The organism is Marinobacter santoriniensis NKSG1, from assembly GCF_000347775.1.
Classification (GTDB): domain Bacteria; phylum Pseudomonadota; class Gammaproteobacteria; order Pseudomonadales; family Oleiphilaceae; genus Marinobacter; species Marinobacter santoriniensis.
Window position 1 is genome coordinate 56502 of the sequence record NZ_APAT01000005.1, and the last position, 55813, is coordinate 112314.

Here is a 55813-nt window from a genome sequence, read left to right on the forward strand (position 1 = left end):
CGATCACCCCCGAGTTCGAAGGCATTGTCCTGTGCGATTACAACATGCCGGGGATGGACGGGCTGCAGTTGCTGGAGAAGGTCCGGGCGGTGGATGACAGCATTCCGGTCATCATCCTGACCGGGCAGGGCGATATCAGTACAGCGGTATCCGCCATGCAGCAAGGCGCCTACGACTTTATTGAAAAGCCATTCGATCATGAGGAGCTGATCGAGCTGTTACGGCATGCGATGGAAAAACGCCAGCTGGCGCTCGAAAACCGGCGGCTGAAGGCCCAGTTGCGGCACATGGCGAAACCCGGCCCTCGTATCCTCGGGGATTCCCCGGCGATGCAGCGGGTGCTGGCCATGGTCAATCCGATTCTGGAGATCTCAGCCAACATCCTGCTGCATGGTGAAACCGGCTCAGGCAAGGATGCACTGGCTCGATATATTCACGAGAGCAGTGCCCGGGGCGCCCATAACTTTGTCGCGATCAACTGCGGAGCGGTTCCGGAAAACCTGATTGAAAGTGAACTCTTCGGCCACGAGGCCGGAGCCTTCACCGGAGCGGATAAACGACGAATCGGCAAGATCGAGCACGCCCATGGGGGCACTCTGTTCCTGGATGAGGTGGAGAGCATGCCCCTCCCGCTTCAGGTGAAGCTGCTGCGGGTACTGGAAGAGCAACGCGTGGAACGGCTCGGCAGTAATGAGGTAAGGGACGTCGATGTCCGTATCATCGCAGCGACGAAAGAGGACCTGAAGGCGCTAAGCGACGCCGGCCGGTTCCGTTCAGACCTCTATTACCGGCTGAACGTGGTCAAGGTGGATATTCCACCGCTTCGGGACCGGAAAGAAGATATACCGCTTCTGTTTCATCACTTCGTCCTTATTGCGGCAGCCCGGTATGACCGTGAAAGTGTGCCCCTCGATGCCGGTCAGGCTGCACGGCTGATGCAGCGATCCTGGCCGGGAAACGTGCGGGAGCTTCGCAATCTCGCCGAGCGCTACGTGCTTCTCGGACCGGCCGCCCTGGATGACAGTGAGTCCGCTGGAGAGACAAATATCACGGGGCGCCAGACGCTGTCGGAAATGGTGGACGGGTTTGAGCGCTCTGCCATCATCAGCGCGCTGAATGCCTGCCACGGCAGTATCAAGGACACCATGGTGCATCTCGGTGTCGCCCGTAAGACATTGTATGACAAGATGAAAAAACACGGTCTCGACAAGGCTCAGTTCAAGGACTGAGCCCGTCCGGACCGGTTTTGTCAGGCCATTCTTCGCAGGGTGTTGTCACCGACGACATGGTGGTGGAGCAGGGCGGCAAGCACATGGCCGGCCAGCACGAACCAGAGCAGATTGGCCATCACCTCGTGGGCGTCTTCACCAATCTCCTCCATCCACTCGATTTCCGGTCCGCGTTCGATCAGCGTCAGACCGAAGGGGTGAAGTCCGTGTCCACTTCCCAGGGTTGTGAACAGGCCTGTCAGGGGCAGGGCGAACATCAGGCCATAGAGTGCTATATGTCCCAGCCTGGCTGCCATCCGCCAGCGCTCGGGCGGACGGATCTGCCCCCAGTTGACGAGTCGCCAGAACAGCCTCAGCACCAGAAGCGCTCCCAGTCCGAGACCGATCCCCTGGTGAAGTGGCATGCCGGAGCTTCCGCCGATCTCCTCGAAGGCCTCCATCCATACTTCGCTCAGCAGCATGAAGATCAGGAAGGCGGCCATCAGCCAGTGAATGGCCCTGGAAACGAGACCGTATCGATTGTCAGAGTCCAGCCAGGTCATGCGCACTCTCCTTTACTGTTGCTCAGCGTTTGCCTTGTTGCCCACGAGCGATACGTCCCGCTCACTGACAACGTTGTTGTTGCTGTCCCGCAGCTGGATCCTGTAACCGTCATTCTGCTTGGAGATGGTGGCGGTTGAGCCAGGGCCGAAACGTTTCAGGGCAGTGGCCTCGGCCATAACCCGGATCTCCTCGGGTGAGTAGTTCTTGTCCATGCTGGCCGGTGCCCAGGCCTGACGGGAGTACTCATCGTCATCATCTTCCGCGAAACTGTAGGTGGGAGTCAGGCCGACGAGCAGGGTTGCTGCGAGCAGTGCGGACAGTGAATACCGTTTACTGCGTTGTGATATGGCCATGATCAATTCTCTCCTTTGCCGTCTGTGTCAGGATCATTCGCCGGATCAACCGGAGACGGGGTCTCGGTTGCGTCGGAATTGCACACAGTAAAGCGGGCCTTTGTCGTGAAAGTGTGTCGGAGCGGCGGTTTTTTTGTCGCAAATTGTCGCAACCCCGCTCGCCGACAAGACCTGCGACAAAGTCGGCACCGAAGATCACCCGCGATGCCCCTATAATCAGGCTGTCAGAGGTTTGGACAAGTTGAAACGAGTGATGAATGACGAGCAGGCGCCACAAATTCTGGTGGTGGACGACCATCGGGAAATCAGGGATCTCCTGAGCCGGTATCTGAGTGACCACGGGTTTCGGGTCCTTCAGGCGGAGGATGGGGTCGCCATGAAGCAGCGCCTGAGTTCCCACCGGGTCAGTCTGGTGCTGTTGGATATCATGATGCCGGGGGACGACGGACTGGTACTCTGCCGATACCTGCGGGAGCACACCTCGTTGCCCGTCATTCTGCTGACCGCCATGGGAGAAGACACGGACCGGATCATCGGTCTGGAGATGGGCGCGGACGATTATGTCACCAAACCGTTCAATCCGAGGGAGGTACTGGCGCGAATCAAGGCGGTGCTCCGCCGTGTCGATGCCTTGCCACCGCCGGCCAGTCAGGCCGCCGGGCGGCAGCTGAGATTCGAAGGCTGGCACCTGGATGTGGACCGTCGGCGACTCGTGGACCCGGAGGGCGTCGAGGTGGCGCTGAGCACCGGCGAGTTCAATCTGTTGCTGGTTTTCCTCAATCACGCGGGACGGGTGCTGTCCCGGGATCACCTGCTGGATCTGGCCGAGGGACGTGAGGCTGCCCCGTTTGATCGAAGCATCGACAACCGCGTGAGCCGGCTGAGAAAAAAGCTGGAGCACGATCCGCGCAACCCGGAACTGATCAAAACGGTTTGGGGCGGGGGATACCAGTGGACCGCCGATGTGGAGGCCGACTGAGATGCGCCTGTTCCCGAGGCGGGCAGCCAGCCAATTGGTACTGCTGGTGATTGTGGTGATGCTGCTGGCGCAGGGGGTCACCTTCTGGATGATGGTGGGCGAGCGTCAGGGCGCGTTACAGACGGCGGGTCTGAACAATCTTCTGCAACGGGTCGGTAACGCCTATGCCCTGGTCAATAGCATGCCCGAGGCCGGACGGAAACGGGCACTGACCGCACTCAGCGACCCCTTGCTGGAGTTGTCCGAAGATCCTGAGCCGCTTCTCAAGGCAGATGCCTCGCCACCGTTCTCGGTATGGCTGCTGTCCGAGGGCCCACTTTCCGATCTCACGTCTGCCAGTCACGACGTCCGGACCCGGATTCTCGTCGACGATGATCGCTGCAAGCGTGAGAACGATGACCATCACGAACACTACGAACATCACGACGAGCATGACGACCTGATCGAGGAATATCAGGAAGACTGGCACAAACGTCTTCGGAAAATGGATTGCCCGCCGGTGCTGGAGTTGTCGCTCGACCTCAAGGATGGTCAGTGGCTGAACGCCGTGGCCCTGCCACCGCGTCCTTCGTGGCTCTGGTTGAAGGCCGCGCTGATCGGTGCCGGTGTTACCGCGGTTCTTCTGATTGCGGCGGTGTTGCTGGCGGTGCGGTACATCCTGGCGCCGGTCCGCAAACTCCGGGAAGCAGCCGTGGCCTTTTCACAGGGGACTCCCCGGTACCTTCCTGAGCGGGGCCCGGAAGACATTCGCGATGTCATCCGGGCGTTCAACGACATGCAGCACCAGGTGGGTCGATCCCAGGACGAGAAAGCGCGTTTGCTGGCGGCCCTGGCCCACGACCTGCGCACACCGCTGACCGCGATGCGCCTGCGGGTTGAAATGCTGCCAGAGGGCGAGGATAGAACCCGGTTGCTGGATAACCTGGCCGAGATGCAGGGGCTTGCCGAGGACACCCTGGATTTTATCCGGGGCAGCGCTTCGGAGCTGACCCGCCGATTCGATCTGGCCGCTCTGCTCGAGAGCCTGTGTGACGATCTTGCCGAGATCGGGATGGCGGTGACCTGTGAGGAGATGCCGCGCTGCATCATGCAGGGCAGGCCGGAAGCCGTTCGCCGGGCGGCGCGCAATCTGATCGAGAACGCGGTCAGTTATGGCGATGAGGCCCGGGTGTCGATGGTCGTCAATCCGGATTCCATCTCCATCGACATTGCTGATCGCGGGCCGGGGATCCCGGCCGAGCTGCGGGAGAAAGTCTTCGAACCGTTTTTCCGGGTGGAAACCTCGCGCAGCCGGGACAGTGGCGGCGCCGGCCTTGGTCTGGCCATTGCCCGGACGCTGGTGTTGGGTATGGGAGGAACCATTGCCATCGATGACCGCGCGGACGGCCCGGGCATGCGAGTAAGGATAACGCTGCCGAATCCCGGACACTCCTGAAGCGGCGTAGAGATGCCCTGTTACACACCGTATAAAAACGTCGCGTTTCGTCCAATGATATCTGTACCCCTTTTTGGGTAGTATCGGCGCCTTTTCCGGGGCCGTATCACCGGCCAACGTCCCACCCAACGAACATTGGAAGTCAATGAAAAATCTGACCATTCAGACGCGGGTATTATTGCTAGCACTGGTGCCGGTGATTGCCCTGACTGCCTTTCTGACAACATACAACCTCCATCAGGCGCAGCAGATTGGCGATGCCGCCGTGCAGAGTTTCGCCAGCGATATGGAAGCCAGCAAGCGCGAGGAACTCAAGAATTACGTCCAGCTCGCCAAAACCTCCATCGCCACCCTCTATAACCAGCCCGGTTCGGCCGATGACCCGGAAATCCGCGAGCGGGCCATGGACATCCTCCGGGGGCTGCGTTTCAACGATTCCGGCAGCGCCGGCTACATTTTTGGCTATGACCCGAAGGGTAATGTGGTCATGCACGGCTCCAAGCCGTCGCTGGAAGGCAAAAACCTGTGGGATCTGCAGGACCCCAACGGTGTCTACCTGATCCGCGGACTGGTGAAGGCCGCCCAGAATGGAGGCGGGTACGTGTCCTACGGATGGAAAAACACCGAGACGGGCAAGGTGGAACCGAAGCTCGGTTATGCCGAGATGTTGCCCAAGTGGAACATCATGATCGGTACCGGGTTCTGGGTGAATGGTCTGGATGATCAGGTCGCCGGCATGCGCCAGGAAGTGGAGGGTTCCCTCGACAAGAGTGTCATAGGTTCTGTGACGACCTCGGTGATTGCCCTGGTGCTGATCGTTCTGTTGGCGTTGTTCGTGGTCCGCAGCATTATCCGTCCGCTGAAGAGCGCCGTGTCAGCCATGAACGATATTGCCGGTGGCGATGGCGACCTGACCCGCCGTCTTGAGGTGGACTCACGGGACGAGCTTGGCCAGTTGGCCGCTGCGTTCAACAGTTTTGCCGATCAGGTCCATGGACTCGTTGAGCGGGTGCTGTCATCGACCCGAACACTGAACGAAGCCACCGAAGAACTGAATCAGGTGATGAGTGAGGCCGAACGTGGTGTTGAGCGCCAGACTTCAGAGAGCGACCAGGTGGCGACGGCGATGAATGAAATGACCGCAGCTGCCCAGGAAGTTGCCGGCAACGCCAGTGAGGCATCCGACGCGGCCGGTCACGCCAATGCGCAGGTCTGCGACGCGCAGGGTCTGGTACAGCAGGCCGTCGACAGCATGGCCGGGCTTTCGGACCAGGTGGCCCGGGGTGTCAGCGTGATTGAACGGCTCGGTACGGATTCCCGGAAGATTGACAGCGTTCTCGACGTGATTCGGGAGATCGCCGATCAGACCAATCTGCTTGCGCTGAACGCGGCCATTGAGGCGGCTCGCGCCGGCGAGGCGGGACGGGGCTTTGCGGTGGTAGCGGATGAGGTTCGCACACTGGCCAGCCGGACCCAGCAGAGTACTCAGGAAATCCAGCAAACCATCGAAGGACTCCAGTCGGGCGCTGGCGATGCCGTCCGGATCATCGGTGCCATCAGCGAGCGCAGCGAAGCGACGGTGGAAGAAACCCGCCAGGTCAATGAAGCGCTCAGGAAAATCGGGGAAGCGGTGAGTACCATCACCGAGATGAACACCCAGATCGCCAGTGCCGCCGAAGAGCAGACCAGCGTCTCCGAGGCGATCAACCAGAACGTTCACGAGATCGTGGCGATCACGGAACAGACGGCGGGTGGCACCCGCCGGGCCGGTGATGCGACCCAGCGGATGCAAGAGCTGGCTTCCCAGCTGTCAGGGGAGGTCAGCCGTTACCGGGTGTAGGCAGGGCCGCCTGGCCGTCTGACGTTAACAGCGGCAATGAGACAGTACCGGACACCTGTACCGCGGGCACCACGAGATCCCGGGAGAAGGCGCCGGCGAAGGTCGGGTGCTGGCCATAGAGCATCAGCACCAGGCGGTCACCCGCGTGCAACCGTTCGGCAATGCCGGTGAGATCGAATTCATGGCTGCCGAGCCCGCGGACCGGCTGAACCTGTTCGTCAATCAGTTCGGGTGTTGGCTGGTTCTGGCGGATGATGCCTACGCCGACAAACATGATGGCGTCACAGGTGCCGACATGAAGAATCGGATCGCTCTGTTCCAGGCATTGCGAGTCGATCTCCGGGAGCCCGGTGCTGACATTCAGCGTGGCGGTGGGGATGCCGGCAATGACTCCGTCTTCGGTCAGCGTATCCAGCGGCACAATCACCGGAAGGGTGCCCGCGGCGCCCATGGGTACCGGGACCGGCGTGGTATTGCCAAGCAGGTCCAGTCCGACCGGGAAGGATTCACCACCCCGGGTGATGGCCGGTGCCGAAACGGAATCCCCCGGTGCCAGCGTGTAGCAGATCTGCTGACCGGTGGTGATCACGTTATCCGCATCGCCCTTGCCGAGCAGTTTCTCGTTGAACCAGGCAACGGTCGCCCGGGTCACATTGATGTCGCCACAGTTGGTCAGGCCGTTGAGATCCCCGGTGGCCAGCTGGGGAAGTTCTCCGCTGTAAAAGGTCAGACTGGAAAGCGTTTCCTGGATCAGGCCGACGTTCGGGGCCAGGTAATGATGGCCATACGGGTAGGTGAGTAGACGGACATCGCCGCCTGCCTGCTTCAGGATCCGGTAGTTCTCGGCCGCTTCGTTAAACGGGAACAGGTTGTCGCGCATTCCCTGGAACATCAGTACGTCCACCGGATAGGGCTGACGGGGCGGGGTTTTGACGATAAACCGTCCGTCGCTGGTCAGCGGAAACTTCCCGGTAACCGGATCCAGCAGATAGTCGCTGGTATTGCCGCTGTCCAGCAGGGCGAGGTCCAGCTCGTTCTGCCAGAAGTAACTCGGGCTGTGGTAATGCAGGAAGGCGAGGGCGCCGGGCGGGAAGTAACCGGTGGTTATGCCCTCCAGCAGCGACGACCGCAAATAGGGATCCATGGAGAAATCGGTCTGGCTGTCTCCCATGACAGACAGGAAAGCCAACCAGTAGTTCTTGGTCACATCGCCGGGGTTCAGGCTGGAGTCGAGGTCGTGCCAGGTGATCTGGGGCACCATGGCATCCATGCGCCGGTCCGGGTCGACGTTGTAGAGCATGTATTGATAGCCACCGCCATAACTGCCGCCAACGGCCCCAAGCAGCAGGTTGTTGTTCTCGTACTTCAGGTAATCGAGGTTGGCTTCTGCCCAGTCCACGATCTGGACCAGGTCCTTCCCTTCGAAATCCGGATCCATGACGCGAATGGTGCCGCCGCTCTCGCCATGACCCCGCTGGTCAATACTGATGACGGCATAGCCTGCATCCACCAGGGGTTTGATGGGCGACAGTGGGTCATTGCCTGCATCGGTGGTTCGCGAGCCGCTGAAACCGTGTCCCTGGAGAATCAATGGGTGATGGGCCTGGCAATCGAACAGTGTCGGTTCGAAAACCTGGAACACAATCGCTGCCCCGTCCACCCGGGAAGGCATTTCGACCCGATAGCTTCGACCGCCGGATAGATCCGTGCCCTGTTCGCAGGAGGCCGCGGCAAGCTCCTCGGTACTCGCCGGCAAGGGCCGGGCTGTCTGGGTATCACCTTCGACGACGCCGGGCGCCGGAGTCGGGCTCTGGGCGACCGAGGATTCGGTTCTGGTCGGGGTTGTGCTGGATGAGTCGGTGCTGCCGCCGCCGCAGCCAGCGAGTGACAGGGCGCATACTCCAGATACCAGGAGCAGGTTAAGTTTCTGCATGGTTCTTCGCCTGTTTTGTTGTTGTTGAGTAACGTTTTGTGACGCGGTTCACATTAAACGTCGCTGCGACAACAGGCGATGGCAGAGTCGACCCCGGGGATTGTCGCCAGGGTCAACTCGTCGGCGGGAGCTACAGGTTGGCTTCGGCGAACTCGGCCAGGGGTGAGCGGGGAACGCCCTGCAGATGCACGTGTGCCCCGTGGCGGAAGCTCTTGAAGCGTTCGGTCATGTAGGTGAGGCCCGAGCTCAGGGCACTGAGGTAGGGCGTGTCAATCTGGGCCAGGTTCCCCAGGCAGATCACCTTCGAGCCATTGCCCGCACGGGTAATGATGGTCTTGATCTGGTGGGGCGTCAGGTTCTGGCACTCGTCAATGATGATCAGGCTGTGCTGGAAACTTCGCCCGCGGATGTAGTTCATCGATTTGAAGTGCAGGGGGACCTTGCTGAGGATGTAATCGACCGAGGCGGTCATGTTTTCATCGTCTTCATGCAGGGCCTCGAGATTGTCCACAATGGCGCCCAGCCAGGGCTCCATTTTCTCTGCCTCGGTGCCGGGCAAAAAGCCAATATCCTCGTCCAGCCCCTGGGTTGAGCGGGTGGCGATGATCCGCTTGTAGAGCTTGCTGGCAACGGTCATCTCTATGCAGGCAGCCAGGGCGAGGATGGTTTTGCCAGAGCCGGCGGAACCGGTCAGGTTGACCAGGTGGACGTCCGGGTCGAGCAGCAGGTTCAGGGCGATCGCCTGGTAGATATCCCGTGGCACGAGGCCCCAGACTTCCTCGTTCATCAGGTCGTGCTGGTGCAGGTCCCGGATAACGATACGTGTCTCGTCGAGATCCACGACCTTGCCGACGAAACCCAGTTCGTCGATGACGAATTCATTGATGTTTACACGCGCCAGCGCGCCCTCCCGGCGCAGAATATGCTCTGTTGCCCCTTCACGCTGAACGGTTTCGACCTTTTCGATATTGTCCCAGAAAGAGTTGCTGAATTCGTGATAGCCCGTCGGCAGAAGGTCGATATCGTCCAGTAGCTGATCGTTGTGGTAATCCTGCGCTTCCACCCCGAAGCCCCGGGCCTTCAGGCGCATATTGATATCCTTGCTCACCAGGATGATGTCCCGGGACTTGTGGCGATTCTGGAGCGCTGCGAGCGTATTGATGATCTTGTTGTCGTTCAGGTGTTCCGGTAACGAATGCGTATCGGGCAGCTCGGTACTCATCAGGATCTGCAGTCGGCCCAGGGGATCTGCTTTCTTGCCCCGCACGATGGGCACGCCTTTTTCGATCTGCTTGGGGGTGGCATCCCCGAGAACCCTGTCAATGTTGCGAATCGCCTGTCGGCAGTCGGCAGCCACCGACTGCTTGCCGGACTTGAGGCTGTCCAGTTCTTCCAGGACCGTCATCGGGATGATGACATCGTGTTCTTCGAAGTTGAGGAGGGCGTTGGGATCGTGGATCAGGACGTTGGTGTCGAGGACGTACATCTTCTTGCGAGCTTGCGGTGCTCTGGGCATAGGGTGCGCTACCTCTCTGGTGGCTCAGTCGTTCTCGGCGCAGCGTTGCGTGAGTTCCCGGTTGGAAATCAGTTTGAGCATGTCATAGGTTGTGATGATGCCGGTAATTCGGGCGTCTTTGGTCACGAAGATACGGTGGAGGTGTTCGCGCATCATGATATCGGCGATATCCCGTACCGGCGTTTGTTCGTCAACCGACAGCACGATGGGCGTCATGATGTCGCGAACCTCCACGGGAACCTTGCCCATCTCCTCGAAGATCGCCATGCGAAGCCGGCGGGCCTCGGCGGCTTCTTCCGAGGTCAGATGGTCGTCGGGCCTGGAGCGGGAGGCATTCCAGCGAAATTCAGTGATGTCCTTGAGGGTGGCGATGCCGACAATTTCCCCCTGATCATCCGTGACCGGGCTGCCGGTGATTTCGTTGTCTGTCAGGAAGCGTGCGAGACGCTCCATGGTCCAGTTCTGGGGGACGGCCTTGACACTGGGGGTCATGATCTCGTGAGCGAGAACGGTCATCAGGCTGGGGTGACCTCTGTCCGTGAATTTACCCAAAGCTTAGCGCGAGTTGCCAGAGCCGTCACCCCCTTAAGGATCGGATTTCTCCACGCCGGCGAGCTGTCCGTTCTGATCCCATACCAGCCTGAATCCCTGGTAACGCGGTTTTTGGGCAACTTCTTCCAGTGCTTCCATGGAGCGGACGGGGATGTCCACGAGCAATGAATTGACGAGCCAGCCTGGCAGGGCACCATTCGGATTGGTGTGCTGGACCCAGATCATCCGGGTTTTCCTGCCCTCGGGAATAAACCGGTAAAGGGTGTCCGACTGATCGACGCGAACCCGCCCGCTGCTTTCCGCGCGTTGGTCGGGTGTGGCGTTCAGGTCCATGACGATTTCGCCGCTGTCATGGTCACCCCGGGTTCGGATACGCAGCACGTAATCCCGATCCGTGACCGGCCAGGGCATGTCGTTGACGGAATAGGCAAACCGGTCGTGAAAATTGCCGTCTCCGAAACCGTAGGATTCGCTGCAGTTGTAAACCCATTCCATGCAAGAGCGCGGGTTGATCATGACCGCCATCAGGTTTTCGATGGGGGCGTCCAGGACAGCAACCGCCTTGAAGGCTTCGAACTTCGAGCCGGGCTGTTTGACGGTATAGATCCGGATGTTGTCTGTCTCGGTCTGCAGTTGCCAGTCGGCCTGGTTTTCATCGGGCAACGGTGACTGAGCGTGGGCCCCGGAAGATACGAAGAGGAATGTCAGGGTGACCAACATCACGTGCCTGAATATCTGGCCTGTCCATCCGCGGGCTGTTGAGCGCGTCATCGATTACACTTCCTTGACTATGATGCCGCCGAGTCTAGCATGTGGCTGCCTTTGACCAAGCCGTGAAAGCGGGGATTGTGAACCAGGTAGCCCCTTCAGGCCCCGGCGATCTCCATTGGCCTCTTCTGACGGATTATCATGACGACCAGACTGATCAACGAGCGGGGGCAGGTGGCACCCGGCATACTGAAAGCGCCAGTCGATCACATCAATTACCTTGATTATGATCTTCGCACTGTGATGGACCGTCGCCGCTCACGGTTTGCCCGCCATTGGCGTTTCAACCAGTTTCAGTTCGTGAGTGTCATGGCTCCGGGGTGGGTGTTCGGACTGGCACTGGTGGACCTGAAGCTGGTGGGCAATGGCTTTTTCTACCTTTACGACTTCGAGTCCGGTCTCATGCTGGAGCGGTCTCTGCTTCAACCGCTGGCAAGGAATGTCACGCTGGAACCCTATCCCGAACACGGTAATGCATTTTTCCGGAAAGGGCCGACGGAACTGGCGATCCAGCCCTCGGCTGGCGGGCGCAATGTTTCCGTGAGCGCACCGGATGGCATCCGTATCGACCTGGAGTTTCGGGACGACCGTGATCCGTTGCGGCTGGTGTCGCCGGCTGGTTACAACGGCTGGGTGTTCACACGAAAGTCCGCGGGTCTTCCCGTGGACGGGGAAATCCGCTGGGGGAATCAGGTCTGGCGCTGCGACGAAACCAGCCGGGCCGCCATAGACTGGAGCTGTGGCTTCATGCGACGGGAGACGGCCTGGAACTGGGCGAGTATCTCCGGTGTGTTGCCGGATGGTCGATCGGTGGGTCTGAATCTGGCAGCCGGTGTGAACGAGACCGGGTTGACGGAAAACGCGCTCTGGTTTGATGGGGTGTGCACACGCCTGGCGCCTGCCCGGTTCCTTTTTGACCGCTATCGGCCGGACACCGAGTGGCGGGTGACCACCGAGGATGGACGTGTGGATCTCCGGTTTGTGCCGGCGGGAGTACGCAAGGAAAAACTCAATATCGGCGTCCTGGCATCGAATTTTCGCCAGTTCGCGGGAACCTTCGAGGGGACGGTGGTGGATTCGGAGGGCCGATCAATCCCCGTAGCCGGGCTACGGGGATTGATGGAAGATCACTTCGCCCGATGGTAAGGCCGCGCCGGGCTATTTTTCGGGCAGGGTCACGTTCAGCTCCAGAACCGAGCAGCTGTCGTTCCTGTCCACTTCGACCTGAACCATGTCGTCGGAAATCTGGACGTACTTGCGTATGACTGCAAGCAGCTCCTGCTGAAGCTGCGGCAGATAGTCCGGCTGTTCCCGCTGGCCACGCTCGTGCGCCACGATGATCTGCAGACGTTCCTTGGCGACATTGGCGCTGGTGTTTTTCTTGCTCCGGAAATAGTCAAGAAAACTCATGCCTTAGCCCCCCTTGAACATCCGCGAGAAGAAACCTTTCTTCTGTGCGGTCATGAATCGATGTTCGCGCTCTTCGCCCAGCAGTCGGCCGACCGCATCGTCATAGGCCTGGCCCGCGTCGCTCTGCTCCTCCAGGATGACCGGCAGGCCCTGGTTGGAGGAATTGAGCACCACCTGGCTTTCCGGGATGACGCCGAGCAGGGGAATGGCAAGGATTTCCTCGACATCGGCTACCGAGAGCATTTCCCCTTTGTCTACCCGGTCGGGATTGTACCGGGTGAGCAGCAAGTGCTCGCGAACCGGGTCCTGGCCCATTTCCGCCCGGCGGGATTTGCTCTGGAGAATGCCTAGGATTCGATCCGAGTCCCGGACCGAGGACACTTCGGGGTTGGTCACCACGATGGCTTCATCGGCATAGTACAACGCCATCAGGGCGCCGTGTTCGATACCGGCGGGGGAGTCGCACACGATGTAGTCGAAGGTGTCCGACAGCTCATTGATGACCTTTTCAACCCCTTCCTTGGTGAGGGCTTCTTTCTCACGGGTCTGGGAGGCCGGCAGAATGTAGAGGCTCTCCACGCGTTTGTCCCGGATGAGTGCCTGGTTGAGCGTCGCCTCGCCCTGAATCACATTGACGAAGTCATACACCACCCGGCGCTCACAGTTCATGATGAGGTCGAGGTTGCGCAAGCCTACGTCAAAATCGATCACGACGGTTTTGTGACCACGCTTGGCAAGGCCGGTACTGATTGAGGCGCTGGTGGTCGTCTTGCCAACGCCGCCTTTTCCTGAGGTTACGACAATGATTCTAGCCAAGGTTCAATTCCTGTTTCGCAATGGATTCGTCGTGTCTTCCGGAACGTTGTCTTTGTTGTGAACATCAGGCCTTGTTCAGTGGCGTCACCACCAGAAGGTCGTCCCTGAGCTGGATCTGCACAGCGCTCTTCCAGCCATTGTCCTGAAGATCTTCGGAGATTTTATAGTGTCCCGCGACGGACACAAGCTCTGCTTCAAGGGACTGGCAGAAAATTCTCGCCGCCTCGTTTCCGTGAATCCCGGCGAGGGCCCGGCCACGAAGCGGGCCATAGACGTGAATATTGCCCGCCGCCAGTATCTCGGCGCCGGCCTGCACGGGGCCCAGCACCACGACATCCCCTTCCGGCGCATGGATCTGTTGGCCCGAGCGGACAGGCTGGCTGACGATTTTTGCAGGAGCGGGGCCGTCTGATGTGGCCGCTTCTGAGGTTTGTGGTGCTTCGTCCCGGGACGGTTCGGCTTCGGGTTCTGCCGGCTTCTCGCGCTGTCCCGAGCCGGGGAGCAGGGCGAGGGCAGCGCCCCGCGCCAGTCGCCTCTGGTCGTCATTGCCGCCGCGAACGCCAATCACATGGATCTGATGACGGCGACAGGTACCGATGATCTTGAAAAAATCCAGTTCGCTGTCGAGACCCTCATACTTTTCCAGGCTGATGATCAGAGGGATGTCCTTGAAGAAACCCGGAGCCTGATTGATCTTTTCGCGCAGGGCATTTTCGAAGTCGTCCTGGTCGAAGTAGTAGAGTTCCAGTGCCGTCAGGGACACGTTTGCGCTCTTGAGCTGGAAACTGTGGGCTAGCCCGGTGCTGGCGGTGTCTGTCATGTACGGCTCTCTTCTTCGGGGATGTCTGACAGGGGGCGGAGTGTCAGGGGTTCTGCCTCAAACTGGATGCCTGACCAGCCGGTGCTGACAAACTGACGGATGTTGCCGTGGCTCTCGCCCGCCGGATCGTTCAGTACCTGATCATAGTGCTGGCCGAAGAGTCGTAACGTGTCCGCTTCGTTCAGATTGCAGAAACGGGCCAGTGCAAAGGTCCGGCATGACCCCGCATTCTCTCCGGGAGCATTGGTCACAGGGCCGTTGCGAAACCCGGTCGGCCGGTAGTCGAAATAGCGCTCTATCAGTTCAAGGGTGTCCTCGAAGGTACTCCGGCCGGCACTGAGTGCGGCGAGGTGGATCCGAACGGCGTCATTGACTGTCATCCGTGGTGTTCCTGTTTGGGGCCGGCCTGATAGCGTGCTTTCCAGTCTTCGTAGGGCATGCCGTATATTTCTTCCCGGGCCTGTGGGTCTGACAGATCAAAACCACGCTCCTGGGCTTCTGCCCGATACCACTTGGACAGGCAGTTGCGACAGAAGCCGGCAAGATTCATAAGATCGATGTTCTGGACGTCGGTACGATCGCGCAGGTGTTCGACCAGACGGCGAAAGGCCGCCGCCTCGATTTCGGTGCGTTCGGATTCGGGAATCGGGTTACTCATGAGGGCTCGCAGTGATCCTGATGACGGTGTTGGAATTCCTGACATTCTCGGCATGTTAGCGTAAGATACAAGGCTGTATATATGTACAGACTTTTGACGTGAGCGGCTGACATGTCCCAGCGCAAGATCATCCATGTGGATTGCGACTGCTTCTATGCAGCGGTGGAAATGCGGGACGATCCGACACTTCGCGACGTGCCCCTGGCTGTCGGCGGTGCCGGGGGGCGGGGCGTGGTCACCACCTGTAACTACCGGGCCCGCGCCTTCGGCGTTCGCTCGGCGATGCCCGGCAGTGAGGCCCGGCGCCTGTGTCCCGGGTTGGTGACCGTGCCGCCGGACATGTCGAAATATCGCGCGGTATCCCGCCAGGTGATGGACATCCTGCGGGAGCTGACCGACCTGGTTGAGCCCCTTTCCCTGGATGAAGCCTTTCTGGATGTGACCGAAGTCACCGATTGCCGTGGCAGCGGCACGCTCATGGCGAGACACCTCCGGGAACGCATCCTGCGGGAAGTGGGAATTACGGTCTCGGCGGGCGTCGCGCCAAACAAGTTCCTTGCCAAGATCGCCAGTGACTGGGAAAAGCCGGACGGGCTGTTTGTCATCACGCCGGAGCAGGTGCCGGAGTTTGTGCGTGAGCTACCCGTGGAAAAACTGTTTGGCGTGGGCCGGGTGACCGCCTCGAAATTGCATGATCTAGGCGTGGCCACCTGTGGCGATATGCAGGGGCTGGGTGCCGACAGACTCGTTGAGCGATTCGGCAAGCAGGGGTACCGGTTGCATGAAATGGCACACGGCCGTGACGACCGGCCGGTGGTCGTGTCGCGGATTGCCAAATCAGTCAGTGTGGAGCGAACCTTTTCCCAGGACCTTCCGGATAAAACCGCTTGTCAGACGGTCATGCCCGCGCTGGTGGAGGACCTGAAAGTCCGGCTTAGTCGGAAGAGCGGCCGCAAACCCATTCACAAGCTCTTTATCAAGATCCGCTACAGCGACTTTTCGACACACACCCTCGAGCGGGTACGCGATCAGGTTGCCGAGCCGACGGTTTCGGATTACCAGCCCCTGCTGGATGAGCTGGTTACGGATGTTGAGCGGCCAGTAAGGCTTCTGGGCGTCGGGGTCCGGTTCCGCAACGACGAATCACCGGTGACCCAGTTGCGACTGTTCGAGTGATCAGAGCGCTACGGTAACGGGAAAGGCGCACAGCGACAGATAGCCCATCAGGCTGCCGAGGACGGCGCCGGCCAGTACATCGCTCGGGTAATGCAGTCCGAGCACTACCCGGGAAAGCGCAACGCTGATCGTGAACGGCAGCACCGCCAGGGCCAGATCCGGAGTGGTCAGGCACAGCATTGTCTGGAAGCATGCGGCGTGAAGTGTGTGGCCGGATGGAAAACTGTATCGGTCCAGAGGCGGCGTCGCGCAACTGATCGCCGGAAAGGAAATGAACGGTCGCTCCCGGATCAGCCAGCGTTTCAGACCTTTGTAGGCGAGTGTGCAGGCCAGACCGGTGAGCGCCATGGCCAGGGCCAGACGAGGTCCGCCTTCGGCGTGAAGCAGGGGCATCGACAGGATCAGCGCGTACCAGAACCAGCCGTCTCCCAAACGACTGACGGTCCGGAAGTAGGCGAGTACGGGGCGAAACTGTACAGAGCGGTTGATGGCCTGGCAGAAGAGGTATTCCCGCTGATCGGCCCGTTCAAAGAATCGTGAGGCTTTGCTTGTTGAGGCCATGATATCGCACCTTTATGTCGGTATTCAGAACCAGTTGTTCGAACTGTTCGATCTGTGAAGGCCAGGTCAGTTCGAGCGCATCGAGACGGGCCTGGGCGCTCAGGCGGGCCAGCAGCGTTGGTTGGTCGGCCAGCCGGAGCGCTGCGTCGACGAAGCCTTCGTCGTCGTCGAGCGGGGCTTTCATGCCGTTTTCCTCGGTCCGTATGTGTTCGGCGGCGGCGCCATCGTTGAACGCCACCACTGGCAGTCCGCTGGCCATGGCTTCCAGTACCACGTTGCCGAACGTGTCCGTCTTGCTGGGAAACAGGAAGATATCCCCCGACGCATAATGGCGTGCGAGTTCCTCGCCACGGAGGACGCCACAGAACACATAGTCCGGATGTCGCTCTGCCAGCTCTCGCCGCAGTGGGCCATCGCCCGCCAGTATGAACCGGGACTGGGGATGCAGGGCGCGAATCCGTTCAAAGCAGGCGACGGCCATTCGCAGATTTTTTTCGGGGGCCAGCCTGCCGACGTAAACGATGGCGCGGTCATTCGCGGCCAATCCCCATTGGCTTCTCAGCGCGGGATCCCGTTTGTGGGGAGAGAACCGGTGGCAATCGACTCCCCGGCTCCAGAGTTCGGTATCCGTTATGCCCATTGTCTGCGTCAGGGTTTGTACTTTCCGTGTCGGAACCAGGGTGCGATCGGTCTGGTTGTGGAACCAGCGGCCATAACTTCGCAGCAGGTTCTCCAGGCCTCCAACGCCGTAGTAGCGGCTGTACTGGTGGAAATTGGTGTGGAACCCCGAGGTTACCGGTATGGCGAGGCGTCTCGCTGATCTGGCGGCGGCCAGACCGAGTGGCCCCTGGGTGGCAATGTAAATGGCGTCGGGGCGGCTTTGTTGCCAGAGTTGGCGGAGTGACCGGCTGCTGGCCAGGCCAAACCGGAGGTCGGCGTAGCCCGGCAGAGGGAAGCCGGTGACGACATGTTCGTCGCTGAACAGGCCATTGCCCGCCGCCAGAACACTGCCTTTGCGTTCATGACGTTGGCGGGGACGAATCACCGTCACCCGATGGCCGCGTTGCATCAACCCCTGGCAAAGATGCCGGAGGGTATTGGCCACCCCGTTGATTTCCGGCGGAAAAGTCTCGGAAACAATGGTAATGTGTTGGCGGCGCCGGTTGGCCTGGATGGTTTCGGTCACGGTGATTCCTGTCATTGCTCACACCTGACTCCACTATGGAAAGTCGCTGTGACAGTTATGCGACACTGCTGTGACATTCCTCTTACCCGTTCACACACTGAAGCGGAGACACTATGCAAACGCGAAAGCTTGGAAAGACCGACATTGATGTCACCCTCATCTGCCTGGGTACCATGACCTGGGGCGAACAGAATTCAGAGCAGGAAGCTTTCGAACAACTGGATTACGCAATGGGCCAGGGCATCAATTTCATTGATGCGGCCGAGATGTATCCGGTGCCCCCCAGGGCGGAGACGCAGGGCCGGACGGAAACGTATCTTGGCAACTGGCTGGCCCGCCGTGGCAAGCGGGACGATCTGGTGATTGCGTCCAAGGTGGCCGGGCCCGGCAATGGTCTGGGGTATCTCCGCAACGGGCCGCGGCTGACGCGGGATCATATTCGTCAGGCCTGCGAGGACAGTCTCGAGCGTCTGCAGACCGACTATATCGACCTGTATCAGGTACATTGGCCCGACCGCAATACCAATTTTTTCGGCAAACTCGGTTATGTGCATAACGCCGATGAGGACGCCACGCCCGTCGAGGAAACGCTGTCTGCCCTGGACGAGCTGGTTCGCGAAGGCAAGATCCGGCACATCGGGCTGTCCAACGAGACACCCTGGGGAACCTCGCAGTATCTGCACCTTGCGGAAAGCCGGGGCTGGCCGAGGCCGGTCAGTATCCAGAACCCCTATAATCTTCTGAATCGCTCCTTCGAAGTGGGGCTGGCGGAGTTTGCCCACCGTGAACAGACAGGATTGCTGGCCTATTCGCCGCTGGCATTCGGCATGCTGTCCGGCAAATATCTGGGCGACAAGTGGCCGGAAAAAGGCCGGATGACCCTGTACGAGCGTTTCAGCCGGTATACCGGTGCCCGTGGAATGGAGGCTACCCGGGCCTATGTTGAACTGGCCCGCCAGCATGGTCTGTCGCCGAGCCAGATGGCCCTGGCGTACGTTAACAGCCGCAGCTTCGTGACCAGCAATATCATCGGGGCCACCACCATGGAGCAGCTGAAAGAGAACATTGCCTCTGCGGACATCACGCTGGATGAGTCGGTATTGGAAGGTATAGAAGCCATTCACCGGGAATTCACTTATCCATGCCCGTAATGATTTGATAATTAAGTAAAATGGGCGGAGCTGGAGCGTCAGCTCCGCCGCTTCCGGTTACAGTCTGAAACCGTCCGGATTATTTTTTTGACAGAAAAGTGGTCAAAAAATGACAACAAACGGACGCCAGTGTGTGCAAATTCACATCTTTTCCCGCACCATTCATTAGACTTTGGCATTAGACGGTTTGTTATTCATTTTGAGACGTCAAAGTCCCGGTAAGCGCCATGATTATTCGACTCTTTATTGTTCTGCTCGCACTCAATTTCCTGGCTTTTGTTGTCCGTGCCGATGCGGCGGAACGACCCATGGGTGAGAGTACGATCGCGATGAATACGGCGCAGGAAATCTACCAGGTCCAGCAAAGGGTCAGAGGGGAGCTCGGGCAGGACAATTCCGAGGCCGCTGCGGAGATCGGATCAAGATTGCTCAGTCTCACGCTGACCCGCTCCCGGGAAGACCGGAAGCATTACGTCTCGGAACCGGCCCAGGCGGACCACAGCATTGCGCTGCTGAACAATGGGGCGTGTCTCAATCTCAAGTGGAATTTCTGACCGCTTCGTTCTCTCCAGCGAATATCATCTTTCTCTCCCTGTTCCCGCGATCCTGACCTGGCGCATTGTCTGAACTATCTCACCGTGTGATCATCGAACTTCGATAATCATCCCGGTCGGGACGGACATGCTGAAAGGAGCTTGGTGATGTCGGGAAACAGTCTGCGTTTGAACGACGCTGAAGCCTGCGTTGATGAAGTTATCCGAAAAGTGGGGAAGGAGATTACCCTCGGTTTGCCCCTGGGGCTTGGCAAGCCGGTTCGCTTCGTCAATGCGCTCTATGAGCGGGCCCGGCAAGACCCGGAGATTCGCCTGCACATCATGACGGCGCTGTCTCTTCTGGCGCCCCGGGGGGCCTCGTCCCTTGAGCAGCGGTTCATGAAGCCTTTTGCCGAGCGGCTGTATGGCGACATCCCGGAACTGGCCTATGCCCGTGACGTATCTGCCAACCGGCTGCCGCCGAATGTGACGGTCTCCGAGTTTTTCTTCAAGGCCGGTTCCTATCTCAACAACCGCTCTCAGCAACGGCATTACGTCTCCACCAACTACACTCATGCCGTACGCGATCTGATGGCGCTGGGTGTCAATGTGCTGGCGCAGATGGTGTCGCCCGGTGAGGCGGTGGGCGCGCCGGGCAAGATCAGCCTGAGCTGCAATCCCGACCTGACACTTGATCTGTTGCCGTTGATGCGGGAGCGGGAAGCGGCCGGCACCCCGGTTGCCATGGTGGCCGAACTGAACCGTCCACTTCCGTTCATGGGGCACCATGCGGCGATTGACGAAAACCGGTTTGATGTGGTGCTCGACCAGCCGAATACGGACTACCCGTTGTTCTCGGCACCGCAAATGTCGGTGAGCCCTGAAGATCACCTGATCGGGTTTTATGCCAGTTGCCTGTTGCGGGACGGCGGCACGCTTCAGGTAGGCATCGGTTCGTTGGGCGCAGCACTCGTTCATAGTGCGATTCTGCGGCACCGTTCGAACGATGACTGGCGAGCCGTCTTCGACCATCTCCGGGTCGCAGAGCACTTTCCGGTGGCTACTGAGGTTGGCGGCACGGAACCCTTCGACGCCGGGCTTTATGGCTGCAGCGAGATGATGGTCGACGGTTTCCTGTATCTGATGGAGGCGGGTGTCCTGTCCCGGGAAGTCTATGATCACGCGGGGCTGCAGGATCTGATCAACCGGGCGAAAATCGGGCCGACGCCGTCACTGTCGGATCTGGATACGCTCCGGGAGGCTGGCATCATCGACTCACCATTGCGGGCCCGCGACGTCCAATGGCTGGTCACCTACGGATTCTTCCGTTCGGAGGTGGCGTTCAAAGGGGGGCGCCTGGCCCTGGGCGAGCAATCACTGGACGGGGATCTTGATCAGCCTGAGGCTCGGGAGGCGATTGAGAAACTGATTCTTGGCGACCGCCTGAAAGGGGGGATTGCGATGCACGGCGGCTTCTATGTGGGGCCCAAGCAGTTCTACCAGTCGCTGAGGGACATGTCGCCCGAACGTCATGACCGGATTTGCATGACCAGCGTCAACTTCATCAACCACCTTTATGATCACCGGTTCGGCGATCAGAAGCTCAAGGTGGCGCAGCGCCAGCACGGCCGTTTCGTCAATTCGGCAATGATGTATACCTTGAGCGGCGCCGCAGTATCCGATGGTCTGGATGACGGCCGCGTGGTCAGTGGCGTGGGCGGGCAGTACAATTTCGTTGCCATGGCCCATGAGTTGCCGGGCGCCCGGTCGATCCTGACCATGAGGGCGATTCGCCACTCCAAGGGTAAGGCTCTGTCCAATATCGTCTTCAACTACGCCCACTGCACGATCCCACGCCATCTGCGGGATATCGTCATCACCGAATACGGGATTGCGGATTTGCGGGGCCAGTCCGATGAGCAGGTCTATCTCCGGCTCATTCGCATAGCCGATTCCCGCTTCCAGGAGTCTCTGCTTCGACAGGCGCAGAAAGCGGGCAAGGTGGATAGCAAGTTCCGTTTGCCGGCGTCCTGGAAAAACAACACGCCCCAGTCGATCCGTGAGGCAGTGTCGGTGACCGGAAATTCCGACCTGTTCCCTCCGTTCCCGTTCGGGCGGGACTTTACCGACGAAGAGCTGACGTTAGGGAAAGCCCTTAAAGGCCTGAAGGCTGCAACGGCTACGCGTCGTGGTAAACTCTCGACTCTTTGGCAGGCGGCGCGCGCCGGTAACGATGATGGGCGTTACGAACCCTACCTCAAGCGTATGGGGTTGCAGAACGTTCGAGGCTTCAGGGAGAAACTCGACCGGAAGCTGGTCATTCACGGTTTGCGTCAGCTTGAAACTCCTCCGACCACAGGACATTCAGAAACCTGATGCAAGAGTCTGACAATAAACCCGACGTCTTTACTGTTCACTATGTGCTCAAGAACAAGGCCGGGGAGCTCGTAGATACCTCGGAGGGGAGCGAGCCCCTGCACTTTGTCTATGGCAGCCCCGAAATCATCAAGGGCATCCAGGAAGCGGTGAAGGATCGCAATGTCGGGGACTGCCTGGAGGTGACAATTCCTCCGGCGATGGCTTATGGCGAGCACCGTGAAGATCTGGTCCGGAAGGTGCCGAGGTCGTTGTTTGAAGGCGTCGAGAATTTGCAGGTCGGCATGAAATTCCAGACCAATACCGGTGATGAAGCGCAGATCGTACAGGTGGTCGGCATTGACGGAAACCTTGTGCGGGTTGACGCCAATCATCCCCTGGCTGGCTTCACGCTGTACTTTGACCTTGAGATTGTGGGGCGTCGGGAGGCGACGGAAGATGAGATCGCCCAGGGGCGTCCTCTGTTCTGAGATCGCCTGGTGCTGACGGCTGATCCATCTCCCCCCGATAAATCCGCTCCAGCCCGTTGTGGACCGTAGCCCGGAGTTCCGCTGCCGCCTCGTGTGCGGTGGCAGTCTCCGGGATTTCCACGGGTTGATGAAACAAAACGTCCACGTCCGCTGAAGGCTGCTTCAGCAGCGTTGTCAGGTGATGATGGAACTCGTCATCACCAATGAATGGCGCTACATGGTCGGGTCTGCCGTTACGACGGTAGGCGATGGTGGCCGGTTGTACCGGAACATCGGCGGCGGTCGCCGCCTTCAACAGCAGGCCATGGAATGGCAGCACGGTGATGCCGGCGCTGGTGGTTCCCTCCGGAAATATCGTGACCGATTCGCCACGTTTCAGAGCCTCTTCGATGCCTGTCCTGACTCTTCTGGCCTGACCACTGCCCCGCTGGATGAACAGCGTGCCTGCCTGTCGGGCGAGCCAGCCGATCAGGGGCCATTGCCCGACCTCTGCTTTCGACAGGAAGCGCGCCGGAGCGAAGGCGCCCAGAATGGGGATGTCACACCAGCTGACGTGATTGCTGACGATCAGAGTGTTCTGCGCAGGCTGTACGCCGTGATGACGGATCCTCAGGCCCAGACACCGACACCCCACCCGGAAACAGCGTCCGGCCCAGGGCGTCCGGTCGATCGTTGAACCGGTCAGGTAATCCAGAACCCTCAGGGCGAGGGCGAGTAGCGTGGTTCCTGCCAGAAACAGCAGGAATCCCGTCATTCGTGCGCACAATCGCAGCCAGCCGGCCATGGTGTCTGCCTCCCGCTCAGGATGCCTTGCCGAGGAAATGCCGGCTGTACCGGGCCGCCAACTTGTCCACTTCCAGAAGCACCAGAAGATCGGCACACCGGAATTCCGGGTCCCAGCAGGGAGCGCCGCAGACCCGGGCGCCCAGCCGCATATAGGTGCGAATCAGGGGCGGGATGGCGGCCGGGCGCTCCGCCGAAACGCTGTGAGTAAGATGGGGCAGTGCCTTCAACGGCGATACCCTGAACGTTTCCTCGGCCAGATAGGTCTGCTGAAGGTGATTGGCGATTCGCCAGGCCCGGTGTCCGCCGTCCGCCATACTGATGCTGGCACAGCCAATGATGTAATCGATCCGGTGTTCCTGGAGGTACGACGCCAGGGTTGACCACAGAAGGCTGATGGTGGCCCCGTTGCGATAATCGGGGTGCACACAGGTGCGTCCGAGTTCCGCGAGTGTTCCGGGCAGCTGAGCCAGAGCGGAAAGGTCAAACTCGCCAGCGGAGTAAAAGTGTTCTACTCCGTCGACTTCCCGCTGGTGGAGAATGCGGGTGGTGGCAACCAGGTCTCCGCTTTCGGCATTCCTGACGATCAGGTGGTCGCAGAGGTCATCGAAGGCGTCGGCATCCAGTCCGGGCGTGGTGGCGCCGAGATCACTGCCGTATTCGGCGGAGAACACGTCATAGCGTAATCGTTGTGCTTCTTCGATCACGTCCGGATCCCGGGTAATGCCAGTGGTTAGCTGTCGCGCTCGGGCGGTCATTGCGGTCATGGCTCTTTCTCTTTGTGTCCATTTCCCGACAAGCCTATGAAGTGGCTGTGACATTGAGGTGAACGGGAAATGACCGCTGAATGACAGCGAGTGTCAGATCGGGCCAGCGGACGGGATTGTCACAGGCTGTAACACTGGAGCGCTTCCATGTATATTTCTGAATGGCATGTATAATTGCTGTTACAAGAGGTTGCCTGTATTGTCAGTGGCAATGACCCTGAAACCGGAATAACAAAACCAGAGATGGATGGCGTGGAACAGACGAACGAAAGTTGGCGAATTCTGATCGTTGAGGATGATGAGCGGCTCGCGGAACTGACCCGCGAGTATCTGGAGAGCAATGGTCTGACGGTAACCGTTGAGGGAAATGGTTCTGTTGCGGTGGACCGGATCCGGGAGGAGCAGCCCGACCTGGTCGTACTCGACCTGATGCTGCCCGGGGAAGACGGCCTGTCGATCTGTCGGCGTGTTCGTCCGGCGTACAATGGGCCGATTATCATGCTGACAGCCCGGACGGACGACCTGGATCAGGTGCTGGGGCTTGAGATGGGCGCAGATGATTACATCAGCAAGCCGGTCAAGCCGCGTGTTCTGCTGGCGCGCATCCGGGCCATGTTGCGCCGTATCACCGATGCCGCCGGAGCGAACGGCGACGACGCGTCGGGCGAAGAGCCGGTGCGGCTCCAGTTCAATGATCTGGTGGTAGACCGGTCCATGCGGGAGGCCTGGCTGAATGATCAGAGTATTGATCTGACCAGCGCCGAGTTCGATCTGCTGTGGCTGCTTGCCAGTAACGCCGGTCGGGTACTCAGTCGGGAAGAGATCTTTACCGCGCTTCGTGGAATCGAATATGACGGCCAGGATCGCTCCATTGATGTCCGGGTTTCCCGGATCCGGCCGAAAATCGGCGATGATCCGATTCACCCGCGGCGGATCAAGACCGTCCGCAGTAAAGGCTATCTGTTCGTGAAAGAAGCCTGACGTTCCCTTTGCCGGTCCGGTGATTCCTGTTGTCAGGATGCGCCGTTCCGGCCAGGCAGGGTCCCGAGATGCCTCCCAGATTTCTCCTGAAATTGTATGGCCGACTTGCCGGTGCCTCGGCACTGGTCCTTCTACTGTGTCTCCTTGTGTTCAACGGTCTGAATTCGGTACGTCACCAGTTCTGGCTGGAGCGTTTTCCCGAACCGCTGATGCGGTGGTTGGCTGCCGCGCCGGCACCCGAAGAACAATATCACTGGTTGACCCCGATGTACGGGCTGAGGACGTTGTCCCCCGAGGAGCTTGATCTTTCGCCGGTTGAGCGGGAGCGCCTCGATTATGGTCAGGTCGTGGCTGTTGAGTCGGCGGTAGGGTACCGCCTGATGAGTCAGACCCACAACGACCGCATCTTGCAGGTTCGGTTCCAGGATCCGTATCGCGCGGTTGTCAGGGCGACGGCACTGATTGTTCGCTGGCACCTGGATACCGCGTCGCTGGAAGACCAGGATCGGGTTGCGTCCGAACTCGCCGGTCGTCTCGGCGTGTCGATTACCCCGTTGAGTGAGTCGCATCAATTACCGGGCTCTGATGTCCTGCAGGCGGTTGCCGATCAGGGTTTGGTGCTCTTCCGCAGCGACAGCCATGAATTTGAAAACGCACTGATCCGTTTGTCCGATGGCACGCTTGTGAACCTTGCTTTCCCGGCGCCGTTTTCTCCCTGGGGTTGGCCTGTGGTGACGCTGCTGGTGGTGTTGGTGGGTGGTGTGCTTGCCGTGGCGCTGTTTCTCGCTGTCCGGGAAACCGACAACAGTCTTCGTCAGGTGGAGTCGGTTGCGGTGCGCATCGCCCGGGGTGAGATGGGGGCACGGGTCGAGGCCGGGAAAAGCACCCTCGTCGGTCGCCTTGCAGCCGCTTTCAATGGCATGGCTGAACACATCCAACGTCTGGTGCAGGTGCAAAGGGAAATGATTCACGCCGTGTCCCACGAGCTTCGGACACCGGTGGCCCGGATCCGGTTTGGCGTGCAGATGATTGAGGACTGCGAAGACCAGCAGATGCTGAAAAAGCAGTTGGATGGCATTGATGGGGACATCCAGGAACTGGATGAGCTCATTGATGAAATCCTTACCTACGCCAGACTGGAGCAGGGCGGGCCGGTTTTCTCACTGAGGGAAACGTCGGTCACCGACATCATCCGGCAAGTGGTGTCAGAGCAGCAGGTATTGCGTCCCAACCTGACGATTTCGAGCGACATCGACGAAGCGTCGGAACGTTGGACCCTGTCCGATATCGAGCCCAGGTACATTCACCGTGCGATCCAGAATCTGGTCGGCAACGCCGGTCGTTACGCCAGCAGCCAGGTGTGGGTGCGGTGCAGGATCGACGAGGATAACTGCCGGGTGGACGTCGAGGACGATGGTCCGGGCATTCCTGAAGAGGACTGGGAAAAGGTCTTTACCGCCTTTGCCCGGCTGGACGATAGCCGGACCCGGACCTCGGGCGGCTATGGCCTGGGGCTGTCCATTGTGCGCCGGATCCTTTACTGGCATGGCGGTCAGGCATTCGTCTCACGCAGCGATACCCTCGGAGGTGCCCGATTCAGTCTGGTCTGGCCCCGCAAGAAGCCCCAGGACTCGATTTTGTGAACTGCGCCTCAGCTCCTAACCTGATGTAACAAAGGGGCTACACAACGGCTACTGAAGCCTCATCCCGTCATGGCCATAATGCAAAGCGTAAGGGATGACTTTTGAGGTTGTAGTTCTTACGAACTTTCCTTGTTTCATTCGTCATTTGAGGGCCGGAATTTCCGGCCCTTTTTTTTGCCCTGTTTCCCGTTTCCGCCCTTTGCAACTCTCCCGCCTCCCGATCTGCTGGTACACTGGCCTGACAACAACAGGAGGCCGTTGATGACCCGTTATTTGCTTGCCATTGATCAGGGAACGACCAGCTCCCGAGCCATCGTTTTTGACGAAACAGGGACCAGTGTCGGTTCCGACCAGCAGGAATTTCACCAGTATTTCCCGAAGGATGGCTGGGTTGAGCACGACGCCAGAGAAATCTGGGAGACCACACTGGGCGTGTGTCGGTCGGCGCTGAAAAAGGCAGCAATTGAAGGCGGCGATATCGCCGGGATCGGTATCACCAATCAGCGTGAAACCACGGTGATCTGGGATCGTGCGACTGGTGAACCCCTGCACCATGCCATTGTCTGGCAGGATCGGCGTACCGCGGCCGTCTGTTCCAAACTCAAGTCGGATGGCTATGAAGATATGGTGGTCGAGCGTACGGGGCTTCTGATCGACCCCTACTTCTCGGCCACGAAAATTGCCTGGATTCTGGATCATACTGAGGGCGCCCGCGACCGTGCAGAACGCGGCGAGCTGGCGTTCGGCACCATGGACAGCTGGTTGTTGTGGAATCTGACGGGCGGCCGGTCCCACGCCACCGATGCAACCAATGCCTCCCGGACGGCGCTGTTCAATATCCACACGCAGTCGTGGGACGAGGAACTTCTGACATTGTTCCGGGTACCCCGTGCCTTGCTTCCCGAGGTTATGGACAGTGCCGCGGACTATGGTCAAACCGATGTCGAATGGCTCGGGGCGCAAGTCCCCGTTGCGGGCATTGCCGGCGACCAGCACGCGGCATTGATCGGGCAGGCGTGTTTTGAACCGGGAATGGCCAAGAGCACCTACGGTACCGGGTGTTTCCTGATCCTTAACACCGGGCAGAAAGCTCTGCGATCGGAAAACCGTCTTCTCACTACCATGGCCTACCGCCTCAATGGTGTTCCCACCTACGCCATGGAAGGCAGCATTTTCGTTGCCGGCGCGGCCATGCAATGGCTCAGGGATGGCCTTGGGCTGATCAGTCACGCGGGAGAGTCCCTTGAACTGGCCCAAACCGTGGGCGTCGACAATCCCGTGTACCTGGTTCCCGCATTCACCGGCCTGGGAGCACCTCATTGGGATCCCCATGCCCGTGGTGCCATCATGGGCCTCACCCGTGATACCGGCATTGCGGAAATCGTTACGGCCGGGCTCCAGTCAGTCTGCTATCAGACCAAGGATCTGGTCCGTGCGATCCAGAACGATGGCGCCAGCCTGGCATCTCTGCGGGTGGATGGCGGTATGGCCGTCAACGACTGGGTCATGCAGTTCCTCGCCGACATACTGAATGTCGATGTCGATCGACCGACGATTACGGAAACAACAGCCCTCGGGGCGGCCTATCTTGCTGGCCTGCAGGTGGGGATCTGGTCAAGCCTCGAGCAGATCAGCCAGCTCTGGGGATGTGAGCGTCAGTTTCGTCCCGATATGAAACCCGCCATGAGAGAGTCACTCTATGCGGGCTGGCTGGACGCTGTGGAACGGGTTTGTAACAACCATTGAGCAGGTTCAGGCGGTGCGTTCGAAGGCGATCAGATGGTCCGCCTCGACGCGCACCGGAACATGCTCACCCAGATGGAAATCCAGATGGCTGCGGAACAGGGCTTCGAACTCGGTGTCCTCGGAACAGCGGAACCGATAGAGCGTTGAGGTGCCCGCGAAGGTTTTCTCGATGACCTTTGGCCGGAGATCGGACGAGGGGTCGTAGACGATGTCGTCCGGTCGGATAAGCACGTCCACCAGGGTTCCGGGCTGCCACTTGTAAGCTCGATTGCCCTGGATCAGCCCCAGCTCGGATTCAATGGCATCGGGGCCGAGAGCCTTGCCCGGAATGAAGCCTCCCTGGCCCACGAAACGGGCGACGAAGCGGTTGGCCGGTTCGTGGTAGAGGTTGTAGGGGACATCCCACTGCTGGAGGGCACCCGATTTTAATACCGCGACCTGATCGCACATGGCGAAGGCTTCCTGTTGGTCGTGGGTGACCAGAATGGCGCTGATTCCGAGCTTTTTCAGAATGTCACGAACATCCAGGCTCAGGCGTCGACGCAGATCGGCATCGAGGTTTGAAAATGGTTCGTCCAGCAGGATCAGCGTTGGTTCCGGTGCCAACGCCCGGGCCAGGGCAACGCGTTGTTGCTGGCCGCCAGAGAGTTCGTGGGGATAGTTGTTTGCCAGATCCTGGAGGTGGACAACATCCAGCAGTTCGTCGACCTTCTTCCGGCGTTCGGCTTTTTCCAGGTTCGTCAGACCGAAGCCGACATTTTCGGCAATGGTCATGTGGGGAAACAGTGCGTAGTCCTGAAAGACCATTCCGATCCGGCGTTTCTCCGGTGCCAGAGTGCGCCCGGGCAGACTGATGGATCGGGACTGTAGCCTTATTTCACCGCTGTTGATCGGCAGGAACCCGGCGAGCGCTCGCAGTATCGTGCTTTTACCGCAACCGCTGGGGCCGAGAAGGCAGCCGATATCACCCCGACTCAGGGCGAAGCTGATGTCCGAAACAACGGACTCTCCACCATAACCGCAGGCGAGGTTGCTGACTTCCAGGAGCCAGTCTTCAGCGGGCATCTCGTGCCGTGCCATTGATCAATCCAGTTTGTTGAGAATCAGGAATTCCAGCAGGGCTTTCTGGGCATGCAGGCGGTTTTCCGCTTCGTCCCAGACCACCGATCCCGGGTGTTCCATCATGTCGACAGAGATTTCCTCGCCCCGATGGGCCGGCAGGCAGTGCATGAACAGGGCATCCTTTGATGCAAGGTTCATCAGTTCCGGGTTGATCTGATAGCTACGGAAGGCGTGCTCCCGGGCTTTTTGCTCATCTTCCTGGCCCATGGAGGCCCAGACATCCGTAACCAGCAGGTCGGCGTTCCGGGCCGCGTCGGCGGGATCCCGTACTACGGTAACCCTGTCTTTATGCGCGTCGAGAATTCTGGCGTCCGGCTCGTAACCTTCCGGGCAGGCGATGTTCAGGTGAAAATCGAATTGCGAGGCGGCATTGATGTAGGAATGACACATGTTGTTGCCATCACCGATCCAGGCCACCGTGCCACCACGGATACTGCCCCGGTGCTCGCGGTAGGTCTGCATGTCCGCCAGGAGCTGGCAGGGGTGGAAATCGTCGGTCAGGGCGTTGATGACCGGAACCCGGGAGGCTGCCGCGAACGATTCGACGGTCTTGTGGGCAAAGGTCCGGATCATGACGGCATCCACCATGCTGGAGATCACGATTGCCGAATCCTCGATCGGTTCGCCCCGGCCGAGTTGGGTGTCCCGGGGAGACAGGAACATGGCGGAACCACCGAGCTGCGTCATACCCGCCTCAAACGAGACACGGGTCCGTGTGGAAGACTTTTCAAAAATCATGGCGAGTACGCGGTTTTTGAGCGTGTCGCGCACCTTGCCCTGTCGCCACTCGTTCCTGAGTTTGGTGGCGTGATCCAGCAGATCCTCGAGTTCGCCGGTGGTCAGGTCGTTCAGTGTCAGAAAATGTCTTGCCGCCATGAAATGGGCCTTACCTTTGTGAAACCGCGACTTGCGGGGTTCCCGATCGATGTTTGATGGAAATTTTGTGTCAGAAAAGGGGATGAAGTCTAGCCCGTCGTGCCGGTTAAGACAATGTCGTCGGCGGTGCTCCGGTTTGGTCGGCCGCCGGGGAGGCGTGTACAATAAACCTATCCGGTTGCCGATGGGCAATTCCGTTTTCAATCAGAGGTGAATGTTCATGGACATCAACGAAACCATCAAGAGCCAGCTCGACGAAAACCCGATCATCCTTTATATGAAGGGGACTCCGCAGGCGCCTCAGTGCGGGTTTTCCGCCAAGACCGTGCAGGCGCTGATGGCTTGCGGTGAGCGGTTTGCGTTCGTGAATATCCTGGACAACCAGGAATTGCGCGAAGGGCTGAAAGTGTACTCCAGCTGGCCTACCTATCCGCAGCTGTACATCAACGGCGAGCTCTTAGGTGGCTGTGACATTGTGCTGGAAATGTCCGAAAGTGGCGAGCTTGCCAAAGTAGTGAAGGACGCCGCGAAACAGGCCGAAGCCTGAGTCCTGTCCGTCTGATTCAGAGCCGCTTGGGGGAGAACACCAGTTCGACCTCGAAGCGGTCCTGATTATCGTTGTCCGGTGGTGGCTCCGGGTAGGGGCTTGCCGCCAGGGCCGCACGATAGGCGGCCTGGTCAATTCGTTTGATTCCCGTCGATTTTGTCACCCTTGCCCGGGTCAGGGTTCCGTTTTTCATCAGGTGCAGCTCGATTTCCATTCGTGTTTTTTCGCTCAGCTGGCCGATTGCCGGAATTTTAAGTCGTTCCAGCTCATGGGCCAGGTGAACGGCGAGCCGCACCAGATAGGGGTCCTGTTCGCTCGGAGACTGGCTGATGCGTGTGACGTCTGCGGGCGTAGCGTCAGGAATCGGGTCGCTGGGCGGAGCGCCGGCCTTGCTGTCCGCGCTAACGGTGGTCGGTGCGGTTTCCACTTTGTTCGGCTGTGTCCTGGTCACCGGTTCGGGTTTGTCGGGTTGTGTTGGGCGCTGATGCGATTGTCTCTCAGGGAGCGAGACTGGCGACTCGGACGCCGTTACGGTTTCCGGTGGTGAGGAAGGCGCTGATTCGGGGGAGGGTACCGTGAAATCCGCGTGTCTCGGAGAGGGAGGCGTTGTCGACTTCTCTGGCGGTGTGGGTTGGTTCGGCTCCGAGGGTTCCGCGCCGATCGGCAGGAGCCTGACGGTCAGCCTTGAATGCGGAACGTCCAGCTCACCCATGTGAAACCGAAGGCCGGACAGCAATAATACGTGCAGCAGCAGAGCGATGGACCCGGCGAGGGCGATCCGATAGGGAGCGGCAAGCCTTGGGCTGGGAGAAGGGCCTGTCATTGAGCTCAGGCAGTCTTGCTCCGCAAGGATCCCACCACGGCATCCAGGGCCCGGTCAATCAGCGCGCCCTGCTCAAGCAGGGTCAGCCGGCCGCGTCTCATCTCGTGAGCGAGCTCGACTCTCGTCTTCTCGATAACCTTCAACCCCATCCGGTTTACGAACACGAAGGAATCGGCCTCATCAATGATGGCTGACAGCTTGCATCGGAAACTGGCGCCGTTCACCAGGCGGAATTCGACCCAGCCACCGATTTCCATGGCGTCGATCTGGGCAACGTATTCGGCGATCGCAGCGTCTTCCGTCTGGCTGGTATCTGAGGTCGTTTCCTCGGCTTCGGGCGGCTCTGCGGGCGCCGGTTCCTCCTGAATCTCCCCACCGCTCTGGCTGTTACGGAAAGCCTCGGCCAGCTCGTGCTTGAGGGAGCCCATCATGTCGTCCAGGCGAGACGCGTTGTAGGATACTTCCTCGAGGCCTGCCCTTAGGGTCTTCAGCAGTCCGGGGACCACCCTGACCCATTGGTCGCGCTCGGCATCCTCCTGATGGGGGTGGAGGCACCAGATCAGGTCATCGACCACTTTGACGGTTTCCTGCCAGCGATGTTCGACATCGTCCCGGAGATAGGCCAGAAACATGACCCGGCTCCAGCCGTTGGTCAGGATGCTGTGTACCGTTTCCGGGAGACGATAGCGCTGCAGCTTCTCCCGGAGAATACGATCGACCGTTTCCTGCGCTTTCTGGGACTTGATCCGGCCCCGCTCGGATTCGCGGGTTCTTTGCTCAACCAGGGATGCCTTCCGGTTTTCCTTGGCGAGGAATTGTTCGAAGTCGGCGTTCAGTGTTTCGAACAGGGAAATGTCACCGTCAAACTCTTCGAGAATGCGCTGCACGATGCTGTGGATTTTCTCGTAAAGCTTGTCGCGGCCCTTGTCGTCGCTCTTGCTCCAGCCTATGCCCGCCCGGGCCAGCGAGTTCAGAAGGCGCCGGGCCGGATGGGTCGACTTGCTGAAAAACGACTTGTCCTTGATGACGACCTTGAGAATCGGGATCTGGAGGCGACTAATCAGGACCTGCACCGGCGGCGAAAGGTTGTAATCGTCGAGAATGAACTCGAAGAGCATGGACACCAGGTTGATCAGGTCTTCGTCCATCTCGTCGAGCGCCGGCTTCTTGCCTTCGCGTGTATCGACCTGCGCAAGTACCTGTTCTACGACGGCGGACAGATCGATTGCTACAGGCTCTCCCTCGCTCAGATTCTGGCCGGGATTCGAAGGCGTGGCGGTCGGGAGGGCGCTAAGCAGATTCAGCAATTCCCGGTCGCCCACGATCTGAACATTGGGGTCGCTCATGCGAGGCGGTATGCCGGCGTTGGCTCTCTGCAGGGCCAGCAGCTGGTGAATCTGTTCAAGAACGGCACTGCTGTCGGCAGCGACGCGCTCGGTTCTGGAGTGCGTCTGTGTCTCTTGACCCGCCTGCTCGGAGGCGGATCCCGATGAACCGGCGTGTTGCTGGCCGGTTTTTCCATGGTAACGGAAGTTGGGAATCACGCCGGCCTGAATCAGGATCCGGTTGGCCTCATCCAGCAGCATGCCAAGATTCGAGACCACGTAGCGGTCGAACTGTTTTAGCAGAATCAGGCGTTCGCGGATCTGGATCTCAAGGACCTGAATGGACTCGGTGAAGGCGCTGCAAAGATGCTCGGGCGCCATCGGATTGACCGGCGACTCCTCGGTGGCTTCCGGACAGACCTGGCTGAAACGGGTCTGAAGCTGCAGCAGGGGGCCCTGGAAATGTGCCTTTGCCTTGGTGATCATGGCATTGAGGGCGACCTGCTCTTCCAAGTCATCATTGCCGACGAGTGACAGCGAATCGGCGCTTGCAGCCTGCTGGCTCTGGGACTCGTCGTGAAGCTTTCCGGCGTGGGGCGGCGTGGCAAAGAGTTGTGCGACGGCGTTCTGGAAATGACGCTCAACGCCTTTCCGCTTGATCCGGATTTCGCGCATTGCCTCGAAATACCGGTTCTGCTCGTTGTTGGACCGGGCATTGTTGGCGAGTTCGAACAGGGAATCGTCAACGGCATCAAAAGCGCCCTGCAGCAAGTCGCCGAGGCCGGCAACCACGGTTTCCCGAATACGGGAAACCTCCGCAGGAACCGGTTTACTGCTGGCAGCTTCCCTGTGTTCGCGGAGGTAATGTATACCGGACTGCTTGTTCATGGCCGTCTCCTGTCTTCGCCTCAACCGGATACATGACCGAGCTTTGGATCCCTGGATTCTCGTTATTGGTCAAATTTACCGCATTTTTGGCTACGTTAACATGAATAAATGCTAACCTGAGAGTCCTTTCAAAAAATCAGGCCTGGCTGATCTTCAGAGAGCGTCTTTTCCGCTTGCGCGGGTGGACGATGGCCGCCTTGACCACGTTGTCCTTGATCTGAAGTACCTCCACGCGATGCCCGTCCACCTTCAGGCAGACGTTGGTCTCCGGAATGTTTTCGAGGGTTTCCGTAATCAGGCCGTTCAGTGTTTTCGGGCCATCGGTCGGCAGTTTCCAGCCTAGGGTCTTGTTGATGGTTCGCACGGCGGCCGTTCCGTCGATGATAAACGTTCCGTCGTCCTGGGGAATGATGTCCGGGCTGGTGGCGGCGTAATCGGTTGTGAATTCGCCAACGATCTCTTCAAGGATGTCTTCAAGGGTTGCCAGGCCAAGCACATCGCCGTATTCGTCCACCACGATTCCAAACCGGCGTTTGCCCTTCTGGAAATTGATCAGCTGGGTGTTGAGCGGGGTGCTCTCCGGGATGAAATAGGGTTCCTGGCAGAGCTGCATGATCATGGCCTTGTTGATCTCTTCCTGTTGCAGAAGCTTGGTCGCGCTCCGCAGGTGCAGGATGCCCTGAATGTTGTTGATGTCGCCTTTGTAAACCGGCAGACGGGTGTGCTGGCTGCTCTTGAGTTGCCGGAGAATGGTGTCCGTGTCGTCCTCGAGGTCGATCCCCACAATCTCATTCCGGGGCACCATGATGTCGTTCACGGTCACGTTCTCAAGGTCGAGGATGCTGACCAGCATGTCCTTGTGTTTGGCGGGGATCAGGGCGCCCGCCTCGTTCACCAGTGTCCGGAGTTCTTCCCGGCTGAGGTGGTCGCTGGCGGCATCCTCCGGTGAGATTCTCAACAGTTTGAGTATGGCGCCGGTGAACAGGTTGACGGACCAGACAATCGGATAAAGGATCTTGAGCAGCGGGCCCAGTATGTGGCTGGCTGGAAAGGCGATTTTCTCGGGGAAAAGGGCTGCCAGGGTTTTCGGTGTCACCTCGGCAAAAATCAGTATGACGATCGTGAGCAGCAGGGTGGCAATGGCGATGCCGGCATCGCCCCAGATGCGTATGGCAATGACCGTTGCGATCGACGAGGCCAGGATGTTCACAAAATTGTTGCCGATCAGTATGACGCCGATCAGCTGGTCGGTCCGTTGAAGCAGCCCCTGTGCGCGCCGGGCTCCCTTGTGGCCGGTCTTCGCCATGTGTTTCAGCCGGTACCGGTTGAGCGACATCATTCCGGTTTCGGAACTGGAGAAGAATGCAGAGAGCAGGATCAGTGCAAAAAGGAGTGTGAACAGCGCGGTCAGCGATGTTTCGTTCAACGGGGGTGTCCTTATGTTGCCGACAAGGTGCGAAAATAGGATGGGAGTCGGTCGGGTGTCAAGCGACGATGACGAGCGTCCTCAATAGCCGCCACGATGGTACAGCAGTTCCAGGACAAACTTGGTGCCATAGAAAGCCAGCATCAGCAGTACGCAGCCCGCCAAGGTCCATCGGCTGGCCGTGATGCCTCGCCATCCCTGGGTGTACCGGCCGATCAGAAGCGCCACGAAGACCATGAGCGAGAGCAGCGAGAATATGGTCTTGTGGGCAAGATCCTGAGCGAACAGGTCTTTAACGAACAGTGCGCCCGTGACGATCGCGAGGATCAGAAGGACCACGCCGGCCCAGACCATTTCAAACAGCACCGATTCCATTGTCTGCAGAGGCGGCAGATTGCGCACCAGCAGGCTGTTGTAGTTGTGTTTGAGCTGGCGGTTCTGGAAATACAGCAGGATGGCCTGGATGCCCGCCAGACTGAACAGGCTGTAGGCAGTCACGGAAAGCGCGATGTGGGCGAGCATGCCATAGCTCTCCTCGGACACCAGCCGGGACGGGGTGTGGGTGATCAGGGCCAGGATAATGGTCATGATCGCCAGCGGATAGACCACAAGGAAGAGGCTTTGAACCGGCTTCCGCAGGTTCAGGCCGATCAGCAGAAAGGCAATCAGCCAGGAGATGACCAGAGAGCTCTTGAAAAAGCTGAAATCAATGTTGCCATTATAAAAGACGGTCTGAAAAATCAGCAGCCCGTGGCCGGTCAGTGCCAGAATGCCGATCAGGGTTGTCACGGCCAGGTTGGGTTGTATCTTGCCACGGAAATTGAGCGCCTGCAGCGCGGTACCAACGCTGTATAGAAAGAGAGAGGTGACCGCGAGAATCAGCGTTCCCATGATGTCCTTATTAACATTCAACTGGCTGGATATCGGACTGACTTTCAGCCGATTTGACCGGGCTGGTCGTTTCAGGGCGATAGTCTGGTTATAATGTCGCGATTATGCAACAGGAATCAAGGTGCCGGTGTGGTTCCCTGATTCGGTATACATTTTATCTCCCGGATACGGAAGAGACGCATGTTTGAAAATCTCCAGGACCGGCTTTCCGGCAGTCTGCGCAAGATTACCGGTCAGGCGCGGCTGACTGACGACAATATCAAAGAGACCCTGCGTGAAGTGCGCATGGCGCTGCTGGAGGCGGATGTCGCGCTTCCGGTGGTGAAAGATTTCGTGGAGGGTGTCCGCAAGCGGGCAATCGGACAGGAAGTCCAGCGGAGCCTGACGCCGGGTCAGGTATTCGTGAAAGTGGTCCAGCAGGAGCTGGAACGTGTCATGGGGGCGGGCAACGAGTCTCTGAATCTGGCCGTCCAGCCGCCCGCCGTGATCATGATGGCAGGCTTGCAGGGTGCGGGTAAGACCACGACGGTCGCCAAACTGTCCCGATTCCTGAAGGAACGACAGAAAAAATCGGTCATGGTTGTCAGTGCCGACATCTATCGCCCCGCAGCGATCAAACAGCTTGAAACCCTGGCCGGCGAAGTGGGTGTCGAGTTCTTCCCGAGTACCGCGGATCAGGATCCGGTCGACATTGCTGAGGGCGCCATCGACGCTGCGCGCAAGAAGCATATAGATGTAGTGATTCTCGATACTGCGGGTCGTCTGCATGTCGATGAGCAGATGATGGATGAGATCGGGCGCCTGCATAAGTCCGTGAAGCCTGTCGAGACGCTGTTCGTGGTTGACGCCATGACGGGTCAGGATGCGGCCAATACCGCCAAGGCCTTCAATGATGCCTTGCCACTGACGGGCGTTGTGCTGACCAAGACCGATGGTGATGCCCGGGGCGGGGCGGCACTGTCGGTTCGCCACATTACCGGCAAGCCGATCAAGTTCCTCGGGGTCGGGGAGAAAAGCGATGCCCTCGAGCCTTTCTATCCCGATCGGGTAGCCTCCCGGATTCTCGGGATGGGCGACGTCCTGTCCCTGATTGAGGAGGCGGAGCGCAAGCTTGACCAGAAAAAGGCGCAGAAACTCACCAAGAAGATCAAGAAAGGCAAGAGCTTCGATCTTGAAGACTTTCGCGATCAGCTGCAGCAGATGAAAAACATGGGTGGGATTGGCGGCCTCCTGGACAAGCTTCCCGGAATGGGGCAGATGGCCCAGGCGGCGCAGCAGCAGGTCAACGACAAGTCCCTCGGCCAGATGGAGGCGATCATCTGCTCCATGACGCCCAAGGAGCGACGCTATCCGGACACCATCAACAACTCCCGTAAGCGTCGGATCGCGTCCGGCTCGGGAACCCAGATCCAGGACGTGAATCGCCTGCTCAAGCAGCACAAGCAGATGTCCAAGATGATGAAGAAGTTCGGCAAGAAAGGCGGCATGGCCAATATGATGCGCGGCATGGGAGGTATGATGCCCCCCGGCGGTGGCGGTGGAATGCCTCCGTTCGGCCGTATGTAAAAAGCCGTATGTGGAAAACGGGGAAACCGCAGGTTTTCCTGTTTTCTTTGGCGTTTATTTAGCATAGAATAGCGCCCCTTTCGAGTATGGGTCTTCGCGTCAGCCGCACTTGGCGGGCGTGAATCGTACAAAGTTCGTACAACAGAACAGGATATTGGTCGAAATGGTAACAATCCGTTTGGCTCGTGGCGGCTCCAAGAAGCGCCCGTTCTACCATCTGACAGTCACAGACAGCCGCAAAGCACGCGACGGTCGTTTCATTGAGCGCGTTGGTTTCTTCAACCCGGTGGCCCGTGGTCAGGAAGAGCGTCTGCGTGTAGATCGCGATCGCGTGAACTTCTGGCTGGAGCAGGGTGCTCAGACATCCGAGCGCGTCGCCCAGCTGCTGAAGGCTGCTGAGTAATAACGCACGACCCGGGGCTGATGGCATGACGCAGACTTCGCAGGAAACTGTGATCGGCCGGATTACCTCGGTGTTTGGGGTCAAGGGATGGCTAAAGGTCTATTCCTACACGGACCCCAAAGAAGGAATTCTGGATTACCCGGACTGGACTCTGGTCCTGGACGGTAAACGGATTTCCGCAAAGCTTGAGGAGGGTCGCCGCCAGGGGCAGGGGATCGTCGTCAGGCTTAAAGGTATTGATGACCGTGAAGTTGCCCGGAGCTATGCCGGAGCAGATGTTCTGGTATCTACGGCTGAGTTGCCCGAGTTGCCCAGTGGCGAATACTACTGGTATCAGCTGGAAGGTCTGGATGTTTTCACGGTGTCCGGTGAGTGCCTGGGTAAGGTGCATCACCTGATGGAAACGGGATCCAACGATGTCGTGGTCGTTCGTGCCACCTCAGGCTCCATCGATCAGCGAGAGCGTCTGATCCCCTATCTGCCGGACCAGGTGGTTCAACAGGTAGATCTGGATCAGGGCCGTATGGTCGTTGACTGGGATCCGGAGTTCTGACGGGTGTGGATTGGCGCTGTCAGTCTGTTCCCGGATATGTTTCGTGCGGTTACGGATTATGGGATCACCGGTAGGGCGGTTCGGGATGGTCTTCTGACCTTCCAGAGCTGGAATCCCCGGGACTTCACCCATGACCGTCACCGCACGGTTGATGACCGGCCCTATGGTGGCGGCCCTGGCATGCTGATGAAAATCCAGCCGCTGAGGGATGCCATTCATGCGGCTCGGGAGGCGGCACCTGGTAAGGCCTGTGTGGTTTACCTGTCGCCCCAGGGAGAACCCCTGACTCAGTCGGTTGTGGAGTCCCTTGCGGACGCGCAGCGGCTGATTCTGGTCTCGGGGCGCTATGAAGGTGTTGATGAGCGCCTGATCTCGACGGAAGTCGATCGGGAAGTGTCGCTGGGCGATTTTGTCCTGTCCGGTGGCGAGTTGGCAGCCATGGCTGTCGTTGATGCGGTTACACGCCTCATCCCCGGAGCGCTGGGTCATGCGCAGTCAGCGGAGCAGGATTCCTTTGCTGACGGTTTGCTGGATTGTCCGCACTACACCCGGCCCGAGGTTTACGAAGGTCTGGCGGTGCCGGAGGTTCTTTTGGGCGGTCACCATGAACAGATCCGGCGTTGGCGACTCAAGGAGTCGCTGCGGCGAACCCGGGAGCGACGCCCCGACCTGTTGGAGCAGCGGGTGTTAACGGAAGAAGAGCGTGAGCTGCTGGAAGAAATTTTGAATGAACCGGGTGTCTCTGAGTGATCAGGGCATTGAGAGATTGGGTATCAGGAGCATTACGATGAGCGGCAAGAACAACATCATCAGTCAACTTGAAGCAGAACAGATGACCAAGGAAATCCCTGCGTTCGCGCCGGGTGATACCGTGGTCGTTCAGGTTCGTGTTACCGAGGGCAACCGTGAGCGTCTGCAGGCGTTCGAAGGTGTCGTCATCGGCAAGCGCAACCGTGGCATGAACTCCTCCTTCACCGTGCGTAAGATTTCCTACGGTGTGGGTGTTGAGCGTACTTTCCAGACGTACTCCAAGCTGATCGACAGCATCAGCGTGAAGCGTCGTGGTGACGTTCGTCAGGCCAAACTGTACTACCTGCGTGATCTGTCTGGTAAGGCAGCTCGCATCAAGGAAAAGCTGGGCTGATTGACGATTCGTCAGAAAGCCGGTTAAAAAGGGCAGCCTCAGGGCTGCCTTTTTTTATACGCGGAGAATGTCTGTGAGAGCTGAGGACGATGCCGTCATCCGTCGGTTTACGGATGCGTTGTGGCTGGAAGACGGGCTCGGGGAAAAAACCCGGGACGCCTATCGCGGTGATTTGCAGCGTCTGTCGGAGTGGTTGGCGGACCAGCCGGGCCGGCCCGGTCTTCTGCAGGCAAAGCGCACGGATTTGCTCGGCTGGATGTCCCGCGGCCTGGCTGAGGGCATCAAATCGTCAACGGCGGCCAGGCGGCTGTCCGGCGTTCGGCGGTTTTACCGTTTTCTGATCCGTGAAGGTCTGCTCGAAGAGGATCCGACGCTGCGGATCGATAGCCCCCGACTTCCACGGCGGTTGCCGGATTCGTTGACCGAAGAGGATGTTGAGTCGTTGTTGAGTGCGCCCGATCCGTCCGTGCCTATCGAGTTGAGGGACAGGGCGATGCTTGAAATCCTTTACGGCTGTGGGCTGCGAGTGTCGGAGTTGACCAGTCTCCGGGTTGACCAGGTCAATGTGCGACAGGGCGTGGTTCGCATTACCGGCAAAGGTGACAAAGAGCGACTGGTCCCTCTGGGCGAGGAGGCCGTCGACTGGCTGCTCCGATACATGCGTGAAGGACGCGGTGAGTTGCTCAAGGGGCGATCCAGCGATGCGCTCTTCCCGGGAAATCGGGCCACTGCCATGACACGGCAGACCTTCTGGCACCGGATTCGCCATTACGCCATTCGGGTGGGTATCCGCAAACACCTTTCACCCCATACCCTCAGGCATGCCTTTGCCACTCATTTGCTGAATCACGGCGCGGACCTGCGCGTCGTTCAGATGTTGCTCGGCCATGCCGATCTTTCCACCACCCAGATTTACACTCATGTTGCCCGACAGCGTCTCCAGTCGCTCCACCGGGAGCATCACCCACGTGGATGAGCCTGTGGTATCCTCACTGAACTTTTGCCCCGGCCTGCTGTCGCAGCAGGAGTCCGGAGCTCCCGCCATCCGGGCGGTCGCAACGCAATCTGACGGATGTTATTCATGAGAGATTTCAAGACCATCAAGCAGTTGGCTCTGGCTACCAGTCTGGTTGCCGGTTTTTTTGTTACCGCCGGTGCCACGGCAGGCGAGGTTGAGGACAACATCGCCCAGCGTCTCACCAATGCGGTTCCCGGACTCAAGATTTCGTCCGTCCGTGAATCCGAAGCAACGGGTCTCTACGAGGTTCAGAGCAATAACGGCGATACCATCTACACCACCCGGGACGGTCAGTACCTTCTGACCGGGGATCTGCTGAAGGTCACCGATTCGGGCATTTCGAACGTTTCCGAGCAGGCGCGGGCCGCCGAGCGGAAGCGCGCCATTGAGGAATATGGTTCCGACAGTGCCATCACGTTCCCCGCCTCCGGCGAGGAGAAGGCCGTCATCAGTGTGTTTACCGATATCGACTGCCCCTACTGCCGGAAGCTGCACCATGAAATTGCGCAGATCAATGACTACGGCATTACCGTGCATTACTACGCATTTCCCCGTTCCGGTCCCGGCACGCCTTCCTTCCGAAAGTATGTTTCAGTCTGGTGTTCGGACGATCAGCGGGCTGCGATGACGGCGGCGAAGTCGGGCAAGCCGGTTTCTGATGCGACCTGCGATAATCCGGTTCTGGCGCAGTATCAGCTCGGTGGTAAGATCGGTGTCTCCGGCACCCCGGCCATCGTACTCGAAGACGGCAATATGATTCGCGGCTATGTCCCTGCGAAAAGTCTTGCCAAAGGTCTTGGCCTGCTCTGATCCACGCCGGCGGAGGCGATCGTCTCCGCCTTTTGTTCTCCCCGTCACAGCAAACCGCCCCCGGGGCTTATTCCCTGCCGGTTGAATCGGTATACTATGCCCCCTTATCAGTCATCCATCAGCACCCCTTCGGGATCAGAGGTGAGAGCTTGAAAGACGTCAGTGTCGGAATCTGCGGATTGGGAACCGTTGGCGGCGGTACATTCAATGTGTTGACCCGTAACGCCGCACTTATTGCGGGTCGTGCCGGTTGCAACATCCGAATTAGCCGGGTTGCCAGCCGCCGGAGTCGCGACGACCTCGATCTCGGGTCAGTGCCGTTCAGTACCGACATTTTTGACGTCGTCAACGACCCCGCCATCGATGTCGTGGTTGAACTGATCGGCGGTTACGACACCGCCAAGGAGCTGGTGCTGGCCGCTATCCGTAATGGCAAGCATGTGGTCACCGCCAACAAGGCGCTGATTGCCGTTCACGGCAACGAAATCTTTGAGGCGGCGGAAAAGGCCGGCGTTGTCGTGGCCTATGAAGCGGGTGTTGCTGGAGGCATTCCGGTGATCAAGGCGGTTCGTGAAGGACTGGCGGCCAACCGTATCGACTGGATCGCAGGCATCATCAATGGTACCGGCAACTACATTCTGACCGAGATGCGTGCCGGCCGGGAGTTTTCCGAAGTACTCAAGGAAGCCCAGGAACTGGGTTATGCCGAGGCCGATCCGACATTCGATGTGGAAGGTATCGATGCCGCTCATAAACTGGCCATCCTTGCGTCGTCCGGCTTCGGGGTGCCTTTGCAGTTCGAGAAAGGATTTACAGAGGGAATCTCGACCATTACCCCCTATGACATTGCCCATGCGGAACTGTTGGGGTATCGGGTGAAGCACCTGGGTATTGCCCGTCGTCGTGAAGAGGGCATCGAGCTCCGGGTTCACCCGACACTGGTGCCGAAGAGTCATCTGATTGCCCAGGTCGACGGGGTTCTGAATGCGGTTCTGGTCGATGGCGACGCCGTGGGACAGACCATGTACTACGGGCCGGGTGCGGGCGACGAGGCGACCGCCTCTGCCGTGATTGCCGACATTGTGGATGTCGCACGGGCCGTTTCCACCGAAAGTACCCTCCGTATTCCGTACCTTGGCTTCCGACCGAGTGCGATGGAAGACCTCGATGTGCTGCCGATGGAAGATATCCACTCCGCCTACTATCTGCGTATCCAGGCGTTTGACCATCCCGGTGTGCTTGCCAAGATCGCGTCGATCCTGAGTGAACATGGCATCAATATCGAGTCCATCATGCAGAAGGAATCCGAGTTCAAGGACGGTCGCATTCCGGTGATCATCCTGACCCATACGGTCCAGGAGCGGCAGATGAACCTTGCCATCGAGGATATGGAAGCCTTGTCCGACGTCGATGGCAAAGTGGTTCGCATCCGCGCCGAAAACTTTAACTGACAGGTACACACGTGAGATACATCAGTACACGGGGCGAAGCACCCGCCCTGGGCTTCGAAGACGTTCTTCTGACCGGGCTGGCCAGTGACGGCGGGCTCTATGTGCCGGAATCGCTTCCGCATTTCAGTCTTGAGGAAATTCGCAGTTGGCGCGGACTGTCCTACAGTGAACTCGCCTTCAGGGTCATGCATCCGTTCGTCGACGATGCCATTCCCGCCGACGATTTCCGCGCCATGCTGGAAGAGACCTACGATGTCTTTGCACACCAGGCGGTCGCCCCGCTGGTTCAGCTCGACACCAATGAATGGGTGCTGGAACTGTTCCGTGGTCCGACCCTGGCGTTCAAGGACTTTGCACTTCAGTTGCTCGGCCGTCTTCTCGACTACGTTCTGGAGAAGCGTAAGCAGCACGTGGTCATCATGGGCGCCACATCCGGTGACACGGGCTCAGCCGCGATTGAGGGCTGTCGTCGCTGCGAGCACGTGGATATTTTCATTCTGCATCCCTATCAGCGTGTGTCTGAGGTACAGCGTCGCCAGATGACGACCGTGCTGGGCGACAACATTCATAACATCGCTGTGAAAGGCAATTTCGACGATTGCCAGCGGATGGTCAAAGAGAGCTTTGGGGATCAGTCGTTCCTGGGGGGTAAAACCCAGTTGGCGGCGGTCAATTCGATCAACTGGGCGCGGATCATGGCCCAGATCGTCTACTACTTCCAGGCGTCTCTCGCATTGGGTGGCCCGGATCGCAGCATGGCCTTCTCGGTTCCCACCGGAAACTTCGGTGACATTTTTGCCGGCTATCTGGCGAAGAAGATGGGGCTGCCCATTTCCCAGTTGGTAATCGCCACCAACCGGAACGATATCCTGCATCGCTTCATGAGTGGCAACCGGTATGAGCAGCACAAGCTGGAACATACCCTGTCCCCGAGCATGGATATCATGGTCTCCAGCAACTTCGAACGGCTCCTGTTTGATTTGCACGGCCGTGATGGTGCTGCTGTTAAATCGCTCCTCGAGAACGCGTCCAAGGGGCCTGTCAGCATTGAGGACTACCGATGGCGCCATGCGCGCAAGCTGTTCGATAGCGATGCGGTGGACGACAAGACCACGTGCGACACCATACGGGAGATCTACGAGCAGAACGAATACCTGTTGGATCCCCATACCGCGATCGGCGTTCGTGCCGCACGAAACTGTCGTCGTGACAATGCCATCCCGATGATCACGCTTGGTACCGCGCATCCGGCCAAATTCCCCGACGCTATTGCCGAGTCCGGGCTGTCCGTCGAGCCACAGCTTCCGCCTCACATGGCCGATCTGTTCGAGCGTGAGGAGCGTTACACGGTACTCGATAATGACGTTCAGGGGGTTCAGGACTTCATCGCCAGGCACTGGAAAAATGCCTGATCCGGTATGACACCCAAAAAGATCCTGCGTCGCCCCCAGCCAGACGCCGGCCCGGACTGGGGAGGGGATCTTCCTCCTCTCCTGCGCCGGCTCTATGCCGCCAGGGGCGTGACTTCTGATGAACAGCTCAGCTATACCCTCAAGCACCTGGCGCCTCCGGGCACGCTGCGGGGTATCGATCGGGTGGTGGAGCTCCTGTCAGAGGCCATCGATAAACAGCAGAAGGTACTCGTTTTAGGGGACTTTGACGCCGACGGGGCAACCAGCACCGCCGTCGCCATGCTTGGTTTGTCCATGCTCGGGCTTGCCGATGTCGATTTCCGTGTACCCAGCCGGTTTTCGGACGGCTACGGTCTGACCCCGGGGATCATCGAACGGTTGAAGGAAGAGGGCCAGCTGCCAGATCTTCTGGTAACCGTCGATAATGGTATCTCCGCCATTGAGGGTGTGCGGGCTGCGCGCGACCTCGGGATCCGGGTGGTAATCACCGATCACCACCTTGCCGGCGAAGCGCTTCCCGAAGCCGACGCCATCGTTAACCCCAATCAGCCTGGCTGCCCGTTCCTGAGCAAGAATGCGGCGGGCGTCGGTGTCATGTTCTATGTGCTGACCGCGCTGCGGAAGCACCTCCGGGAAACCGGTCGACTGCCCACGCCGGAGCCCAATCTGGGCAGTCTGCTGGACCTGGTGGCGCTGGGGACGGTGGCGGACGTGGTGCCGCTGGACCATAACAATCGCATTTTTGTCGAGCAGGGGCTGCGCCGAATTCGTCAGGGAGAAGCCCGTCCGGGAATCCTGGCGTTGCTGGAAGTGGCTGGACGCGATCCTGGTCGAATCAGCTCTACGGACCTCGGCTTTGTCGTGGGGCCACGCCTGAATGCAGCCGGACGTCTTGATGACATGAGTGTCGGAATTGCCTGTCTTCTGGCCGACTCGCCGGATGAAGCCCGCCGCCTTGCCGGCGAGTTGGACTCATTCAACCGGGAGCGCCGCACCATCGAGCGCGAAATGAAGGGGCAGGCTCAGGATCTGCTTGCTTCCATGTCACTGGATATCGAGGGCTTGCCATGGGGGCTTGCCCTGTTTGATCCGGATTGGCATCAGGGCGTCATCGGCATCCTGGCTGCACGGATCCGGGAGCAGACCCATCGGCCCACCATCGCATTTGCGCCGGATGACGACGGTATTCATCTCAAGGGATCCGCCCGCTCGATTCCGGGGCTCCACATTCGGGATGCCCTCGCTGTGGTTGATGCGCGCCGGCCGGGACTGATGAAAAAATTTGGCGGGCACGCCATGGCGGCCGGCATGACCATCGCCCGGGAGGATCTCGATGGCTTTTGCGAAGCCTTTGACCAGGCCGTGCGAGATGCCATTTCCAAAGAAGATCTCGAAGCGGCGATCGTCACCGATGGCCCCCTGAATGCGGCCGAGCTCAATCTGGAAACGGCAAACCTGTTGAAGCGGGCCGGGCCCTGGGGGCAGCACTTCCCCGAACCCCTGTTCGACGGTGAGTTCCGTGTGGTCAGTCAGCGAATCGTTGGCGAAAATCACCTGAAGCTGGTGCTGCAACCGGTGGATGGCAATGCCATTGTCGACGGAATTGCCTTCAATACGGGGCCCGAAGTGCCGGACTACACCCGCACCGGCGCTCGCGTCGTTTACAAGCCGGATGCCAATACCTTCCGCGGGCGAACCAACCTGCAGTTGCTCGTAGACTACATCGAAGCGCTCTGAGTATATCCGCCGGCTGATTTAACAGCGGAATTCCGGTAGAATTCCGCGTCTGTTTTACACCCCATTTGCCAAAGCGAGAAAGGGTTTCATGGAAATCAATCCCATAGTGACGAAGATCAAAGAGCTTCGCGAGCGCACTGAAGCGCTGAGGGGGTATCTTTGACTACGATCAGCGTAGTGAACGTCTGGTCGAAGTAGAGCGCGAACTCGAGCAACCCACAGTCTGGGACGATCCCGAGCGCGCCCAGGCCCTGGGCAAGGAGCGGTCGGACCTGGAGCTGATCGTGCACACCATCGATAACCTCACCAACGGTCTCAGCGACGCGGAAAGTCTGCTGGACATGGCCGTGGAGGAGGACGACGAGGGCACCGTCGAGGACATCCAGGGCGATCTGGACGGGCTCGATGGCGAGCTGCAGAAGCTTGAGTTCCGTCGCATGTTCTCGGGCGAGATGGATGCCAACAACGCCTATCTGGATATCCAGGCCGGCTCCGGCGGTACCGAAGCTCAGGACTGGGCCAACATGTTGTTGCGCATGTACCTTCGTTGGGCGGAGCGCCGGGGGTTCAAAGCCGAGATCGTGGAGCTGCAGGAAGGCGAAGTGGCTGGAATCAAGAGCGCGACCATCCATATCCAGGGCGATTACGCTTACGGCTGGTTGCGCACGGAAACCGGTGTTCACCGCCTGGTTCGGAAATCACCGTTCGATTCCGGAAACCGTCGCCACACCTCGTTCTCGTCGGTGTTTGTGTCACCGGAAGTGGATGACAGCTTCGAGATCGAGATCAATCCCGCGGATCTGCGTGTGGATGTTTATCGCGCCTCCGGGGCTGGTGGTCAGCACGTTAACCGGACCGAGTCCGCGGTGCGTCTGACTCACAATCCGACCGGGATCGTTGTCGCCTGTCAGGCTGGCCGGAGTCAGCACCAGAACAAAGATCAGGCGATGAAGCAGCTCAAGGCCAAGCTCTTTGAGCGTGAGATGCAGCTGCGTAACGCTGAGAAGCAGAAGCAGGAAGACGCCAAATCCGACATCGGATGGGGCAGCCAGATTCGCTCCTACGTGCTGGACGACAGCCGGATCAAGGATCTGCGCACCAAGGTTGAAACCAGCAGCACCCAATCCGTTCTGGACGGCGACATCGACAAGTTCATTGAAGCCAGTCTGAAAATGGCGCTTTAATCGGCGCCATGCGTACCGAACCGTTAAATCCGGATAACCTCAATCCTAGCGAGCCAACATGACTGAACACACCCAACACGCCGCACAGCACGAGGACAACAAGCTGATTGCCGAGCGTCGCGCCAAGCTGGCGGAGATGCGTCGAGACGGCCATCCGTTCCCCAACGATTTCCGCCGGGATGCCACCGCTGCCGAGTTGCAGGAAAAGTACGGTGACAAGAGCAAGGAAGAGCTTGAGAAACTCAATATCAAGGTGGCCATTGCCGGCCGCATGATGCTGGACCGCAAGGCGTTCAAGGTGGTTCAGGACATGACCGCGCGTATTCAGGTGTATGCCACCAAGGATGTCCAGAAGGACACCAAGCACTGGGACCTGGGTGATATTATCGGGGTTCGCGGTACGCTCTCGAAATCCGGCAAAGGCGACCTCTACGTCACGATGGACGAGTATGTCCTGCTGACCAAGTCCCTGCGTCCGCTGCCCGAGAAGCACAAGGGCCTGACCGATATGGAGGCCCGTTACCGGCACCGGTACGTGGATCTGATGGTCAACGAGGAGACCCGCAAGACCTTCATGGTCCGTACCCGCCTGATCAACAGCATGCGGAACTACTTCAATGCCCGCGGGTTTATGGAAGTCGAAACACCCATGCTGCAGGTGATTCCGGGTGGTGCGACGGCGCGTCCCTTTGTGACCCACCACAATGCGCTGGATATCGATATGTACCTTCGGATCGCGCCGGAGCTGTTCCTCAAGCGGCTGGTTGTGGGTGGCTTTGAGCGGGTGTTCGAGATCAACCGTAATTTCCGGAACGAAGGGCTTTCCACCCGGCATAATCCGGAATTCACCATGGTGGAGTTCTATCAGGCCTATGCCGATTACAACGATCTGATGGATCTCACCGAAGACATGTTGCGCCAGATTACCCGGGAAGTGCTGGGAACGACCACCGTGGTCAACACCCGCGAGCTTGCCAATGGCGAGACGGAATCGGTCGAGTACGATTTCGGCAAGCCGTTCCGTCGCATGACCGTTGTCGAGGCCATTCTCGAGCACAACCCGGACATTCAGGCCGGACAGCTTGGCGATGAAGCCAGTGCCCGCCGGGTGGCTGACGGTCTAGGCATCCAGCTCAAGGATACCTGGGGGCTGGGCAAGGTGCAGATCGAGATTTTCGAGGCGACCGCCGAACATCTGCTGATCCAGCCGACTTTTATCACCGATTATCCGAAAGAGGTCTCCCCGTTGGCGCGCTGCAAGGACAGCGATCCGTTCGTTACCGAGCGGTTCGAATTCTTTGTTGGGGGACGGGAACTGGCCAATGGCTTCTCGGAGCTCAATGACGCCGAGGATCAGGCCGAGCGCTTCCAGGCCCAGGTGGCTGAGAAAGATGCCGGCGACGACGAGGCGATGTTCTACGACGACGATTACGTCATGGCGCTGGAGTATGGGCTGCCACCCACCGCGGGTGAGGGGATCGGAATTGACCGTCTGGCCATGCTCCTGACCAATTCGCCCTCCATCCGCGATGTCATCCTGTTCCCGCATATGCGACCGGAGCACAAGGCCGAGTCTCACAAGGCGGAAGACGGGGAGTGATGCCATGCATCCGGCCGAGGGCCTGTTGCAACAACTGAAGCCCGGCACGGGGTGGGATCAGCACCTGGCCGGCGAGTTCAGTCAGCCGTACATGAGACAGCTGGCTGAGTTCCTGGCCGCCGAGGAGGCGGCCGGTAACGTTCTGTACCCTCCCAGTGCACGCTGTTTCAACGCGCTGAACAGCACGCCTCTTGACCGGGTATCCGTGGTGATCCTCGGTCAGGATCCCTACCATGGTCCGGGACAGGCTCATGGACTGTGTTTTTCCGTTCGGCCGAACGTGCCGCCGCCCCCGTCCCTCGTTAACATCTTCAAGGAAATTCAGGACGATCTGGGGATCGCGCCTCCCGATCATGGCTGCCTGCAGCCGTGGGCAGAGCAGGGCGTGCTGCTGCTCAACAGTGTTCTGACCGTGGTCCAGGGACAGGCCGGCGCCCATCAGGGCAAAGGCTGGGAAACCTTTACCGACAAGGTGATCGAGACCGTCAACCGGGAGCGGGAAGGCGTGGTTTTTCTGCTTTGGGGAAGTTATGCGCGGAAGAAGGGGCGCCACATTGATCGGACCAGGCATCTCGTCCTGGAGGGGCCGCACCCGTCGCCATTGAGCGCCTATCGAGGCTTCTTTGGTTGCAAGCACTTCTCCCGGGCCAATGAATGGCTGAGCCGGAACGGGCAGTCGCCGATCAATTGGGCGCTGCCCTCCAGAAACGAGTTGATCGCTCGCTATCAGAAATAACCGTGTTACTGCAGCAGGGCCATCGCGGCTTCCATCTGGGCGTTGAGGTCTTCCTCTTCGCTCATGTCCACGTTGGGGTCCAGTCCCAGTCGCTGGAAGGCGGAAATCTGATTCCAGTCCATCTCGGTCCAGGGATGATCTGAACCCGCGACCAGTTGAAGATTTGCCACCATCACCAGGTCGGCATAGTCGGCTGAAGGTACTTCTCGCTGGAAGTTGGCGTATTCCAGTGGCACGTTTTGCAGTTCTTTCGGGAAGTCCCATTTCTCCAGAATCATCGAACCGATCCGCGGGTGCAGTTCGTCAATGACATTGTCGAGCATGATGCTGCTGATCTGGATTTCCCGGTCCTCGACATAGCGCAGGATCGGCAGAACACCGATCAGGTGAACCAGACCCGCCAGCGTTGCCTGGTCCGGCTTGAGCCGGGTGTAGTTCTGGGCCAGAACGTGGCAGACACCCGCCACTTCTGTGCTGGTTTGCCAGGTGGCCCGAAGACGCTTGTCGATCATGTCAGATGTGGCCTGGAACATCTGCTCCATGGCCAGGCCCATGGCCAGGTTGCTGGTGTAGGCCATTCCGAGCCGGCTGACCGCCATGTTCAGGTTTTCAATGGCTCGACTGCCGCGGAACAGGGGGCTGTTGCAGACCCGGATGATACGGGCCGACAGGGCGGTGTCGTTGCTGATGACTTTAACCAGGTCGGCGATGGCGGAATCTTCCGATTCGGCGATTTCACGCACCTGTAATGCCACTTCCGGAAGTGTCGGCAGGACGAGTTTGTCTGCTTCGATGGCGCCAATCAGGTCATTCTTAATGGTTTCGACAATATTTGACATGGTCTGTCTGGATCCGCTTGTCTGGCTGGCGAGCCCTGGGGGCGCCAGTATCCTGAAATTAGGTTTCGCTTCCCTTTATACCAAATTTCACGGGAATTGCCTGTCAACTTATGTATCAGATGCCGACTCTCGTTCCGGCACGGAGTAAGGCAAAGGCAGGATTTCCAGTGCCTGACCATCGACCGTCAAAGGGCCAGAGGTGGCGTCGTGTCGGATGACGGCCAGTTGCTCAGCCTGGCCGTTTTCGAAGACTACCTGACTGATGATTTCACCGGCGTTGCGGTCGCCGCCAGTGATGGCTGCGCCGATGGGTACGGGATGATCTGTTGTGACGCGGTACAGGCTTTTCTTGAGCTGCCCCAGAAAATGCATCCTGGCGATGACTTCCTGGCCGGTGTAACAGCCCTTCTTGAAGTGTATGCCGCCGAGGTGTTGCCAGTTGAGCATTTGGGGAACATAGGCTTCCTGACTGTTGGCATCCAGTTCAGGGATCCCCGCAGCGATCTCGCTGGCTTGCCAGTCGGCGTGGGTAAGCTCCTGCGCATTGTCCCAATCCGGTTGTTCCGGACAAAGTTGCCAGAATTGGTATCGCGGGTTGGCCCGGTCGTCCGGCTCAAGGCGGATCAGGATTCCGGTGTCCAGCGACAGCGCATCGCCAGCGGCCTGCAGTTTGGAAAGGTCCGCCCCGGCGATGGTTTCCGCAATGCCGGAACCGACGATTCCCCAGACAACGCCTTCTTCGACGGTCTCCATGGATGTGCCGCGAAATAGCATGAGGTATTTCCGGAGCTGAGTCAGGATGCTCTCGGAGAGCTCTGTAGGCAGGTCCATCAGAACATCCTGCCCATCCCTGGCGAGGCGGGTCAGGCAGTAAGTGCGGCCCTTGGGGGTGCACGCTGCCGCACGGAGAGCGTGCTCTGCCGTCACGTCGTCCAGATTCTGGCTGAATTGACCCTGAAGGAATTTGTCGGTGCCGGGGCCGGATATCCGGACAAGCATTCGATGCGTAAGCCGGCAGTATCCGCTATCCGGGCGAGGCAGGGAGGCCGTTTGGGGGTGTACCGAGGCCGCAGTCTCAGAGTCGGTCATGGAAACTCCAGGTCAGTTGTCGGTTGAGCGGAGGGCTTACCCAGCCGCAGCCACTGGCGCAGCCTCCGGAACTGGTCAGGCGTGACAACGTTGCCTTTTGACCAGCGTGAGGGGGCCAGCAGTATCACGTGATATGCCCTGAATCTGGTGCCGTCCGGGTGGAGTTTCAAGAGGGTGAGTCCGGCACCCAGCCGGCTGGCCGGGCTGGGCCTTACGGGAACCTCGCTCTCATCCTGAAAGATTGCGTAAAGCCGCCCGGTGCGCACGCAGAGGCCCTTGATGGCATTACATCCTGCCGTCCGCCCCAGGCGCCGGAAATTCCGGATGGTCATTGCCAGGGCGAAAATCAGGCCGGCAATTGTCTGCCCCGGGGAGAGCGCGACCGAGACGAAGGCGGAGAACGCCAGCCAGGGCAGGCTGGCGATCAGGCCGACGGTTGTGCAGGGAGAAAGGCCGAGTTCAATCCGGTTGGACACGGTTCAGGATCATATCGACGATCTGCTGCAGGTCCGGATCGTCCGGCCGGCTGCGTTGCATGAACCACTCGAACATGTCGGTATCCTCGCAGGAGAGCAGCTTGTGATACCGCGCCTGGTCTTCCGGATCAAGATCCCGGTAGACCTGTTCGACAAAGGGGACCAGAAGGACATCGAGTTCCAGCATGCCGCGGCGGCTGTGCCACCAAAGGCGCTTGAAGTCAGGATCGTCGGAGCTGGTTGGGGTAGAGGACATAGTGTATTCGCCAGTTGTTCCAGAGAAGATGTATCAGGGAGATGGTGTACGGTACGTGGTCGGGACCAGAATGGTATCACGGGCGTCGTGCATCAGGCCCGGGTAGTCCAGGGTATAATGCAGCCCCCGGCTTTCTTTCCGGTGCAGCGCCGAGCAAATGATCAGGTCAGACACGGTTACCAGGTTGCGCAGTTCCAGCAAGTCGTTTGAAACCCGGTAATTGCTGTAGAACTCACCGATTTCCCGTTCCAGCAAGTCCACACGGTGTTTGGCCCGCTGCAGCCGCTTGGTGGTACGAACGATGCCGACATAGTCCCACATGAAGTGCCGCAATTCATCCCAGTTGTGGGAAATAACGACGTCTTCATCCGAGTCCCGGACCTGACTTTCGTCCCATTCCGGTGCTTCGGGAGGTAAGGGGATATCCGATTCGCGGCGGGTAATGTCTGCCGCAGCGGCCCTGCCGTAAACGAGACATTCAAGCAGTGAGTTGCTGGCCATCCGGTTGGCGCCGTGCAATCCCGTGAAAGCGGCCTCGCCCACCGCATAGAGCTGGTTGATGTCGGTCCGGGCCCGGTCATCACTGATGATGCCGCCACAGGTATAGTGGGCTGCCGGTACCACGGGTATCGGTTCGCGGGTGATGTCGATACCGTATTCCAGACATTTCTCGTAAATGGTCGGGAAATGATGGCGCACGAAATCCGCCGGCTTGTGGCTGATGTCGAGATAGACGTGGTCGACGCCCAGCCGCTTCATTTCATGGTCGATCGCACGCGCCACGATGTCCCTGGGAGCCAGCTCCGCCCGATCGTCAAAACGATCCATGAAACGGCTTCCGTCCGGCAACTTGAGAAGGCCACCTTCGCCACGAACCGCTTCGGTGATCAGGAAGGACTTCGCATGCGGGTGATAAAGACAGGTCGGGTGGAACTGGTTGAATTCCATGTTGGCGACACGGCACCCGGCACGCCATGCCATGGCGATACCGTCCCCCGATGCCCCATCGGGGTTGGTGGTGTACCGGTAGGCCTTGGACGCACCGCCAGTGGCGATCACCGTGAAGCGGGCCCGGAAGAGCTCTACGTGATTGTCTTCGAGGTTGAGAATGTAGGCACCGACGCATCGGTTTCCGGGAAGTGCCAGTTTTCGGTTGGTGATCAGGTCTACGGCGACCCGTTTCGACATCAGGTGAATGTTGGGTCGTGCCTGCGCCTGCCGGGTCAGGGTGGTGGACACCGCATACCCGGTGGCATCGGCCGCATGAATGATCCGGCGGTGGCTGTGGCCGCCTTCCCGGGTGAGGTGATACTGTTCACTGTCGTCCTCCCGGGTGAAGTCCACGCCAGAGCGAATCAGCCAGTCGATGCTGTCCGTGCTGTGTTCGACGGTAAAACGCACCGCATCTTCATGGCAGAGACCAGCTCCGGCCGACAGGGTGTCCTGGATGTGGTTCTCGATGGAATCGTCGTCGTCGAGTACCGCTGCAATGCCGCCTTGTGCCCACAGTGTGGCACCGCTGCTGATGTCGGCCTTGCTGATCACACAAATCTGGAGGTGCGGGGGAAGGTTCAACGCAACGGTCAGTCCGGCCGCCCCGCTTCCGATGATGAGAACGTCGTATTCGTAAGACTGTGGCATTGAGTGGATATCGCGGGCCATAATGTGGACCTGTATTGAACTAAACTTTGCGTCCGCTGTCTATTTGGCCTGATGGTGGTGCCCGCTCGGGGCGCCGGATAATCGGGTTTAATAAGGACGTCGGACAGCAGGTATGACTCAATCAAACCTCGCACAGGCCACCCGGGTGGCCAAAGAAACAGGGAAAGCCGGCCAATCGTCCATGACGCCTGAACAGACGCAGACACATGGTGAACAGCCCGATAGCCAGACCGACCTTCAGCTTGTTCGCAAGGTCCGCAACGGCGATCGGGCCGCCTTTGATTTGCTGGTCATCAAGTACCAGTCCCGTGTGGCCGCTATCATCAGCCGATACGTCTACGACTCCCAGGAAGTGATGGATCTGACCCAGGAAACCTTCGTCAAGGCCTATCGGGCCATCGACCGGTTTCGCGGTGACAGCGCGTTTTACACCTGGCTGTACCGGATTGCGGTCAACACGGCCAAGAATTTTCTGGAAGCCCGGGGTCGCAGGCCGCAAGGCAGCGCCGATATATCCGAGGCGGAGAACTTCGACGACGGGATTCGACTGCGGGATCCGGCGTCACCGGAGCGGCTGCTTCAGCGTGAGCAGCTTCAGGAAGCGCTGTCCCGGGTGATCGCCGGGTTGCCGGAAGAACTCCGGTCGGCATTTTTGCTGCGCGAATACGATGGCCTGAGTTACGAAGATATTGCCCGAATACTTGAATGCCCGATCGGTACGGTGCGTTCCCGCATTTTTCGGGCCCGGGATGCGGTTGACCGGCACCTCGGGCCATTACTCAACCACACCGAAACGACGTGAGGTTGCATCCGATGGATGATCGTCTGAGAGAAACATTATCGGCCATGATGGATGATGAAGCGGATGAGCTGTCCGTTCGGCGGTTGCTGTCCCATCATGACCAGGATCGTGTACGCGAACAGTGGCAGCGCTGGCAAGAGGTGCGTGACCTGATGCATGCCAGTCATGCACCGGTGGAGGGTGTTGATGTAACGTCCGGTGTGCGAGAGGCTCTCGATGGCCGCCCTGAGAGGGTGTCGGCCGGAGAGACTTCGTCGGCCGGTCGTCGGATTCGGTGGCGATGGTCTGCCGTTGCCATGACCGCTCTTGCACTTGTTGTCGGATTTGGTGCGGGCGCGGGTTGGGAATCCACGGATGCTGCCTCGTCAACGCTGGCCAGGTCCGATGTCACCGACAAACAACCGGTGCGGGAGGTTGCGCTCAAGCGGCTGGACGAGAAACAGTGGGAGCAGGTAAGCCGATACCTCCTGGAACACGCCCAGCATAACAGTGTGGGTGCCGGACAGGGCTCGGTGGGTTACGCCCGGGTCGTCAGCGCAGCTGACCACGGCTACTGAAAACAAGGATCATTGTCGGCATGAAACGCCTGTTTCCAGACCTGAGAAAAAAACGCCTGGCCGCCCTGCTGGCGCTGTTGTTTTCGCTGGTTCTGCTTCCTGTTTCCGCACTGGCGGAAACCTCGGGGAAGGTCGAGCAGTGGCTGGAGCGTCTGGGGCCTGCCCTGAATGCCACGTCGTATCGGGGGGTGTTCGTCTATGCCCGTGGGGATCAGGTGCACTCCATGCGCATTACTCACCGGTTCCGTGACGGGGTCGTGGACGAACGTCTGGTGATGCAGGATGGGGGCGCCGGCGAAATTGTCCGGAAAGGATCGGATGTGGTGTGTGTGTTGCCGGATCAGGGGCGTTTCAGGCTCGAACAGGTGATTCCCTCCGGTCCTTTTGCCGACGTG

56 protein-coding genes (2 of these 56 only partly in view) are annotated in these 55813 nt (G+C 59.2%); 30 read left to right on the forward strand and 26 right to left on the reverse strand.

Annotated elements, in window-relative coordinates:
- Positions 1-1229, forward strand: partial view of a sigma-54-dependent transcriptional regulator gene (locus tag MSNKSG1_RS01015; RefSeq protein ID WP_008937366.1) — the 3' portion only. It extends 124 nt beyond the left edge of the window; 1229 of the gene's 1353 nt are visible here — the last part of the coding sequence; its start codon lies off the left edge, out of view; it ends in the stop codon at positions 1227-1229.
- Between the two features lie 20 nt (positions 1230-1249).
- On the opposite strand, the gene MSNKSG1_RS01020 is transcribed toward MSNKSG1_RS01015, so the two are convergent.
- Together MSNKSG1_RS01020 and MSNKSG1_RS01025 are read right to left on the reverse strand one after the other, a co-directional pair.
- On the reverse strand, positions 1250-1771 hold the full coding sequence (locus MSNKSG1_RS01020; RefSeq protein WP_008937367.1) for a cytochrome b: 522 nt from the start codon (positions 1769-1771) through the stop codon (positions 1250-1252).
- Positions 1772-1783: 12 nt separating this feature from the next.
- Positions 1784-2125 (reverse strand): hypothetical protein, encoded by a 342-nt coding sequence (locus MSNKSG1_RS01025; protein ID WP_008937368.1) that lies wholly within the window; start codon positions 2123-2125, stop codon positions 1784-1786.
- A gap of 253 nt (positions 2126-2378) precedes the next feature.
- On the opposite strand from MSNKSG1_RS01025, the gene MSNKSG1_RS01030 reads away from it, so the two are divergent.
- The 3 genes from MSNKSG1_RS01030 (at position 2379) to MSNKSG1_RS01040 (ending at position 6379) form a co-directional block, all read left to right on the forward strand.
- A complete protein-coding gene (locus MSNKSG1_RS01030) occupies positions 2379-3104 on the forward strand; it encodes a response regulator (protein WP_008937369.1) in 726 nt (241 codons plus the stop codon).
- A complete protein-coding gene (locus tag MSNKSG1_RS01035; RefSeq protein WP_227497921.1) occupies positions 3088-4539 on the forward strand; it encodes a sensor histidine kinase in 1452 nt (483 codons plus the stop codon). Before MSNKSG1_RS01030 ends, MSNKSG1_RS01035 begins: the two co-directional genes overlap by 17 nt.
- A gap of 145 nt (positions 4540-4684) precedes the next feature.
- The gene (locus MSNKSG1_RS01040) at positions 4685-6379 is read left to right on the forward strand and encodes a methyl-accepting chemotaxis protein (RefSeq protein ID WP_008937371.1); all 1695 of its coding nucleotides are present in this window, start codon (positions 4685-4687) and stop codon (positions 6377-6379) included.
- Here the strand turns inward: MSNKSG1_RS01040 and MSNKSG1_RS01045 are convergent.
- From MSNKSG1_RS01045 to MSNKSG1_RS01060, 4 genes are all read right to left on the reverse strand, one after another.
- Positions 6360-8312 (reverse strand): alpha/beta hydrolase, encoded by a 1953-nt coding sequence (locus MSNKSG1_RS01045; protein ID WP_008937372.1) that lies wholly within the window; start codon positions 8310-8312, stop codon positions 6360-6362. The two genes, MSNKSG1_RS01040 and MSNKSG1_RS01045, sit on opposite strands and share 20 nt — an antisense overlap.
- A 130-nt stretch (positions 8313-8442) precedes the next feature.
- Positions 8443-9828, reverse strand: coding sequence for a PhoH family protein (locus tag MSNKSG1_RS01050; protein ID WP_040886509.1), 1386 nt, complete (start codon positions 9826-9828; stop codon positions 8443-8445).
- 24 nt (positions 9829-9852) lie between these two features.
- Positions 9853-10344 (reverse strand): CBS domain-containing protein, encoded by a 492-nt coding sequence (locus MSNKSG1_RS01055; protein ID WP_008937374.1) that lies wholly within the window; start codon positions 10342-10344, stop codon positions 9853-9855.
- A 69-nt stretch (positions 10345-10413) separates the two neighbouring features.
- Positions 10414-11151: an START domain-containing protein gene (locus tag MSNKSG1_RS01060; protein WP_008937375.1), complete on the reverse strand. Its 738-nt coding sequence runs from the start codon at positions 11149-11151 to the stop codon at positions 10414-10416.
- 138 nt (positions 11152-11289) lie between these two features.
- On the opposite strand from MSNKSG1_RS01060, the gene MSNKSG1_RS01065 reads away from it, so the two are divergent.
- Positions 11290-12294: a DUF2804 domain-containing protein gene (locus MSNKSG1_RS01065; protein ID WP_008937376.1), complete on the forward strand. Its 1005-nt coding sequence runs from the start codon at positions 11290-11292 to the stop codon at positions 12292-12294.
- A gap of 12 nt (positions 12295-12306) precedes the next feature.
- Here the strand turns inward: MSNKSG1_RS01065 and minE are convergent, their stop codons facing one another.
- The 5 genes from minE to MSNKSG1_RS01090 all read right to left on the reverse strand — a co-directional run bounded on the left by minE (position 12307) and on the right by MSNKSG1_RS01090 (position 14852).
- Positions 12307-12558 (reverse strand): cell division topological specificity factor MinE, encoded by a 252-nt coding sequence (gene minE / locus MSNKSG1_RS01070; RefSeq protein WP_008937377.1) that lies wholly within the window; start codon positions 12556-12558, stop codon positions 12307-12309.
- 3 nt (positions 12559-12561) lie between these two features.
- Entirely contained in the window at positions 12562-13374 is an 813-nt protein-coding gene (gene minD, locus MSNKSG1_RS01075; RefSeq protein ID WP_008937378.1) for a septum site-determining protein MinD, read from the reverse strand.
- 64 nt (positions 13375-13438) lie between these two features.
- Positions 13439-14194: a septum site-determining protein MinC gene (minC, locus tag MSNKSG1_RS01080; protein ID WP_008937379.1), complete on the reverse strand. Its 756-nt coding sequence runs from the start codon at positions 14192-14194 to the stop codon at positions 13439-13441.
- Entirely contained in the window at positions 14191-14574 is a 384-nt protein-coding gene (locus tag MSNKSG1_RS01085; protein ID WP_008937380.1) for a HopJ type III effector protein, read from the reverse strand. Before MSNKSG1_RS01085 ends, minC begins: the two co-directional genes overlap by 4 nt.
- Positions 14571-14852: a DUF1244 domain-containing protein gene (locus MSNKSG1_RS01090; protein WP_008937381.1), complete on the reverse strand. Its 282-nt coding sequence runs from the start codon at positions 14850-14852 to the stop codon at positions 14571-14573. The genes MSNKSG1_RS01085 and MSNKSG1_RS01090 overlap by 4 nt, the downstream gene beginning before the upstream one ends.
- A gap of 111 nt (positions 14853-14963) precedes the next feature.
- Here MSNKSG1_RS01090 and dinB point away from each other — a divergent pair, with 111 nt between their 5' ends.
- Entirely contained in the window at positions 14964-16028 is a 1065-nt protein-coding gene (dinB, locus tag MSNKSG1_RS01095; protein ID WP_008937382.1) for a DNA polymerase IV, read from the forward strand.
- Here the strand turns inward: dinB and MSNKSG1_RS01100 are convergent, their stop codons facing one another.
- Both MSNKSG1_RS01100 and MSNKSG1_RS01105 read right to left on the reverse strand, forming a co-directional pair.
- The gene (locus MSNKSG1_RS01100; RefSeq protein WP_008937383.1) at positions 16029-16589 is read right to left on the reverse strand and encodes a phosphatase PAP2 family protein; all 561 of its coding nucleotides are present in this window, start codon (positions 16587-16589) and stop codon (positions 16029-16031) included. It lies immediately after the preceding gene.
- Positions 16555-17790 (reverse strand): glycosyltransferase family 4 protein, encoded by a 1236-nt coding sequence (locus MSNKSG1_RS01105; protein WP_008937384.1) that lies wholly within the window; start codon positions 17788-17790, stop codon positions 16555-16557. Before MSNKSG1_RS01105 ends, MSNKSG1_RS01100 begins: the two co-directional genes overlap by 35 nt.
- A 98-nt stretch (positions 17791-17888) precedes the next feature.
- Between MSNKSG1_RS01105 and MSNKSG1_RS01110 the strand changes: the two genes are divergently transcribed.
- The 4 genes from MSNKSG1_RS01110 (at position 17889) to MSNKSG1_RS01125 (ending at position 22305) form a co-directional block, all read left to right on the forward strand.
- The gene (locus tag MSNKSG1_RS01110) at positions 17889-18926 is read left to right on the forward strand and encodes an NADP(H)-dependent aldo-keto reductase (protein WP_008937385.1); all 1038 of its coding nucleotides are present in this window, start codon (positions 17889-17891) and stop codon (positions 18924-18926) included.
- 227 nt (positions 18927-19153) lie between these two features.
- Entirely contained in the window at positions 19154-19480 is a 327-nt protein-coding gene (locus MSNKSG1_RS01115) for a hypothetical protein (protein ID WP_008937386.1), read from the forward strand.
- 147 nt (positions 19481-19627) lie between these two features.
- A complete protein-coding gene (locus tag MSNKSG1_RS01120) occupies positions 19628-21835 on the forward strand; it encodes an acetyl-CoA hydrolase/transferase C-terminal domain-containing protein (RefSeq protein WP_008937387.1) in 2208 nt (735 codons plus the stop codon).
- On the forward strand, positions 21835-22305 hold the full coding sequence (locus tag MSNKSG1_RS01125; RefSeq protein ID WP_008937388.1) for an FKBP-type peptidyl-prolyl cis-trans isomerase: 471 nt from the start codon (positions 21835-21837) through the stop codon (positions 22303-22305). Before MSNKSG1_RS01120 ends, MSNKSG1_RS01125 begins: the two co-directional genes overlap by 1 nt.
- Here MSNKSG1_RS01125 and MSNKSG1_RS18800 read toward each other — a convergent pair.
- On the reverse strand, positions 22223-23089 hold the full coding sequence (locus MSNKSG1_RS18800; RefSeq protein ID WP_152638686.1) for a lysophospholipid acyltransferase family protein: 867 nt from the start codon (positions 23087-23089) through the stop codon (positions 22223-22225). The genes MSNKSG1_RS01125 and MSNKSG1_RS18800 overlap by 83 nt on opposite strands.
- Positions 23090-23105: 16 nt before the next feature.
- Positions 23106-23855, reverse strand: a complete 750-nt coding sequence (locus MSNKSG1_RS01135; protein WP_008937390.1) for a GNAT family N-acetyltransferase — start codon at positions 23853-23855, stop codon at positions 23106-23108.
- A gap of 243 nt (positions 23856-24098) precedes the next feature.
- Between MSNKSG1_RS01135 and MSNKSG1_RS01140 the strand changes: the two genes are divergently transcribed.
- The 3 genes from MSNKSG1_RS01140 (at position 24099) to glpK (ending at position 28225) form a co-directional block, all read left to right on the forward strand.
- The gene (locus MSNKSG1_RS01140) at positions 24099-24836 is read left to right on the forward strand and encodes a response regulator (RefSeq protein ID WP_040886511.1); all 738 of its coding nucleotides are present in this window, start codon (positions 24099-24101) and stop codon (positions 24834-24836) included.
- 68 nt (positions 24837-24904) lie between these two features.
- Complete coding sequence (locus MSNKSG1_RS01145) at positions 24905-26479, forward strand: ATP-binding protein (protein ID WP_008937392.1); 1575 nt, start codon at positions 24905-24907, stop codon at positions 26477-26479.
- 261 nt (positions 26480-26740) lie between these two features.
- Positions 26741-28225 (forward strand): glycerol kinase GlpK, encoded by a 1485-nt coding sequence (gene glpK / locus MSNKSG1_RS01150; protein WP_008937393.1) that lies wholly within the window; start codon positions 26741-26743, stop codon positions 28223-28225.
- A 6-nt stretch (positions 28226-28231) separates the two neighbouring features.
- Here the strand turns inward: glpK and MSNKSG1_RS01155 are convergent, their stop codons facing one another.
- Positions 28232-29305 carry an ABC transporter ATP-binding protein gene (locus tag MSNKSG1_RS01155; RefSeq protein ID WP_008937394.1) on the reverse strand — a complete coding sequence of 358 codons (1074 nt, stop codon included), beginning with the start codon at positions 29303-29305 and terminating at the stop codon, positions 28232-28234.
- Between the two features lie 3 nt (positions 29306-29308).
- Complete coding sequence (gene argF / locus MSNKSG1_RS01160) at positions 29309-30223, reverse strand: ornithine carbamoyltransferase (protein WP_008937395.1); 915 nt, start codon at positions 30221-30223, stop codon at positions 29309-29311.
- Positions 30224-30443: 220 nt separating this feature from the next.
- On the opposite strand from argF, the gene grxD reads away from it, so the two are divergent.
- A complete protein-coding gene (gene grxD, locus MSNKSG1_RS01165) occupies positions 30444-30770 on the forward strand; it encodes a Grx4 family monothiol glutaredoxin (protein WP_008937396.1) in 327 nt (108 codons plus the stop codon).
- A 16-nt stretch (positions 30771-30786) separates the two neighbouring features.
- Here grxD and MSNKSG1_RS18805 read toward each other — a convergent pair whose 3' ends face one another.
- The 4 genes from MSNKSG1_RS18805 to MSNKSG1_RS01185 all read right to left on the reverse strand — a co-directional run bounded on the left by MSNKSG1_RS18805 (position 30787) and on the right by MSNKSG1_RS01185 (position 36123).
- Positions 30787-31593, reverse strand: coding sequence for a TonB family protein (locus MSNKSG1_RS18805; protein WP_040886512.1), 807 nt, complete (start codon positions 31591-31593; stop codon positions 30787-30789).
- 5 nt (positions 31594-31598) lie between these two features.
- Positions 31599-33806: a DUF1631 domain-containing protein gene (locus MSNKSG1_RS01175; protein ID WP_008937398.1), complete on the reverse strand. Its 2208-nt coding sequence runs from the start codon at positions 33804-33806 to the stop codon at positions 31599-31601.
- A gap of 136 nt (positions 33807-33942) precedes the next feature.
- A complete protein-coding gene (locus MSNKSG1_RS01180) occupies positions 33943-35232 on the reverse strand; it encodes an HlyC/CorC family transporter (RefSeq protein WP_008937399.1) in 1290 nt (429 codons plus the stop codon).
- An 81-nt stretch (positions 35233-35313) separates the two neighbouring features.
- Entirely contained in the window at positions 35314-36123 is an 810-nt protein-coding gene (locus tag MSNKSG1_RS01185) for a cytochrome C assembly family protein (protein WP_008937400.1), read from the reverse strand.
- A 180-nt stretch (positions 36124-36303) separates the two neighbouring features.
- Here MSNKSG1_RS01185 and ffh point away from each other — a divergent pair, with 180 nt between their 5' ends.
- The 13 genes from ffh to ung all read left to right on the forward strand — a co-directional run bounded on the left by ffh (position 36304) and on the right by ung (position 49737).
- Positions 36304-37689, forward strand: a complete 1386-nt coding sequence (ffh, locus tag MSNKSG1_RS01190; RefSeq protein WP_008937401.1) for a signal recognition particle protein — start codon at positions 36304-36306, stop codon at positions 37687-37689.
- A gap of 163 nt (positions 37690-37852) precedes the next feature.
- Entirely contained in the window at positions 37853-38092 is a 240-nt protein-coding gene (gene rpsP / locus MSNKSG1_RS01195; RefSeq protein WP_008937402.1) for a 30S ribosomal protein S16, read from the forward strand.
- A 25-nt stretch (positions 38093-38117) separates the two neighbouring features.
- A complete protein-coding gene (gene rimM, locus MSNKSG1_RS01200) occupies positions 38118-38645 on the forward strand; it encodes a ribosome maturation factor RimM (protein ID WP_008937403.1) in 528 nt (175 codons plus the stop codon).
- A 3-nt stretch (positions 38646-38648) separates the two neighbouring features.
- The gene (gene trmD / locus MSNKSG1_RS01205; RefSeq protein ID WP_008937404.1) at positions 38649-39395 is read left to right on the forward strand and encodes a tRNA (guanosine(37)-N1)-methyltransferase TrmD; all 747 of its coding nucleotides are present in this window, start codon (positions 38649-38651) and stop codon (positions 39393-39395) included.
- A gap of 37 nt (positions 39396-39432) precedes the next feature.
- A complete protein-coding gene (gene rplS, locus MSNKSG1_RS01210; protein ID WP_008937405.1) occupies positions 39433-39789 on the forward strand; it encodes a 50S ribosomal protein L19 in 357 nt (118 codons plus the stop codon).
- Positions 39790-39856: 67 nt separating this feature from the next.
- Entirely contained in the window at positions 39857-40765 is a 909-nt protein-coding gene (gene xerD / locus MSNKSG1_RS01215; RefSeq protein WP_008937406.1) for a site-specific tyrosine recombinase XerD, read from the forward strand.
- 105 nt (positions 40766-40870) lie between these two features.
- Positions 40871-41617 carry a DsbC family protein gene (locus MSNKSG1_RS01220; protein ID WP_008937407.1) on the forward strand — a complete coding sequence of 249 codons (747 nt, stop codon included), beginning with the start codon at positions 40871-40873 and terminating at the stop codon, positions 41615-41617.
- A gap of 149 nt (positions 41618-41766) precedes the next feature.
- Positions 41767-43068, forward strand: a complete 1302-nt coding sequence (locus tag MSNKSG1_RS01225; RefSeq protein ID WP_008937408.1) for a homoserine dehydrogenase — start codon at positions 41767-41769, stop codon at positions 43066-43068.
- Between the two features lie 11 nt (positions 43069-43079).
- Positions 43080-44480: a threonine synthase gene (gene thrC, locus MSNKSG1_RS01230; RefSeq protein ID WP_008937409.1), complete on the forward strand. Its 1401-nt coding sequence runs from the start codon at positions 43080-43082 to the stop codon at positions 44478-44480.
- A gap of 6 nt (positions 44481-44486) precedes the next feature.
- Positions 44487-46217 (forward strand): single-stranded-DNA-specific exonuclease RecJ, encoded by a 1731-nt coding sequence (gene recJ / locus MSNKSG1_RS01235; RefSeq protein WP_008937410.1) that lies wholly within the window; start codon positions 44487-44489, stop codon positions 46215-46217.
- Positions 46218-46305: 88 nt separating this feature from the next.
- Positions 46306-47401, forward strand: a protein-coding gene (gene prfB, locus MSNKSG1_RS01240; protein WP_152638687.1) for a peptide chain release factor 2 whose coding sequence is annotated in 2 segments (ribosomal slippage) — positions 46306-46377 and positions 46379-47401 — 1095 coding nt in all. Because the reading frame shifts where the segments join, the coding sequence is not laid out codon by codon here.
- Between the two features lie 58 nt (positions 47402-47459).
- A complete protein-coding gene (gene lysS / locus MSNKSG1_RS01245) occupies positions 47460-49001 on the forward strand; it encodes a lysine--tRNA ligase (RefSeq protein ID WP_008937413.1) in 1542 nt (513 codons plus the stop codon).
- A 4-nt stretch (positions 49002-49005) separates the two neighbouring features.
- On the forward strand, positions 49006-49737 hold the full coding sequence (gene ung, locus MSNKSG1_RS01250; protein WP_008937414.1) for a uracil-DNA glycosylase: 732 nt from the start codon (positions 49006-49008) through the stop codon (positions 49735-49737).
- Between the two features lie 5 nt (positions 49738-49742).
- Here the strand turns inward: ung and MSNKSG1_RS01255 are convergent, their stop codons facing one another.
- The 5 genes from MSNKSG1_RS01255 to nadB all read right to left on the reverse strand — a co-directional run bounded on the left by MSNKSG1_RS01255 (position 49743) and on the right by nadB (position 54038).
- On the reverse strand, positions 49743-50576 hold the full coding sequence (locus MSNKSG1_RS01255; RefSeq protein ID WP_008937415.1) for an HDOD domain-containing protein: 834 nt from the start codon (positions 50574-50576) through the stop codon (positions 49743-49745).
- A gap of 108 nt (positions 50577-50684) precedes the next feature.
- Positions 50685-51665, reverse strand: coding sequence for a CAF17-like 4Fe-4S cluster assembly/insertion protein YgfZ (gene ygfZ, locus MSNKSG1_RS01260; RefSeq protein WP_040886515.1), 981 nt, complete (start codon positions 51663-51665; stop codon positions 50685-50687).
- On the reverse strand, positions 51662-52141 hold the full coding sequence (locus tag MSNKSG1_RS01265; protein ID WP_008937417.1) for a hypothetical protein: 480 nt from the start codon (positions 52139-52141) through the stop codon (positions 51662-51664). Before MSNKSG1_RS01265 ends, ygfZ begins: the two co-directional genes overlap by 4 nt.
- Positions 52125-52397, reverse strand: a complete 273-nt coding sequence (locus MSNKSG1_RS01270) for an FAD assembly factor SdhE (protein WP_008937418.1) — start codon at positions 52395-52397, stop codon at positions 52125-52127. The genes MSNKSG1_RS01265 and MSNKSG1_RS01270 overlap by 17 nt, the downstream gene beginning before the upstream one ends.
- Before the next feature lie 33 nt (positions 52398-52430).
- Entirely contained in the window at positions 52431-54038 is a 1608-nt protein-coding gene (gene nadB / locus MSNKSG1_RS01275; RefSeq protein ID WP_201764933.1) for an L-aspartate oxidase, read from the reverse strand.
- A 133-nt stretch (positions 54039-54171) separates the two neighbouring features.
- Between nadB and rpoE the strand changes: the two genes are divergently transcribed.
- The 3 genes in view from rpoE to MSNKSG1_RS01290 are tightly spaced (at most 20 nt apart) and all read left to right on the forward strand, a layout consistent with a single transcriptional unit that may run on beyond the window.
- A complete protein-coding gene (rpoE, locus tag MSNKSG1_RS01280) occupies positions 54172-54861 on the forward strand; it encodes an RNA polymerase sigma factor RpoE (RefSeq protein WP_008937420.1) in 690 nt (229 codons plus the stop codon).
- An 11-nt stretch (positions 54862-54872) separates the two neighbouring features.
- The gene (locus MSNKSG1_RS01285) at positions 54873-55418 is read left to right on the forward strand and encodes a sigma-E factor negative regulatory protein (RefSeq protein ID WP_008937421.1); all 546 of its coding nucleotides are present in this window, start codon (positions 54873-54875) and stop codon (positions 55416-55418) included.
- Positions 55419-55438: 20 nt separating this feature from the next.
- Positions 55439-55813, forward strand: the 5' portion of a protein-coding gene (locus tag MSNKSG1_RS01290; protein WP_008937422.1) for a MucB/RseB C-terminal domain-containing protein. Its footprint extends 648 nt past the window's final position; the window shows 375 of its 1023 coding nt (coding positions 1-375); it begins with the start codon at positions 55439-55441; its stop codon lies off the right edge, out of view.

What these genes read in the sequence shown, in the direction of transcription:
- MSNKSG1_RS01030 (WP_008937369.1), top strand. Translation starts at nt 2,379, where the DNA reads ATGAATGACGAGCAGGCGCCACAAATTCTGGTGGTGGACGACCATCGG.
- MSNKSG1_RS01085 (WP_008937380.1), bottom strand. Translation starts at nt 14,574, where the DNA reads ATGACAGTCAATGACGCCGTTCGGATCCACCTCGCCGCACTCAGTGCC.
- argF (WP_008937395.1), bottom strand. Translation starts at nt 30,223, where the DNA reads ATGGCGGCAAGACATTTTCTGACACTGAACGACCTGACCACCGGCGAA.
- MSNKSG1_RS01140 (WP_040886511.1), top strand. Translation starts at nt 24,099, where the DNA reads ATGGATGGCGTGGAACAGACGAACGAAAGTTGGCGAATTCTGATCGTT.
- nadB (WP_201764933.1), bottom strand. Translation starts at nt 54,038, where the DNA reads ATGCCACAGTCTTACGAATACGACGTTCTCATCATCGGAAGCGGGGCG.
- MSNKSG1_RS01135 (WP_008937390.1), bottom strand. Translation starts at nt 23,855, where the DNA reads ATGACCGCAATGACCGCCCGAGCGCGACAGCTAACCACTGGCATTACC.
- minE (WP_008937377.1), bottom strand. Translation starts at nt 12,558, where the DNA reads ATGAGTTTTCTTGACTATTTCCGGAGCAAGAAAAACACCAGCGCCAAT.
- MSNKSG1_RS01220 (WP_008937407.1), top strand. Translation starts at nt 40,871, where the DNA reads ATGAGAGATTTCAAGACCATCAAGCAGTTGGCTCTGGCTACCAGTCTG.
- MSNKSG1_RS01090 (WP_008937381.1), bottom strand. Translation starts at nt 14,852, where the DNA reads ATGAGTAACCCGATTCCCGAATCCGAACGCACCGAAATCGAGGCGGCG.
- rplS (WP_008937405.1), top strand. Translation starts at nt 39,433, where the DNA reads ATGAGCGGCAAGAACAACATCATCAGTCAACTTGAAGCAGAACAGATG.
- rpoE (WP_008937420.1), top strand. Translation starts at nt 54,172, where the DNA reads ATGACTCAATCAAACCTCGCACAGGCCACCCGGGTGGCCAAAGAAACA.
- MSNKSG1_RS01100 (WP_008937383.1), bottom strand. Translation starts at nt 16,589, where the DNA reads ATGGCCTCAACAAGCAAAGCCTCACGATTCTTTGAACGGGCCGATCAG.
- rimM (WP_008937403.1), top strand. Translation starts at nt 38,118, where the DNA reads ATGACGCAGACTTCGCAGGAAACTGTGATCGGCCGGATTACCTCGGTG.
- minC (WP_008937379.1), bottom strand. Translation starts at nt 14,194, where the DNA reads ATGACAGACACCGCCAGCACCGGGCTAGCCCACAGTTTCCAGCTCAAG.
- MSNKSG1_RS01050 (WP_040886509.1), bottom strand. Translation starts at nt 9,828, where the DNA reads ATGCCCAGAGCACCGCAAGCTCGCAAGAAGATGTACGTCCTCGACACC.
- MSNKSG1_RS01185 (WP_008937400.1), bottom strand. Translation starts at nt 36,123, where the DNA reads ATGGGAACGCTGATTCTCGCGGTCACCTCTCTCTTTCTATACAGCGTT.
- MSNKSG1_RS01155 (WP_008937394.1), bottom strand. Translation starts at nt 29,305, where the DNA reads ATGGCACGGCACGAGATGCCCGCTGAAGACTGGCTCCTGGAAGTCAGC.
- MSNKSG1_RS01115 (WP_008937386.1), top strand. Translation starts at nt 19,154, where the DNA reads ATGATTATTCGACTCTTTATTGTTCTGCTCGCACTCAATTTCCTGGCT.
- MSNKSG1_RS01035 (WP_227497921.1), top strand. Translation starts at nt 3,088, where the DNA reads ATGTGGAGGCCGACTGAGATGCGCCTGTTCCCGAGGCGGGCAGCCAGC.
- xerD (WP_008937406.1), top strand. Translation starts at nt 39,857, where the DNA reads ATGTCTGTGAGAGCTGAGGACGATGCCGTCATCCGTCGGTTTACGGAT.
- MSNKSG1_RS18800 (WP_152638686.1), bottom strand. Translation starts at nt 23,089, where the DNA reads ATGGCCGGCTGGCTGCGATTGTGCGCACGAATGACGGGATTCCTGCTG.
- MSNKSG1_RS01105 (WP_008937384.1), bottom strand. Translation starts at nt 17,790, where the DNA reads ATGACAGGAATCACCGTGACCGAAACCATCCAGGCCAACCGGCGCCGC.
- MSNKSG1_RS01125 (WP_008937388.1), top strand. Translation starts at nt 21,835, where the DNA reads ATGCAAGAGTCTGACAATAAACCCGACGTCTTTACTGTTCACTATGTG.
- MSNKSG1_RS01020 (WP_008937367.1), bottom strand. Translation starts at nt 1,771, where the DNA reads ATGACCTGGCTGGACTCTGACAATCGATACGGTCTCGTTTCCAGGGCC.
- MSNKSG1_RS01255 (WP_008937415.1), bottom strand. Translation starts at nt 50,576, where the DNA reads ATGTCAAATATTGTCGAAACCATTAAGAATGACCTGATTGGCGCCATC.
- MSNKSG1_RS01120 (WP_008937387.1), top strand. Translation starts at nt 19,628, where the DNA reads ATGTCGGGAAACAGTCTGCGTTTGAACGACGCTGAAGCCTGCGTTGAT.
- MSNKSG1_RS01285 (WP_008937421.1), top strand. Translation starts at nt 54,873, where the DNA reads ATGGATGATCGTCTGAGAGAAACATTATCGGCCATGATGGATGATGAA.
- recJ (WP_008937410.1), top strand. Translation starts at nt 44,487, where the DNA reads ATGACACCCAAAAAGATCCTGCGTCGCCCCCAGCCAGACGCCGGCCCG.
- MSNKSG1_RS01060 (WP_008937375.1), bottom strand. Translation starts at nt 11,151, where the DNA reads ATGACGCGCTCAACAGCCCGCGGATGGACAGGCCAGATATTCAGGCAC.
- MSNKSG1_RS01055 (WP_008937374.1), bottom strand. Translation starts at nt 10,344, where the DNA reads ATGACCGTTCTCGCTCACGAGATCATGACCCCCAGTGTCAAGGCCGTC.
- MSNKSG1_RS01175 (WP_008937398.1), bottom strand. Translation starts at nt 33,806, where the DNA reads ATGAACAAGCAGTCCGGTATACATTACCTCCGCGAACACAGGGAAGCT.
- MSNKSG1_RS01040 (WP_008937371.1), top strand. Translation starts at nt 4,685, where the DNA reads ATGAAAAATCTGACCATTCAGACGCGGGTATTATTGCTAGCACTGGTG.
- grxD (WP_008937396.1), top strand. Translation starts at nt 30,444, where the DNA reads ATGGACATCAACGAAACCATCAAGAGCCAGCTCGACGAAAACCCGATC.
- MSNKSG1_RS01110 (WP_008937385.1), top strand. Translation starts at nt 17,889, where the DNA reads ATGCAAACGCGAAAGCTTGGAAAGACCGACATTGATGTCACCCTCATC.
- ung (WP_008937414.1), top strand. Translation starts at nt 49,006, where the DNA reads ATGCATCCGGCCGAGGGCCTGTTGCAACAACTGAAGCCCGGCACGGGG.
- glpK (WP_008937393.1), top strand. Translation starts at nt 26,741, where the DNA reads ATGACCCGTTATTTGCTTGCCATTGATCAGGGAACGACCAGCTCCCGA.
- ffh (WP_008937401.1), top strand. Translation starts at nt 36,304, where the DNA reads ATGTTTGAAAATCTCCAGGACCGGCTTTCCGGCAGTCTGCGCAAGATT.
- MSNKSG1_RS01270 (WP_008937418.1), bottom strand. Translation starts at nt 52,397, where the DNA reads ATGTCCTCTACCCCAACCAGCTCCGACGATCCTGACTTCAAGCGCCTT.
- dinB (WP_008937382.1), top strand. Translation starts at nt 14,964, where the DNA reads ATGTCCCAGCGCAAGATCATCCATGTGGATTGCGACTGCTTCTATGCA.
- MSNKSG1_RS01025 (WP_008937368.1), bottom strand. Translation starts at nt 2,125, where the DNA reads ATGGCCATATCACAACGCAGTAAACGGTATTCACTGTCCGCACTGCTC.
- ygfZ (WP_040886515.1), bottom strand. Translation starts at nt 51,665, where the DNA reads ATGACCGACTCTGAGACTGCGGCCTCGGTACACCCCCAAACGGCCTCC.
- MSNKSG1_RS01045 (WP_008937372.1), bottom strand. Translation starts at nt 8,312, where the DNA reads ATGCAGAAACTTAACCTGCTCCTGGTATCTGGAGTATGCGCCCTGTCA.
- rpsP (WP_008937402.1), top strand. Translation starts at nt 37,853, where the DNA reads ATGGTAACAATCCGTTTGGCTCGTGGCGGCTCCAAGAAGCGCCCGTTC.
- MSNKSG1_RS18805 (WP_040886512.1), bottom strand. Translation starts at nt 31,593, where the DNA reads ATGACAGGCCCTTCTCCCAGCCCAAGGCTTGCCGCTCCCTATCGGATC.
- MSNKSG1_RS01065 (WP_008937376.1), top strand. Translation starts at nt 11,290, where the DNA reads ATGACGACCAGACTGATCAACGAGCGGGGGCAGGTGGCACCCGGCATA.
- lysS (WP_008937413.1), top strand. Translation starts at nt 47,460, where the DNA reads ATGACTGAACACACCCAACACGCCGCACAGCACGAGGACAACAAGCTG.
- MSNKSG1_RS01145 (WP_008937392.1), top strand. Translation starts at nt 24,905, where the DNA reads ATGCCTCCCAGATTTCTCCTGAAATTGTATGGCCGACTTGCCGGTGCC.